The sequence below is a fragment of the Jeotgalibacillus haloalkalitolerans genome, assembly GCF_034427455.1.
GTDB classification, from domain to species: domain Bacteria; phylum Bacillota; class Bacilli; order Bacillales; family Jeotgalibacillaceae; genus Jeotgalibacillus; species Jeotgalibacillus haloalkalitolerans.
Genome location: NZ_JAXQNN010000003.1, coordinates 1 through 57,266 on the forward strand (window position 1 = coordinate 1; position 57,266 = coordinate 57,266).

58 protein-coding genes, 2 pseudogenes and 1 riboswitch (1 of these 61 running past the window's edge) are annotated in these 57,266 nt (G+C 41.4%); of the genes and pseudogenes, 39 read left to right on the forward strand and 21 right to left on the reverse strand.

The genetic code is table 11. The features are described 5' to 3' along the window. Window positions 1-432: 432 nt before the first annotated feature. From tsaE to tsaD, 4 genes are read left to right on the forward strand one after another with little or no spacing between them, the layout of a single operon-like run. Window positions 433-888, forward strand: coding sequence for a tRNA (adenosine(37)-N6)-threonylcarbamoyltransferase complex ATPase subunit type 1 TsaE (gene tsaE, locus UFB30_RS10015; RefSeq protein ID WP_322421553.1), 456 nt, complete (start codon window positions 433-435; stop codon window positions 886-888). After that, window positions 885-1,583 carry a tRNA (adenosine(37)-N6)-threonylcarbamoyltransferase complex dimerization subunit type 1 TsaB gene (gene tsaB / locus UFB30_RS10020; RefSeq protein ID WP_322421554.1) on the forward strand — a complete coding sequence of 233 codons (699 nt, stop codon included), beginning with the start codon at window positions 885-887 and terminating at the stop codon, window positions 1,581-1,583. The genes tsaE and tsaB overlap by 4 nt, the downstream gene beginning before the upstream one ends. Beyond that, on the forward strand, window positions 1,576-2,031 hold the full coding sequence (gene rimI / locus UFB30_RS10025) for a ribosomal protein S18-alanine N-acetyltransferase (protein ID WP_322421555.1): 456 nt from the start codon (window positions 1,576-1,578) through the stop codon (window positions 2,029-2,031). Before tsaB ends, rimI begins: the two co-directional genes overlap by 8 nt. Continuing rightward, on the forward strand, window positions 2,021-3,031 hold the full coding sequence (tsaD, locus tag UFB30_RS10030) for a tRNA (adenosine(37)-N6)-threonylcarbamoyltransferase complex transferase subunit TsaD (RefSeq protein WP_322421556.1): 1,011 nt from the start codon (window positions 2,021-2,023) through the stop codon (window positions 3,029-3,031). The genes rimI and tsaD overlap by 11 nt, the downstream gene beginning before the upstream one ends. A 358-nt stretch (window positions 3,032-3,389) precedes the next feature. Here tsaD and UFB30_RS10035 read toward each other — a convergent pair whose 3' ends face one another. Next, window positions 3,390-3,638 (reverse strand): hypothetical protein, encoded by a 249-nt coding sequence (locus UFB30_RS10035; protein WP_322421557.1) that lies wholly within the window; start codon window positions 3,636-3,638, stop codon window positions 3,390-3,392. A 377-nt stretch (window positions 3,639-4,015) separates the two neighbouring features. Between UFB30_RS10035 and UFB30_RS10040 the strand changes: the two genes are divergently transcribed. Next, a complete protein-coding gene (locus tag UFB30_RS10040; protein WP_322421558.1) occupies window positions 4,016-5,293 on the forward strand; it encodes an MFS transporter in 1,278 nt (425 codons plus the stop codon). 769 nt (window positions 5,294-6,062) lie between these two features. On the opposite strand, the gene UFB30_RS10045 is transcribed toward UFB30_RS10040, so the two are convergent. Beyond that, window positions 6,063-8,000, reverse strand: coding sequence for an ABC-F family ATP-binding cassette domain-containing protein (locus UFB30_RS10045; RefSeq protein WP_322421559.1), 1,938 nt, complete (start codon window positions 7,998-8,000; stop codon window positions 6,063-6,065). 672 nt (window positions 8,001-8,672) lie between these two features. On the opposite strand from UFB30_RS10045, the gene UFB30_RS10050 reads away from it, so the two are divergent. From UFB30_RS10050 to tatC, 3 genes are read left to right on the forward strand one after another with little or no spacing between them, the layout of a single operon-like run. Then, the gene (locus UFB30_RS10050) at window positions 8,673-9,344 is read left to right on the forward strand and encodes a redox-sensing transcriptional repressor Rex (RefSeq protein ID WP_322421560.1); all 672 of its coding nucleotides are present in this window, start codon (window positions 8,673-8,675) and stop codon (window positions 9,342-9,344) included. Between the two features lie 59 nt (window positions 9,345-9,403). Beyond that, entirely contained in the window at window positions 9,404-9,592 is a 189-nt protein-coding gene (locus tag UFB30_RS10055) for a twin-arginine translocase TatA/TatE family subunit (protein ID WP_322421561.1), read from the forward strand. A gap of 18 nt (window positions 9,593-9,610) precedes the next feature. Then, entirely contained in the window at window positions 9,611-10,429 is an 819-nt protein-coding gene (tatC, locus tag UFB30_RS10060; protein WP_322421562.1) for a twin-arginine translocase subunit TatC, read from the forward strand. Between the two features lie 447 nt (window positions 10,430-10,876). On the opposite strand, the gene UFB30_RS10065 is transcribed toward tatC, so the two are convergent. Further along, complete coding sequence (locus tag UFB30_RS10065) at window positions 10,877-11,080, reverse strand: YdiK family protein (RefSeq protein ID WP_322421563.1); 204 nt, start codon at window positions 11,078-11,080, stop codon at window positions 10,877-10,879. Continuing rightward, window positions 11,081-11,830 (reverse strand): CPBP family intramembrane glutamic endopeptidase, encoded by a 750-nt coding sequence (locus tag UFB30_RS10070; RefSeq protein WP_322421564.1) that lies wholly within the window; start codon window positions 11,828-11,830, stop codon window positions 11,081-11,083. It lies immediately after the preceding gene. A 651-nt stretch (window positions 11,831-12,481) separates the two neighbouring features. Here UFB30_RS10070 and groES point away from each other — a divergent pair. The 3 genes from groES (at window position 12,482) to UFB30_RS10085 (ending at window position 15,079) form a co-directional block, all read left to right on the forward strand. Continuing rightward, entirely contained in the window at window positions 12,482-12,766 is a 285-nt protein-coding gene (gene groES, locus UFB30_RS10075; protein ID WP_322421565.1) for a co-chaperone GroES, read from the forward strand. A gap of 61 nt (window positions 12,767-12,827) precedes the next feature. Continuing rightward, the gene (groL, locus tag UFB30_RS10080) at window positions 12,828-14,450 is read left to right on the forward strand and encodes a chaperonin GroEL (protein ID WP_322421566.1); all 1,623 of its coding nucleotides are present in this window, start codon (window positions 12,828-12,830) and stop codon (window positions 14,448-14,450) included. Window positions 14,451-14,665: 215 nt separating this feature from the next. Further along, window positions 14,666-15,079 (forward strand): hypothetical protein, encoded by a 414-nt coding sequence (locus UFB30_RS10085; RefSeq protein WP_322421567.1) that lies wholly within the window; start codon window positions 14,666-14,668, stop codon window positions 15,077-15,079. 138 nt (window positions 15,080-15,217) lie between these two features. On the opposite strand, the gene UFB30_RS10090 is transcribed toward UFB30_RS10085, so the two are convergent. Continuing rightward, window positions 15,218-15,649, reverse strand: coding sequence for an NUDIX hydrolase (locus tag UFB30_RS10090; protein WP_322421568.1), 432 nt, complete (start codon window positions 15,647-15,649; stop codon window positions 15,218-15,220). 47 nt (window positions 15,650-15,696) lie between these two features. Next, a complete protein-coding gene (locus UFB30_RS10095; RefSeq protein ID WP_322421569.1) occupies window positions 15,697-16,461 on the reverse strand; it encodes an SDR family NAD(P)-dependent oxidoreductase in 765 nt (254 codons plus the stop codon). Window positions 16,462-16,626: 165 nt separating this feature from the next. Here UFB30_RS10095 and UFB30_RS10100 point away from each other — a divergent pair, with 165 nt between their 5' ends. Beyond that, a complete protein-coding gene (locus tag UFB30_RS10100) occupies window positions 16,627-17,166 on the forward strand; it encodes a DUF6143 family protein (RefSeq protein WP_322421570.1) in 540 nt (179 codons plus the stop codon). Between the two features lie 21 nt (window positions 17,167-17,187). On the opposite strand, the gene UFB30_RS10105 is transcribed toward UFB30_RS10100, so the two are convergent. Next, complete coding sequence (locus UFB30_RS10105; RefSeq protein ID WP_322421571.1) at window positions 17,188-17,961, reverse strand: alpha/beta hydrolase; 774 nt, start codon at window positions 17,959-17,961, stop codon at window positions 17,188-17,190. A 352-nt stretch (window positions 17,962-18,313) separates the two neighbouring features. Between UFB30_RS10105 and UFB30_RS10110 the strand changes: the two genes are divergently transcribed. From UFB30_RS10110 to UFB30_RS10120, 3 genes are all read left to right on the forward strand, one after another. Then, entirely contained in the window at window positions 18,314-18,469 is a 156-nt protein-coding gene (locus UFB30_RS10110; RefSeq protein ID WP_322421572.1) for a hypothetical protein, read from the forward strand. A 165-nt stretch (window positions 18,470-18,634) separates the two neighbouring features. Beyond that, window positions 18,635-19,612: a glycerophosphodiester phosphodiesterase family protein gene (locus UFB30_RS10115; RefSeq protein ID WP_322421573.1), complete on the forward strand. Its 978-nt coding sequence runs from the start codon at window positions 18,635-18,637 to the stop codon at window positions 19,610-19,612. Window positions 19,613-19,837: 225 nt separating this feature from the next. Then, the gene (locus UFB30_RS10120) at window positions 19,838-20,893 is read left to right on the forward strand and encodes a bifunctional transcriptional activator/DNA repair enzyme AdaA (RefSeq protein ID WP_322421574.1); all 1,056 of its coding nucleotides are present in this window, start codon (window positions 19,838-19,840) and stop codon (window positions 20,891-20,893) included. 316 nt (window positions 20,894-21,209) lie between these two features. On the opposite strand, the gene UFB30_RS10125 is transcribed toward UFB30_RS10120, so the two are convergent. Then, on the reverse strand, window positions 21,210-21,653 hold the full coding sequence (locus UFB30_RS10125; RefSeq protein ID WP_322421575.1) for a YndM family protein: 444 nt from the start codon (window positions 21,651-21,653) through the stop codon (window positions 21,210-21,212). 409 nt (window positions 21,654-22,062) lie between these two features. Further along, entirely contained in the window at window positions 22,063-22,554 is a 492-nt protein-coding gene (locus tag UFB30_RS10130; protein WP_322421576.1) for a GNAT family N-acetyltransferase, read from the reverse strand. Window positions 22,555-23,046: 492 nt separating this feature from the next. On the opposite strand from UFB30_RS10130, the gene UFB30_RS10135 reads away from it, so the two are divergent. Next, the gene (locus tag UFB30_RS10135) at window positions 23,047-24,144 is read left to right on the forward strand and encodes a pyridoxal-phosphate dependent enzyme (RefSeq protein ID WP_322421577.1); all 1,098 of its coding nucleotides are present in this window, start codon (window positions 23,047-23,049) and stop codon (window positions 24,142-24,144) included. A 178-nt stretch (window positions 24,145-24,322) separates the two neighbouring features. Here the strand turns inward: UFB30_RS10135 and UFB30_RS10140 are convergent, their stop codons facing one another. The 3 genes and pseudogenes from UFB30_RS10140 to UFB30_RS10150 form a co-directional block, all read right to left on the reverse strand. After that, window positions 24,323-25,231, reverse strand: a complete 909-nt coding sequence (locus UFB30_RS10140) for an aminoglycoside phosphotransferase family protein (RefSeq protein ID WP_322421578.1) — start codon at window positions 25,229-25,231, stop codon at window positions 24,323-24,325. 749 nt (window positions 25,232-25,980) lie between these two features. Beyond that, complete coding sequence (locus UFB30_RS10145) at window positions 25,981-26,445, reverse strand: GNAT family N-acetyltransferase (RefSeq protein WP_322421579.1); 465 nt, start codon at window positions 26,443-26,445, stop codon at window positions 25,981-25,983. Between the two features lie 84 nt (window positions 26,446-26,529). Next, window positions 26,530-26,948: pseudogene (locus UFB30_RS10150) on the reverse strand (GNAT family N-acetyltransferase). A 400-nt stretch (window positions 26,949-27,348) separates the two neighbouring features. Between UFB30_RS10150 and UFB30_RS10155 the strand changes: the two are divergent. Further along, window positions 27,349-28,461 (forward strand): hypothetical protein, encoded by a 1,113-nt coding sequence (locus UFB30_RS10155; RefSeq protein ID WP_322421581.1) that lies wholly within the window; start codon window positions 27,349-27,351, stop codon window positions 28,459-28,461. 307 nt (window positions 28,462-28,768) lie between these two features. Here the strand turns inward: UFB30_RS10155 and UFB30_RS10160 are convergent, their stop codons facing one another. Then, on the reverse strand, window positions 28,769-29,314 hold the full coding sequence (locus tag UFB30_RS10160; RefSeq protein WP_322421853.1) for a GNAT family N-acetyltransferase: 546 nt from the start codon (window positions 29,312-29,314) through the stop codon (window positions 28,769-28,771). A gap of 88 nt (window positions 29,315-29,402) precedes the next feature. Beyond that, window positions 29,403-29,690 carry a hypothetical protein gene (locus UFB30_RS10165; RefSeq protein WP_322421582.1) on the reverse strand — a complete coding sequence of 96 codons (288 nt, stop codon included), beginning with the start codon at window positions 29,688-29,690 and terminating at the stop codon, window positions 29,403-29,405. Between the two features lie 197 nt (window positions 29,691-29,887). Between UFB30_RS10165 and UFB30_RS10170 the strand changes: the two genes are divergently transcribed. From UFB30_RS10170 to UFB30_RS10190, 5 genes are all read left to right on the forward strand, one after another. After that, window positions 29,888-31,117, forward strand: coding sequence for a DUF418 domain-containing protein (locus UFB30_RS10170; protein WP_322421583.1), 1,230 nt, complete (start codon window positions 29,888-29,890; stop codon window positions 31,115-31,117). 278 nt (window positions 31,118-31,395) lie between these two features. After that, on the forward strand, window positions 31,396-31,767 hold the full coding sequence (locus tag UFB30_RS10175) for a Na-translocating system protein MpsC family protein (RefSeq protein ID WP_322421854.1): 372 nt from the start codon (window positions 31,396-31,398) through the stop codon (window positions 31,765-31,767). Window positions 31,768-31,888: 121 nt separating this feature from the next. Further along, the gene (locus UFB30_RS10180) at window positions 31,889-32,893 is read left to right on the forward strand and encodes a sodium-dependent bicarbonate transport family permease (protein ID WP_322421584.1); all 1,005 of its coding nucleotides are present in this window, start codon (window positions 31,889-31,891) and stop codon (window positions 32,891-32,893) included. A 13-nt stretch (window positions 32,894-32,906) separates the two neighbouring features. Beyond that, window positions 32,907-33,395 carry a carbonic anhydrase gene (locus UFB30_RS10185; RefSeq protein ID WP_322421585.1) on the forward strand — a complete coding sequence of 163 codons (489 nt, stop codon included), beginning with the start codon at window positions 32,907-32,909 and terminating at the stop codon, window positions 33,393-33,395. 12 nt (window positions 33,396-33,407) lie between these two features. After that, window positions 33,408-33,650 carry a DUF6407 family protein gene (locus UFB30_RS10190; RefSeq protein WP_322421586.1) on the forward strand — a complete coding sequence of 81 codons (243 nt, stop codon included), beginning with the start codon at window positions 33,408-33,410 and terminating at the stop codon, window positions 33,648-33,650. Between the two features lie 398 nt (window positions 33,651-34,048). Here UFB30_RS10190 and UFB30_RS10195 read toward each other — a convergent pair whose 3' ends face one another. Further along, complete coding sequence (locus UFB30_RS10195; protein WP_322421587.1) at window positions 34,049-35,263, reverse strand: MFS transporter; 1,215 nt, start codon at window positions 35,261-35,263, stop codon at window positions 34,049-34,051. A gap of 101 nt (window positions 35,264-35,364) precedes the next feature. On the opposite strand from UFB30_RS10195, the gene UFB30_RS10200 reads away from it, so the two are divergent. The 6 genes from UFB30_RS10200 (at window position 35,365) to UFB30_RS10225 (ending at window position 40,003) form a co-directional block, all read left to right on the forward strand. Beyond that, window positions 35,365-36,249, forward strand: a complete 885-nt coding sequence (locus tag UFB30_RS10200) for a LysR family transcriptional regulator (RefSeq protein ID WP_322421588.1) — start codon at window positions 35,365-35,367, stop codon at window positions 36,247-36,249. A 117-nt stretch (window positions 36,250-36,366) separates the two neighbouring features. Further along, entirely contained in the window at window positions 36,367-36,885 is a 519-nt protein-coding gene (locus UFB30_RS10205; RefSeq protein ID WP_322421589.1) for a DUF4825 domain-containing protein, read from the forward strand. Between the two features lie 100 nt (window positions 36,886-36,985). Then, window positions 36,986-37,246 carry a hypothetical protein gene (locus UFB30_RS10210; protein WP_322421590.1) on the forward strand — a complete coding sequence of 87 codons (261 nt, stop codon included), beginning with the start codon at window positions 36,986-36,988 and terminating at the stop codon, window positions 37,244-37,246. 30 nt (window positions 37,247-37,276) lie between these two features. Continuing rightward, window positions 37,277-37,612 carry a hypothetical protein gene (locus UFB30_RS10215; RefSeq protein ID WP_322421591.1) on the forward strand — a complete coding sequence of 112 codons (336 nt, stop codon included), beginning with the start codon at window positions 37,277-37,279 and terminating at the stop codon, window positions 37,610-37,612. 200 nt (window positions 37,613-37,812) lie between these two features. Continuing rightward, a complete protein-coding gene (locus UFB30_RS10220) occupies window positions 37,813-38,664 on the forward strand; it encodes a DegV family protein (RefSeq protein ID WP_322421592.1) in 852 nt (283 codons plus the stop codon). Between the two features lie 175 nt (window positions 38,665-38,839). Beyond that, window positions 38,840-40,003: an AlbA family DNA-binding domain-containing protein gene (locus UFB30_RS10225; protein WP_322421593.1), complete on the forward strand. Its 1,164-nt coding sequence runs from the start codon at window positions 38,840-38,842 to the stop codon at window positions 40,001-40,003. A 157-nt stretch (window positions 40,004-40,160) separates the two neighbouring features. Here UFB30_RS10225 and UFB30_RS10230 read toward each other — a convergent pair whose 3' ends face one another. Beyond that, the gene (locus UFB30_RS10230; RefSeq protein ID WP_322421594.1) at window positions 40,161-41,699 is read right to left on the reverse strand and encodes an SNIPE associated domain-containing protein; all 1,539 of its coding nucleotides are present in this window, start codon (window positions 41,697-41,699) and stop codon (window positions 40,161-40,163) included. 167 nt (window positions 41,700-41,866) lie between these two features. On the opposite strand from UFB30_RS10230, the gene UFB30_RS10235 reads away from it, so the two are divergent. Beyond that, window positions 41,867-44,488: an NB-ARC domain-containing protein gene (locus tag UFB30_RS10235; protein ID WP_322421595.1), complete on the forward strand. Its 2,622-nt coding sequence runs from the start codon at window positions 41,867-41,869 to the stop codon at window positions 44,486-44,488. A 45-nt stretch (window positions 44,489-44,533) separates the two neighbouring features. Here the strand turns inward: UFB30_RS10235 and UFB30_RS10240 are convergent. After that, window positions 44,534-44,974, reverse strand: a pseudogene (locus UFB30_RS10240) (GntR family transcriptional regulator); the annotation flags it as partial. Window positions 44,975-45,104: 130 nt separating this feature from the next. Between UFB30_RS10240 and UFB30_RS10245 the strand changes: the two are divergent. After that, entirely contained in the window at window positions 45,105-45,839 is a 735-nt protein-coding gene (locus UFB30_RS10245; protein ID WP_322421596.1) for a uracil-DNA glycosylase family protein, read from the forward strand. 2 nt (window positions 45,840-45,841) lie between these two features. Beyond that, window positions 45,842-46,186, forward strand: a complete 345-nt coding sequence (locus UFB30_RS10250) for a hypothetical protein (protein ID WP_322421597.1) — start codon at window positions 45,842-45,844, stop codon at window positions 46,184-46,186. 182 nt (window positions 46,187-46,368) lie between these two features. Here the strand turns inward: UFB30_RS10250 and UFB30_RS10255 are convergent, their stop codons facing one another. Further along, window positions 46,369-47,064 carry an Ltp family lipoprotein gene (locus UFB30_RS10255; RefSeq protein WP_322421598.1) on the reverse strand — a complete coding sequence of 232 codons (696 nt, stop codon included), beginning with the start codon at window positions 47,062-47,064 and terminating at the stop codon, window positions 46,369-46,371. A gap of 351 nt (window positions 47,065-47,415) precedes the next feature. Between UFB30_RS10255 and UFB30_RS10260 the strand changes: the two genes are divergently transcribed. Next, window positions 47,416-48,036, forward strand: coding sequence for a hypothetical protein (locus tag UFB30_RS10260; protein WP_322421599.1), 621 nt, complete (start codon window positions 47,416-47,418; stop codon window positions 48,034-48,036). Window positions 48,037-48,271: 235 nt separating this feature from the next. On the opposite strand, the gene UFB30_RS10265 is transcribed toward UFB30_RS10260, so the two are convergent. The 3 genes from UFB30_RS10265 to UFB30_RS10275 form a co-directional block, all read right to left on the reverse strand. After that, window positions 48,272-49,660: an L-cystine transporter gene (locus UFB30_RS10265; RefSeq protein WP_322421600.1), complete on the reverse strand. Its 1,389-nt coding sequence runs from the start codon at window positions 49,658-49,660 to the stop codon at window positions 48,272-48,274. A gap of 81 nt (window positions 49,661-49,741) precedes the next feature. Further along, window positions 49,742-49,845: riboswitch (SAM riboswitch) on the reverse strand. A gap of 310 nt (window positions 49,846-50,155) precedes the next feature. Next, a complete protein-coding gene (locus UFB30_RS10270) occupies window positions 50,156-50,476 on the reverse strand; it encodes a hypothetical protein (protein ID WP_322421601.1) in 321 nt (106 codons plus the stop codon). Between the two features lie 238 nt (window positions 50,477-50,714). After that, window positions 50,715-51,296 carry a CotY/CotZ family spore coat protein gene (locus tag UFB30_RS10275; protein ID WP_322421602.1) on the reverse strand — a complete coding sequence of 194 codons (582 nt, stop codon included), beginning with the start codon at window positions 51,294-51,296 and terminating at the stop codon, window positions 50,715-50,717. A 363-nt stretch (window positions 51,297-51,659) separates the two neighbouring features. Between UFB30_RS10275 and UFB30_RS10280 the strand changes: the two genes are divergently transcribed. The 7 genes from UFB30_RS10280 to UFB30_RS10310 form a co-directional block, all read left to right on the forward strand. Further along, window positions 51,660-52,889, forward strand: coding sequence for an acyl-CoA dehydrogenase (locus UFB30_RS10280; protein ID WP_322421603.1), 1,230 nt, complete (start codon window positions 51,660-51,662; stop codon window positions 52,887-52,889). Continuing rightward, a complete protein-coding gene (locus UFB30_RS10285) occupies window positions 52,886-53,659 on the forward strand; it encodes an SDR family oxidoreductase (RefSeq protein ID WP_322421604.1) in 774 nt (257 codons plus the stop codon). The genes UFB30_RS10280 and UFB30_RS10285 overlap by 4 nt, the downstream gene beginning before the upstream one ends. Before the next feature lie 52 nt (window positions 53,660-53,711). Next, window positions 53,712-54,275: a TetR/AcrR family transcriptional regulator gene (locus tag UFB30_RS10290; RefSeq protein ID WP_322421605.1), complete on the forward strand. Its 564-nt coding sequence runs from the start codon at window positions 53,712-53,714 to the stop codon at window positions 54,273-54,275. A 244-nt stretch (window positions 54,276-54,519) separates the two neighbouring features. Next, on the forward strand, window positions 54,520-55,398 hold the full coding sequence (locus UFB30_RS10295) for a 3-hydroxyacyl-CoA dehydrogenase family protein (RefSeq protein WP_322421606.1): 879 nt from the start codon (window positions 54,520-54,522) through the stop codon (window positions 55,396-55,398). Window positions 55,399-55,413: 15 nt separating this feature from the next. Then, window positions 55,414-55,827, forward strand: a complete 414-nt coding sequence (locus tag UFB30_RS10300; RefSeq protein ID WP_322421607.1) for an acyl-CoA thioesterase — start codon at window positions 55,414-55,416, stop codon at window positions 55,825-55,827. Then, window positions 55,824-56,879, forward strand: a complete 1,056-nt coding sequence (locus UFB30_RS10305) for a phosphotransferase family protein (protein ID WP_322421608.1) — start codon at window positions 55,824-55,826, stop codon at window positions 56,877-56,879. Before UFB30_RS10300 ends, UFB30_RS10305 begins: the two co-directional genes overlap by 4 nt. A gap of 19 nt (window positions 56,880-56,898) precedes the next feature. Beyond that, window positions 56,899-57,266, forward strand: partial view of an acyl-CoA dehydrogenase FadE gene (locus UFB30_RS10310; RefSeq protein ID WP_322421609.1) — the beginning only. Its footprint extends 1,408 nt past the window's final position; only the first 368 of its 1,776 coding nucleotides appear in the window; its start codon is at window positions 56,899-56,901; the stop codon falls past the right edge of the window.

The following is a 57,266-nucleotide window of genomic DNA, read 5'->3' on the forward strand; positions in this document are numbered from 1 at the left end:
CCGTGGTGTAGCGGTTAACATGCCTGCCTGTCACGCAGGAGATCGCCGGTTCGATCCCGGTCGGGACCGCCATTTAGTTTCCATGACACTGGTCATGGTTATTTTTTTGTTTAAAGAAGACACTTTTTCGTGTAAACTATTGATGATAGATGAAACTGACAGACTGACTCCGCGTGGGTGAGTCTTTTTTATTGATAAAGTATAGGTTTAAAAAGATTGTGCAATGACCGCTGTTGATTTCCGTGGAGGACTGCGCTTTCCGCGGCCGGACAGTGAGCCCCCTTAATGCTGCGCATTTTCGGGGTCTCACGTGTCCTTTCCTGCCGCAGGAGTCTCCGTCCTCCACTACAATCAACAGCTGGATTGAGTTTTTATATCTGGTTATAACCTACACAATGTTATTTGATCTTATAGCATAACGGGGTGAATGAATTGAAGACATACGAATGGAGATCTTCTTCTTCTGAGGAGACATCTGCTTTTGCGGAAAAGCTTGGCGCGCTATTAACGGCTGGAGATGTGCTGACGCTAGAGGGTGACCTTGGTGCGGGGAAGACCACATTTACAAAAGGGCTGGCAAAGGGTCTTGAGATTAAGCGTACGGTTAACAGCCCGACTTTTACAATTATGAAGGAATACCAGGGGAGACTGCCGCTTTACCATATGGATGTGTATCGTGTGGAGGATGAGTTTGAGGACCTTGGGTTTGATGAGTATTTTAATGGTGAGGGCGTTTGTGTGGTTGAGTGGGCGCATTTGATTGCGGATCAGCTGCCTGAAGAGCGTCTTGAACTGTTTATTTATTATATAGATGAGGCGTCGAGAAGGTTTGAGCTTGTGCCGCGGGGCGAACGTTATGAATCGTTATGTGAGGAGATTTTAGGATGATTGTACTTGCAATTGATACGTCGAATCAGCCGTTATCTCTTGCTGTCATGAAGGACGGGGCAGTGATGGGTGAGAAGCTGATTAATATAAAGAGAAATCATTCGCTGCAGGCGATGAGTGCGGTTGAGGAGCTGCTTGCTTCACTTGATGTGGCACCTGCTTCACTTGGACGGATTGTTGTGGCGAAGGGACCGGGATCTTATACAGGTGTCAGAATTGGCGTGACGCTTGCGAAGACGCTTGCCTGGTCTTTGAAGATTCCGATTGTGGGTGTGTCGAGTCTGCTTGGTCTTGCATGGCCAGGAAAGTATTTTGATGGGGTCGTTGTACCACTGATGAATGCGCGGAGAGGCAATGTGTACACGGGGCTTTATGAGTATCGTGATGGCTGGCAGACGCTTGCTGAGGATCGCAATCTGGCGATGAGTGACTGGCTCGCACATTTAGCTACGCGCGAAGAGAATGTGTTGTTCGCCGGTGCTGATGTGGATGTGTTCTGGGAAGAGATCCAGTCGGTGCTTGGTGAGCGTGCTTACCGGGTGTCTGAAGACGAGGCGTATCCGCGTGCCGCTGTGATGGCGAAGCATGCTGAAGGATTGCCGGATGAGGACGCGCACGGGTTTGTGCCGAATTATATCCGCCTTGCAGAAGCGGAGGCAAACTGGCTGAAAGAGCAGGAAAGAAAGAATGGATGAGATCCGCTTTCGCTGGATGACCTATGGGGATATAGATGATGTGCTTGCGGTTGAGATGGCTTCATTCAGTGCGCCGTGGAGCCGTGAAGCATTTGAGAATGAGATGACGATTAATCAGTTTGCGAAGTATCTGCTGCTTGAGGTGGATGGTACGGTTGCTGGCTATTGTGGGCTGTGGCTTGTGATGGATGAGGCGCATATTACGAATGTGGCCGTTGTACCTGAGCTGAGAGGCAGAAAGCTTGGCGAGAAGCTGATGGTAAAAGTGATGGATATGCTGCGCGATGAAGGGGTAAAGATGATGACACTTGAGGTCAGAGTCAGTAATCATATCGCACAGTCCCTTTATGAAAAGCTTGGTTTTTCAAGAGGCGGTATCAGGAAAAATTATTATTCAGATAATGGAGAGGATGCATTAGTCATGTGGGTGAAGTTAAATGAGCAGTGAGACACTGATTTTGGGCATTGAGACGAGCTGTGATGAGACTGCTGCATCTGTTGTGAGAAATGGAACGGACATTGTATCGAATGTAGTGGCTTCACAGATTGAAAGTCATAAGCGTTTTGGCGGTGTGGTACCTGAGATTGCTTCACGTCACCACGTTGAGCAGATGACGATTGTGGTGGAGGAAGCATTGGAGCAGGCTGAGGTCACGATGGATGAGATTGATGCAATTGCTGTGACTGAGGGACCTGGACTGGTTGGTGCACTGATTATTGGTGTGAATGCAGCAAAAGCAATTGCGTTTGCGCATCAGAAGCCTTTGATTGGTGTGCATCACATTGCGGGACATATTTATGCGAACCGTTTAATAGAAGAAATGAAGTTTCCGCTCCTATCGCTTGTGGTGTCAGGCGGACATACGGAGCTTGTATTAATGAAGGAACACGGTTCTTTTGAAGTGATTGGTGAGACGCGTGATGATGCTGCGGGTGAGGCTTATGATAAAGTGGCGAGAACGCTTGGACTGCCTTATCCGGGTGGCCCGCATATTGATAAGCTCGCGCATGAGGGAACGCCTTCAGTGAAGCTTCCGAGAGCGTGGCTTGAGGAAGGCTCATATGATTTCAGCTTTAGCGGATTGAAGTCTGCAGTGATTAATACGCTCCATAATGCAGAGCAGCGCGGTGAGGAGATTGACGTGAAAGACCTAGCTGCAAGCTTTCAGGAGAGCGTAGTAGAGGTACTGACAGAGAAAACGAAGCGCGCAGTTGAAGAGTATGGCGTGAAGCAGCTGTTACTCGCAGGTGGCGTTGCGGCGAATAAGGGCTTGCGTACACGGCTTACTGAGATGTTTGATGAGAGAGAGGATCTTGAGCTGATCATTCCACCGCTGTCACTTTGTACGGATAACGCGGCGATGATTGCGGCTGCCGGTACTGTGTTGTATGAGCAGGGGAAAAGGTCTGCTTTGGATTTGAATGCGAATCCGGGGTTGATGTTATAAAGAAGGGACGTCTGCAGAGGCAGGCGTCCTTTTTTTCGATTCATGAATTGACATTCCAAATGAAATAATACATTCCAATGTTAATCGTACACAGGGCAATACCTATGAGTGAAGGCAATAAGAGTTTTGTAAAAGCACTGTGACTTTTCCTTCTGCCCGCAATATGGAGTGCACCGAAAAGGATCCCTGTAATCGCGATGATTGGAAATGCATTTCCCACTAAAATAAAGACCTCCCAGAAAAAATGTATTCCAGGCGCAAGGTAGATAAATAAGCTTAAGATACTTAGTAAAAGTCCTATAAAAAATGAGATATATGACATGATTTAACCCCCTGGGAGCAATATATAGTGAGTGAACTATTCATGCTTTGTCATCCGCTTTTCAAATATTGTCCAGGCTGAAAAAATCACTAAAACAGATATAAAAATCACGACAAGATAGTTAAACAGCATATTGAAATCCATTTCATTAATCATCATCGAAGCACCGGGATATTCAGCGCTATACTGAAAAAACAGCGGGTCATCAGGGTATATAAGGAGAGAAATGAGCACACCAATCACCATGCCGAATATGAGTGATAACCAAAACTTTTTAATGGTCATTCTCCTTTCTGAGAACTATTTTATGGGGAAATTTATAAGGTAAGTGTATCATCAATAGGAATTTAATTCCTTTAAATTTTCGCTTTGTTAAAGTTGGCTGTTGATTTCCGCTTCAGGGGGACGCTTTCCGCGGCCGGGCGGTGAGCCCGCAGGCTTCGCCATGCCAGGTCTCACACGTCCCTTCCTGCCGCAGGAGTCGCCCCCTTCCGCTACAATCACCAGCTGTGCAGAAACATCAATGATCTTTAACATAGCTTAAATTTTAAAAGGTGATTGAAAAGCTCGAAATTTTTTCGGTTATCTTCAACCTCCCTTTGATTAAATAAACCCCGGGGCGTACAATACAAGTAATGATGGATGAAACGGAGATGTAAGCCATGGAAAGAGACATTCAAGTCTACATAGATAGTGAAGAAAAGCGTACGCAGCTTTATAAAAGAACGCTGTGGGTGGTTGTACTTTCGCAGATCTTCGGTGGAGCGGGGCTTGCTGCCGGAATTACAGTTGGTGCGCTTCTTGCTCAGGATATGCTTGGAACTGACAGCTATGCAGGTCTGCCGGTTGCGCTTTTCACACTTGGTTCTGCAGGAGCGGCGCTATTGGTCGGAAGGCTGTCTCAAAAAGCAGGAAGGCGTATTGGACTTGGAACAGGCTTTATCACTGGTGGAATCGGAGCACTTGGTGTTGTCGGAGCTGCCGTATGGGAGAGTGTGCCGCTATTATTGATTTCCTTATTAATTTACGGTGCAGGAACAGCAACCAACCTGCAGGCACGTTATGCAGGAACGGATCTTGCGAATGATCAGCAGCGTGCGACAGCTGTCAGTATTGCGATGGTATCAACGACGCTTGGTGCGGTAGCCGGACCGAATCTGGTTGGTGTCATGGGCAGGTTCGCTGAATCGATCGGAGTACCGGCGCTTGGCGGCCCGTTTATTTTAGCTGCGGCAGCTTATATTGCAGCAGGAATCGTATTACTAATCATGTTAAAGCCTGATCCACTATTAATTGCGAGGGCATTCTCCGACTCAGTAAAAGAGGAGTCAGCGCCAGTTGATCAGTTTGACGTTTCCGGTCTGAAAAGAAGGGGCGTCATTACAGGAGCAGTCGTCATGGTGCTGACACAGATTGTGATGGTAGCAGTGATGACGATGACGCCTGTACACATGGGGAACCATGGGCATGAACTCAGTGCAGTCGGATTAGTCATCGGACTCCATATTGCCGCGATGTATCTGCCTTCGTTAATTACAGGTGTGCTGGTTGATAAGCTTGGACGGACATTTATGGCAGCAGCTTCAGGCATAACACTGCTGGCGGCTGGTGTAGTCGGTGCAGTTGCGCCGGGAGAGTCGCTGACAGGAATGATTATTGCGCTGATGTTACTTGGGCTCGGCTGGAACTTCGGCCTGATCAGCGGAACCGCAACAATCGTAGATGCCACACACCCTTCAGTACGGGCAAAAACGCAAGGGACAGTGGATGTCTTTATCGCATTATCCGGAGCGGCAGGCGGTGCACTCTCAGGAATGGTCGTCGGCGCATCCAGTTTTTCAATTCTATCACTCGGAGGCGGATTATTATCATTAATTTTAATCCCGATGATCTTCTGGGCAAGAGGAACAAAATCCATGAGAAGCCAAACTCAGCTGTGAAAAAGCTGAGTTTTTCTGTGGATAAGCTGTGGGTAAGTATGAAAAAGGTTGTATATAACTCGGCGTGTCGTTTTATGTGGATAATGTTAATAATTGTGTACAACCCTGTGGGTAATGTGTATAACTCTGTTGAAAAGCATGAAAACGCTGTGCGTAGTGTGCATAACTCTGTGCATTGTCATCATTCTGTTACACTGCGTTCACATTATATACATATTTGATTTGCAATTTTCACACAAATATAAGCGAAAAGTTATTCACAATTGCCTGATATTTCGGAAATGGAAGGATGGGGGAGAATGAGCGGGATTTGAAGAGAAATTGGGTGGGGTGGGGGTTTTAGTTTGTGAAATGTTTGGCAAAATTTTGCTGGCGCGTGCGTAGGTCAAATCACACTTTTCTGCGAACTGCAGCGGTTTTTCTCTGAACAAGGTCGTTTATTCTTTGAACATGGGATGTTTTTCTACGAACCAGAGGTGTTTTTCTACGAACCAGAGGTGTTTTTCTCCGAACATGCCTTGGGTTTCTATGAACCACCCCAACCGGCAAAGTATAGAAGTCTAATGAAGGCGCGGACTGGGTAAAATGACACAATCTCCGGAACCACATGCGAAATGTCCTGAACGACACGAGTAATCTCCTGAACATCCGTGGTAATCTCATGAACCACACGCCAAATCTCCGGAACACCCGCCATAATCTCCTGAACCAACCAACAGCCAACAAAAAACAGGAACCCCAAAAGGATCCCTGCCAAACAATCACTCACTCACTCACTCAATTCCTCTTCCAGCTCAGCCCACTCCTCAAGCAGCTGATCCATCTCAGCTTTTGCCTGATCAATGGCCTGATTTGACTCCATCACACGCTCATGATCCTGGAAAATCTCAGGGTCACACAGCAGATTCTCATGCTCTTCAATCGTCCCTTCAAGCTCCGTGATCAAAAGCTCAATTTCTTCAAGGCGTCTGCGCTTTTTCCGCTCAGCCTTCTGCTTTTCCTTATCCAGCGCAAAGGCTGATTTATCCGTCGGCTTTTCTGCAGCCGGCGCTTTCTCCAGGCGCTCACGTTCTTCAATCGCCGCCAGCTCAGCAATCTCACTCAGCTTTTCCATATAGTAGTCATAGTCACCAAGATATTCCGTGCTGCCGTCAGCAGAAAGCTCCAGCACCTTAGTCGCAAGTCTATTGATAAAATAACGGTCGTGCGATACAAACAGGATCGTGCCCGGGTAGTCGATCAGCGCATTCTCCAAAATCTCTTTGCTGTCGAGATCCAGGTGGTTGGTCGGCTCATCTAAAATCAGCAGATTCGATTTCTGCATCATCAGCTTGGCAAGCGCAAGACGAGCTTTCTCGCCACCGCTAAGCGTCGAAACCGGCTTCAGAACGTCATCCCCCGAAAAGAGGAAGTTGCCAAGCACCGTACGGATATCCTTTTCATTTTTCATCGGATAATCATCCCAGAGCTCATTTAACACTGTTTTATTAGAATGCAGTTCTGCCTGCTGCTGGTCGTAGTAGCCGATGCTGACATTTGATCCGTATTGAATCTGTCCCGCAAGCGCCGGCAGCTTTTTCACAATCGTTTTTAAAAGGGTGGACTTCCCAACACCGTTAGGACCGATCAGTGCGATACTGTCCTCACGCGTGATGGCTGCATTGATGTTTTGCGAAACAGGGGCATCATAGCCGACTGAGAGATCCTGCAGCTTCAGGACGTCGTTCCCGCTTTGCCGGTCAATGGAGAAGCCGAAGCTTGCTGATTTCTCATCACCTTTTGGACGATCCATTCTGTCCATTTTCTGCAGCTTTTTACGGCGGCTTTGTGCCATTTTCGTCGTCGAAGCCCGCGCAAGGTTTCGCGCGACAAAGTCTTCCATCTTCGCAATCTCTTCCTGCTGCTTTTCAAATTCCTTCATCTCGCGCTCATAATCAAGCGCCTTCTGATCCAGATAGCGGCTGTAGTTGCCGTGGAACTTCTTCGAGCGCTTACGTGAGATCTCCACAACCTGATTGACGATTTTATCTAAAAAATAGCGGTCATGCGAGACAATTAAAATTGCCCCTGGGTAACCCTGCAGATAAGACTCAAGCCAGCTGAGCGTATCAATGTCCAGGTGGTTGGTCGGCTCATCGAGGATCATGACGTCAGGCTTGGTTAATAGCAATTTACCCAGAGCAAGACGGGTTTTCTGACCGCCGCTCAGTGTAGAAATCGGCGTGTCATAATCAAACGACTGAAAGCGCAGGCCGTGGAGCACGGTTCTGATATCCGCTTCATATTGATAACCACCGGCATCTTTGAACTGCACTTGCAGCTCATCATATTCAGTCATTACGCGGTTATAGCGTTCTGCATTTTCATAAACGTCCGGATCTGCCATCTGCTGCTCGGCTTCACGCAAACGTTTTTCCATATCCTTTAAGTAATCAAATACAGTCATCATTTCTTCCCAGATTGACAGCTCGGATTCAAGTCCGCTGTGCTGCTCCAGGTAGCCGATCCACACACCTTTTGGCTTATTAATATCACCGTCATCATGTGAAAGCTGACCCGCGATAATCTTTAAAAGGGTGGACTTCCCGGCACCATTCCGGCCGACAAGCGCAATCCGGTCCTTCGTCTGGACTTCAAGCTTTATATTCGCAATAATCTCCTCAGCGCCAAATGACTTGGAGAGGTTATTGACCTGTAATAAAATCATTCGCTGTTCACCTCATTTTTCTACCTTTAAGTGTATCGCACCAGCGCGATGATAAGCAACGAACTGTCATTGTGAAAAAACTTGCATACTTTGCAAGCGGATACCTTAATGGTGTATGATACAATAGGGACTTGGATTGTATTTAAAAGGAATTTGTTGTGAAAGATTGTTCTTATATAAGTGGTTGTTGAGCTGCGCTTCAGGCGGATGCTTTCCGCGGGACGACGCTGAGCCTCCTCGGCTTCGCCTGCGGGGTCTCAGCTGTCCGTCACATCCCGCTGGAGTCGCCGCCTTACGCTACGCTCAACGCTTTAAAAATAGAGACAACTTCACCACAAAGACCTACATTATAGTTTGATAAATGAGAGAGTAAACCTATACGAAATTAGATTTACTCTCTCAGCTGACCCTTGGAGCAGAGGGCGGAGACTCCCGCCCAGGAAGGGTCAGGTGAGACTCAGCATGCGAAGCATGAGGAGGCTCACCGCCCGGGGGCAGGAAAGCGCAGCCCTCTGCGGAAAGGGTCAGCGGTTTCGAAGTGTGATCAGGGTGCAGTCCTGCACGGAGATCATCCGCATTAGAACCATCAACAACATATAGATTTGGAAGCGTTCACAGCTTCACTTTACATGCGGTGTCTATGGCACTGTTGGATTTAGGGGGAGTACAGGAATGAGTCAGGAACAAATGAAGATTCCTCAGGCAACGGCGAAGCGGCTGCCGCTTTACTACCGTTTTCTGAAGAACCTGCATTCATCAGGAAAGCAGCGTGTTTCTTCGAAAGAGCTGAGCGATGCTGTAAAGGTGGATTCAGCAACAATCAGACGTGATTTTTCTTATTTTGGTGCACTAGGCAAAAAGGGTTATGGGTATAATGTTGAGTATCTGCTGTCCTTTTTCCGAAAAACACTTGATCAGGATGAGACCACAAAGGTTATACTGATTGGTGTCGGAAATCTGGGTACTGCGTTTTTACATTATAATTTCCTGAAGAACAACAACACGAAGATTGAAATGGCGTTTGACGCCGATCCTAAAAAGGCTGGGACTTCGATTGGTGAAGTGCCTGTGTATGCGATGGATGATCTGGAGGAAAAGGTGAGGGAGAGCAACATTGAAGTCGCGATCCTGACTGTGCCGGCCGGTCCTGCACAGGGAATCACTGACCGCCTGATTGATCTGAAGGTAAAAGGCATTCTGAATTTCACACCTGCAAGGCTGTCTGTGCCTGAGCATATGAGGATCCATCATATTGATCTTGCCGTTGAGCTTCAGTCACTCATTTATTTCCTGAAGAATTATGGAACAGAAGACGTAGAAACGTCACAATTAGAAGAAATATAGAATAGCCAAAATGCTTAATTTATTTTATGATAAGAGAAGAAAGAGGAGGTGCATGCATCATGTTACCAGGTGGAATCAGCCTTGCCGTGATCGCAGTCGTTGCATTATTAATTTTTGGTCCTAAAAAACTGCCGGAGCTAGGGAAAGCAGCAGGCAGCACCCTTCGTGAATTCAAGGATGCAACAAAAGGACTTGCAGATGACGATGATGATGTAAAAGACACAAAGAAAGACGAAAAACAGCAATAATTACGGGATGGTGGCCATATGAACCAGCAAGATATGACCGTCCATGAACATATAGGTGAAATAAGAAAACGACTCATCATTGTAGTCGTTTTCTTTGTCATTTCGATGGTAGGAGGCTTCTTCTTAGCAGAGCCGCTGATGAAATTCCTCCAGTCTTCAGACGAAGCCGCGCAAATGACATTGAATGCATTCCGGGTAACGGATCCTGTAAAGATCTATTTCCAGATTATCATGTTCACTGCGTTGATCATGACGGCACCAGTTATACTGTATCAGCTTTGGGCGTTTATCAGTCCGGGTCTGCATGACAGAGAGCGGAAGGTAACACTCAGTTATATCCCTGCTTCAGTCATTCTGTTTTTAGCAGGCCTTGCGTTTGCATATTTTATTCTATTCCCATTCGTTGTCCGTTTCATGATGAACCTGTCGAACAACCTGGAGATTGAACAGGTCATCGGGATCAACGAATTCTTCCAGTTCTTATTCCAAATGACAATCCCGTTCGGCTTCTTATTCCAGCTGCCGGTGATCATGTTATTTATCACAAGACTGGGGATCGTCACACCAATGTTTCTGGCAAGCATCCGTAAGTACGCATACTTCGGACTGCTCGTCGTCGCAGCCTTTGTGACACCGCCGGACATCTTCTCACACATGATCGTAACCGTACCGCTGATTCTCTTATACGAAATCAGCCTGTGGATTGCGAAAATCGGTTATAAGAAAGCACAAAAAGCAGAAGCCGAGCAGCGTGAGCTAGAAGAACAGGAACGCAGAGAGCGGATCGACCGCGAACTTGCGAAAAAAGCAGCAATGAAGGAGAACAGCGGGGAGTGATTCCTGCTGTTTTCTTTTTTTGGGGGTTGGTTTGGGTGTGGTTCAGGAGATTATGGTGGGCGTTCAGGAGATTTCAGGTGAGGTTCATGACATTTTCATGGGCGTTCAGGAAATTACATAGGACGTTCCGAAGATTTGGCTGATGGTTCAGGAAATCGTGTCATTGTACTGCTCTCCGGTGTGGTGAATGAAGTTTATGATGACCATGGTGGTCGCCTGCACGTGTGGTTCTTAGAAAAATGAGTATTGTTCGTAGAAAAACCATCAAGGTTCTTAGAATCATCAGCCATGTTCGGAGAAAAAACGGACACCTTCTCAGAAAAAACAGGGTGGTTCGTAGAAAAGTGTAATTGTACCTACGTCCGAACCGCGCTTTTTGCCCTTAGCCACGCCCCGGTCCCGCCACAATCCCCCAACCCAAAACAAAAAAGCAGCGGCCCAAAGCCGCTACTTCTTATCCTTCATATGCTTCTTAATCTTAAAGTGGAGTCCAATCAGCCTCAAGCCTGCCCCGATATCATACGTTGCAAACGCAACAAACAGGTAGGCGAAGAAGCCCCAGCCGTTTTCGTTTACGCTATTTACAGCGAAGTAGACGAAAAATACCCCAAGTATTAGATAGAAGACACCGTGTCCTAATGGAGATTTCATTTACAAAATTCCTCCTATTGCAAAGCGCCACAGTACGAAGACTGCTTCATTCAGTTCAATCATACGCTGAATCTCGTCAGCAAAGAAGAACTGGGTCATCACGACAAATGTGTTGATCGCCATATGTGCGATGATTGGAACGATGATTCGTTTAGTATATGCATAAAGAAATGCGAATGCATAGCCCATTGCCGCATATATCAGAATATGTGTGAAGTCAAAGTGAATCACCGCGAAGATCAGCGCACTGATCAGTCCTGAGATAAAGAAATTATACTTACGGTAGAACCAGCCGAAGATCACGCCACGGAAGACAATTTCCTCTAAAATTGGTCCAATGACCGCGACCGCTACTGCAGCGAGCGGGACATATGACAGCAGGCTGATGATGTCAGCTGTATTTTGTGATCCCGGGTCAATCCCGATCAGCGTCTCAATGCCGACTGCAATCGCCTGACTGAAGAATGCCAGGAAGATCCCGATAAATGACCACAGCGCCGCCATCCCCGGACTTGCCTTTTTACCCGGCAGATCCATGACGCCTTTATTTTTATTCATGATCAGTAAAATAATGATCAGCGCAATTGTAAAGCTGATAAAGATCCAGTAGCCCGATATTGAATACAGCAGCACGGCAGGCTCACTGTCGCTGACCATTCCGCTGATAAATAATGCGAGTGGTACAGCGATAAATGTGGAAAGCTGCATAGCCACGTATGTGATTAATATAATGAGAAAGGTGCGGTTCACAATCATACTCCTTTGAAATAGATTCGTTCTGTTTATTCTACTATTGAACTACACCACCTTCAATTGATAGCTACGATGTCAGACGTATTAAGTAGACATTTTGTGAATAGGGTGTGGAGGATGTGCTTTTGAAAACCGCTGTCCTTCTCCGTGCAGGACTTCGCTTTCCTGCCCCCGGGCGGTGAGCCTCTTCACGCTTCGCATGCTGAGTCTCACCTGTCCCTTTTCCGGGGCGGGAGTCTTCGTCCTGCACTCCGAAGGACAGCTGAAGAGTATTCATCACACGATACATTCATAAAACTGGACAAGTCTACATATTAAAAGGGGGTGTGACTTTTCAACTTAGTGAGTATTACATAATATCTTCATCCAACTCAGCTGGCTCTTGTAGTGGAGGACGTAGACTCCTGCGGCATAGAAGCGACAGCTGAGACCCCGGAGAGCGAAGCTTGAGGAGGCTCAGCGCGCGGCCGCGGAAAGCGAAGTCCTCCACGGAAAGAGACAGCGGTTACTATAAACAAATTTTTTAAAAAATTTAAGCCCATCACACTTGCAAAAACAACTGGAATTATTTAAACTAATACTTGTGTTAGCACTCAGATATACAGAGTGCTAATAAAGAATGAACATAATTCAAGGAGGTTGTTTCACTTGTTAAAACCATTAGGTGATCGCGTAGTAATTGAGCTGGTTGAGTCTGAGGAGAAAACATCAAGCGGGATTGTACTTCCGGATAGTGCGAAAGAAAAGCCGCAGGAAGGTAAGATCGTTGCCGTAGGTACAGGACGTGTGCTAGAAAACGGTGAGCGTGTTGAGCTTGAAGTATCTGTTGATGACCGTATCATCTTCTCTAAATACGCTGGAACAGAAGTGAAATACCAGGGCACAGAATACCTTATCCTTCGCGAAAGTGATATTCTGGCTGTCGTAAACTAATTCAATCATTAAAAACACATAAGTTTTAAAATCATATTACATTCTGGGAGGAACCTTACAAATGGCTAAAGAAATTAAATTTAGTGAAGAAGCACGCCGCTCAATGCTTCGCGGTGTTGATCAGCTTGCTGATGCAGTAAAGGTAACACTTGGACCAAAAGGACGTAACGTTGTTCTTGAAAAGAAATTCGGCTCACCGCTGATTACAAATGACGGTGTAACGATTGCTAAAGAAATCGAGCTTGAAGATGCATTTGAAAACATGGGTGCAAAGCTTGTAGCTGAAGTAGCAAGCAAGACAAACGAAATCGCTGGTGACGGTACAACAACTGCAACGGTTCTTGCACAGGCAATGATCCGTGAAGGTCTGAAAAACGTAACAGCTGGTGCTAACCCTGTTGGCGTACGTAAAGGGATCGAAAAAGCGGTTCAGTCTGCACTTGAAGAACTGAAAGCAATCTCTAAGCCAATCGAAGGCAAAGATTCAATCGCACAGGTTGCAGCAATCTCAGCAGCTGACGAAGAAGTTGGCCAGCTGATCGCTGAAGCTATGGAGCGCGTTGGAAACGACGGCGTTATCACAATTGAAGAATCAAAAGGCTTCACAACAGAGCTTGACGTTGTAGAAGGTATGCAGTTCGACCGCGGATACGCATCTCCATACATGGTGACTGACTCTGACAAAATGGAAGCAGTACTTGAAAATCCATATATCCTGATCACTGACAAGAAGATCGGCAGCATTCAGGAAGTACTTCCTGTGCTTGAGCAGGTTGTACAGCAGAACAAGCCGCTTCTAATCGTTGCTGAAGACGTTGAAGGTGAAGCACTTGCAACACTTGTTGTGAATAAGCTTCGCGGAACGTTCAACGCAGTAGCTGTGAAAGCACCAGGATTCGGCGACCGTCGTAAAGCAATGCTTGAAGACCTGTCAATCCTTACTGGCGGTGAAGTGATCACTGAAGACCTTGGGCTTGATCTGAAGTCTGCAAACATTTCACAGCTTGGACGCGCAGCGAAAGTTGTTGTTACAAAAGAAAACACAACAGTTGTTGAAGGCGCAGGAAACGCTGAGCAAATCGGCGGACGCGTTGCACAAATCCGTTCTCAAATCGAAGAATCAACTTCTGAATTTGATAAAGAAAAACTTCAGGAACGCCTTGCGAAGCTTGCAGGCGGCGTAGCAGTTATCAAAGTTGGTGCTGCAACTGAAACTGAACTGAAAGAGCGTAAACTCCGCATTGAAGATGCACTGAACTCAACGCGCGCAGCTGTTGAAGAAGGTATCGTATCTGGTGGTGGTACAGCCCTTGTAAATGTATACAACAAAGTCGCTTCAATTGAAGCAGAAGACGACGTGGCAACTGGTATCAACATCGTGCTTCGTGCACTTGAAGAGCCAATCCGCCAAATCGCACACAACGCAGGCCTTGAAGGCTCTATCATCGTTGACCGCCTGAAGAAAGAAGAAGTCGGCGTAGGCTTCAATGCTGCTAACGGCGAATGGGTTAACATGATCGAAGCTGGTATCGTGGATCCAACTAAGGTTACACGCTCAGCACTTCAAAACGCTGCATCAGTAGCAGCAATGTTCCTAACAACAGAAGCTGTCGTAGCAGACATTCCAGAAGAGAATGCTGGCGGCGGAATGCCTGATATGGGCGGTATGGGCGGCATGATGTAAATCATCAACCGTTCAGAAAGGACTCTCTCTCACTTGGTGGGAGGGAGTTTTACTTTGTTTAAATGATTTATCTAAAATTAAAAATGTCATACACTGTATTTTGACAACATATTTTGAGGTTTAATAAACGATTGAAAGTTAGAAAGCGGTATTATTAATAATAAAGGAATTTATTTAGTTCGATTAAAAATAGTTTTTTTCTAAGGAGAGCTATGGTGAAGAAGAAACGGATGATGAACACTGACAATGAGCAGTTAATTACTCTATATAAAAAAATCAGCCAGTTGAAAAGGGATTTAAGTAACGAGACAGATAAACTAAAAAAGAGAAAAATAACAAAAGAAATAAAAAAAATCCAAGGTGGAATACCTCATCTTAAAAGACAAATATATGAAAGAGAGAAACGGGCTAATAACAGTGCAAAAAAAGGACATTCACAGCAGGATATTCTTATAAAACAAGAGGAAAAGCTAAGGGAATTGCGTGCAAAAGAATACTTAGAGACAAGAAAAAACATCATTAGCAAAGGGTTACGTCCGAAAGAAACAGATAAATCTGACAAATCATGTTCGTCGTGTGGTGCTCCATACAATTTCAATTCTGGTTTTAGCAGGTGTAGGTGTAGCTAGTAGTTTGAGTCATTGTTAAGCATCTAAAATTTGTTATTACAAAATTATGACCCTGTGTATAACATAATTCCCACACAACTTAATTCAACGAAATCGTGCAGGAGCTGTATTTGACACAGGGAACACTTTTAAAAAACCTTATACAAGAGAGTCTTTATCAGAGAAGAGTCTCTCTTTAACCAACTCCACCTGCTCGATCATATGACCAATATTTCCTTCTCCGGCATATAAGGACATATCAAAAAAGTTACGGTCTAAATCAGACCAGTAAAGTATATTTTCATCACCAGTCACAGCTACATCTCTATTCAATCTACCTGCATAAACTTCAACGTAACAATTTTGGATATGGTAGGCGAAATCCATTACATGATGAAGAGTAATATCTTTATTAGATATATTGGTCTCTTCAAGAAGCTCTCTATAAGCGGCTTCTATACCTGGCTCACCATTTTCAATTTTGCCACCTACTAAATTGCTTAACCCTTTATAGGGATCCTTCAGCCGTTCACACATTAATAACTTATCCATCTCTTTGTTATAAATCATTAATACGTTATAACCCTGCATGCTATCACGTCCTTGTTAAAAACCTGAACTATTTCAAACCGTACAGATCAGTCCGCTTTCTTCCTCGAAGTATACCCAAAAACCGGTCCCATCAACTCAAACGCATAACTCTCACTATTCACCTTCCCAAGCACCTGTTCACTATCATAAAGCTCCAGCATAAACCCAGCCATCTCTTTAGCCGTATGGAATTTCTGTACGTTCTCACTGTAGCTGAACTCATCAATCTCCCGTGCTGTTTTGACGAATTCGGTTTCTGTCATGGAAGGTGCCAGGATTTTCACTTTCAGGGCAGCTCCGTTATCCTGAAGCTCCTGGGCAAGTCCTTCTGTGAATGCACTTACGTAAAATTTGGTCGCAGCATATGTAACTGCGTTTGGCACGATTCTGTAGCCCAAGTCAGATGATACATTGATAAGCTGCGCACCATCGCGGTCAGCATAATCGTGTGCGTATAGTGTTGATAGGGTAGTGAGTGCTTCAACGTTTACACGGAGCATTTTTTCAATTTTCGTTACATCTTGCTCAGCAACTGCGGCACTATTCCCGAAGCCGGCGTTGTTAACAAAGGTTTCAATATCGTATTCTTTGAGACTCTCATATAACGCATGAACCTGTTCGCTTTCAGAAAGGTCTGTCGGTCTAATGATGACGTCCAGATCAGCGTTCATACTTTGGATTTTCTCTTTCAGATTGTTGAGCTCGGCTTCACGTCTTGCCACGAGAATCAGGTTTTTATCCCGTGATGCGAAAGCGAGTGCAGCTTCGTAGCCAATTCCTGAGCTTGCGCCTGTGATCACTGTATACTTCATCTGAATTCCTCCATTGAAATGTATTATGAACCTTCTCTTATCGTACTGTTAACTTTAACCAGAAAGCAAATGATGTGTGGTTCATGACAAACAATTTGAACACCCCAGCCTCACCTCCTGAATAGCTTAATATGAAGAGCATTCTCTAAAAGGGAGGCAAATTTCATGTCATCGTTCCATGATGATCACCTAAAAAAAGTGGTGAATATTCCTAACCCGCTGTATCAATCCTTACAGGGGAGATATTTTGTCGGACAGACGGAACATCTTCGGCTGGGAAAAGGAAAGAATGCGTGGGGAGGTCTGGTGAATCCATCAACATCTGATGTCGATTTATTTGTAAATGCGTTTACGATCACCAATCATTCGACTCAACCCTTTGAAGCTGAAATCTGGTTTAATCCTATCACTCCCGGGAAGCCGCAGATTTCGAAAAATGTAACGCCTGCGAACACAACCATTTGTCCGCTGCCAGAGCCGAAAGTAAAAATCGAGTACGCTGATTGTGTGAAAGGGTTTCCGAAAAAGGGGGTCATGGCATTCAGGAGGATTGTGCCGCCGCAAAGCACTTTGACCAGTGATGAAGATGGGAAATTCATCTTTCCACCTGGGGGGTCATTCATTATCTTTCTTGTGTCGCCGAATCATGAAATGATCCAGGCGGAGGTTGCGTTTGGCTGGTTTGAAAAACATATGAAGAAATAGCATGCTAAAAAGGTCAGCCGATTACAGGCTGACCTTTTTTAAATGGCTTGCTGCAGACTGATGCTGAATAAACCGGAGAGATTCCCTGATGATCTTTTCTTTATCATAATCCATAGAAGCCACGTGATAGGAGTTGTCCAGTACATGCTTTGACTTCAGTTCTGATTGAACAGATTGAAGGATGTAGTTTGTGTTTTCAGGCGGTACCACATGATCAATGGTGGATTGGAAGCATGTGATTGGTGTTTTGACTAAGGGCAGTCTCTTTTTCACAACATCCATGTAAGTTAGTAGTTGCTGATAGGCAAAAGCGGGCACTTCCGGGTAAGTGATCTCTGTGACGTTCGGATCCTTAATATCGGGCGCGCCTTCTTTTATAAAATGAGTCGGCGCCAGGTGATGATAGTGAGCCATTGCCGGAACGTGAATGGCAGGGTTAATTAATAGAATGCCATCAATATCCTGATAACGGCTGGCAAGGTCTAACGTTAGTGTGCCACCCATGGATTGTCCGATGACATATACGGTTGTGCAGCGCGCTTTCAGATCCAGGTAGGCTTTTTCAAGGCTTGAAAACCAGTCGGAAAATGTACAGTGTTCCAGATCTTTAGCATGCGTGCCGTGGCCTGTAAGTCTTGGTGCTGAGACGGTATAACCCTCTCTGGCAAAAGCTTTCCCTATGTATTCCACGCTTTGAGGGGTTCCGATAAATCCGTGACATAGCAGTATGCCGATCTCACTGCCTTCATAGTAAAAAGCTTCTGCGCCTGGGATGACCTGATATGCTTCCTTCATGATATTCTCCTTCCTGAATCTGAACTTCTGCTGATTTTAAAATTTATTTAGTCGCTCTTACTATTACTGGTATTTAACAACAATAATTCCTATCTGTCAACTAGGAATTAAAAATTCACTCTTTAAAATGCGCTGATCTTTCACTAAAAACTTGTAAGCTAGGGTGAAAAGCGGGTGCTGAGATCATATTAGCTGTGGAATTGTGTGAGCATTGTATCTGACACAGGGAACATTTCTAAGAATCCATATTCTATATGATAAAATGATGTTGTCATAAATTTTCAAAAATAGCTCCTTTAATGGAAGATGAATCGAGTAAATTCTATGTCTTATAAGTAACGGGAGGTCCATGATGCAAAAGGCAATCACTGTGCATTATCAATCCGATAAAAAGAATAACGTAAGTGAGTTAAATCAGCTGCTTGAAGAGGGATGGAAGGTTGTATCCCAGAGTCCTGTCGGGTTGGTGCCAATAGTATCGTCCCTGGTTATTCTGGAGAAAGAGTAGAGAGCGATATGATAATGACCGCCTTTTGAAAGGGCGTTTTTTTTTAGACTCCGGGTGTGTTAGGTGGACTGAGACCTTCTACATGTAAATAAAAGACGATAGAATATCATCAGGGTCGAGTGTGACGTTGCAAAATTAAATCATACATAAAGGAATGACATTCGAATGAAGAAAGTAAAAAAAGTTTTTAAATTCATGATTGTATTCATTCTTTTACTAACGGCTTTTATGTATCTGAATAATAGTTCGCTATTTGTTCAGGAAGAAGAAGGGGAACCAATATTACTGGCTCACAGAGGCCTGGCTCAAACGTTTCCGATGGAAGGGATAACCGGAGAGACGTGCACTGCAGAAATGATCTATGATCCTGAACACCCTTATCTGGAAAATACAATTCCCTCGATGGAAGCAGCTTTTGAAGAAGGGGCAGATATAGTGGAAATTGATATTCACCCTACGATAGATGGGGAATTCGCTGTTTTTCATGACTGGACACTTGATTGCAGAACTGATGGAACCGGGACGACAAGAGACCATTCAATGGAAGAGCTTAAAGCGCTGGATGTCGGCTATGGTTATACCGCGGACAATGGAGAGACATATCCTTTTCGAGGGAAAGGAATTGGATTGATGCCGACGTTGAATGAAGTGTTAACACACTTTCCGGATAAAGAATTCTTAATTCACATTAAAAGCAATGATCCGGCTGAAGGTGAGCAATTAGCTGACTATCTGGATGAGTACACGGAGGAAAGGAAAGCTGACTTATCTGTATATGGCGGGGATGAACCTGTTCTGGCTTTAAAGGAGAAATTGCCTGAGTTGCGTGTGATGTCAAAACAGACGCTGAAAAGCTGCCTGCTATCTTATGAAGCAATCAGTTGGACGGGGTATATACCTGACGCCTGTAAAAACACTCAACTTCATCTTCCGGAAAAGTATGCCTCATACATTTGGGGATACCCGGGTAAGTTCTTAAATAGAATGGAAGGCGTCAATACCAGGGTGATTCTTGTAGCTGGTGAGGGTGAGTGGTCAGAAGGGTTTGATCAGGAGTCAGACCTTCAGCGTATACCTGAGGACTATGATGGCGGGCTTTGGACAAATCGAATTGACCGCATCGCTCCTTTGATCAAAGAGTGAGTGTTGCATTTCAAGCAGCGCAAACGTGAAGTTGTCCATTCAAATGATGGAATAACGCAAAGCCTCTCTTGAACATGTCAGGAGGGGCTTTCTTATACAGTTTATTCCCTGCCTCAATGACTGGGGGTAAATTAAAATAAAATCACTGCCTGATTTCCGGCTGCGCAAGTTTTTATTCTGATTATAATAGAGATAAGAATACGTAAGGAATGAGGTGTTCAGCGAATGACTGACGATAAAAAACAGGAGTTTTATAAAGCGTTGCTTGAGAAGGATTCAGCATACGAGGGATTATTCTTTGTAGGCGTGAAAAGTACCGGCGTTTTTTGCCGTCCGACCTGCCCGGCAAGGAAGCCGAAGTTTGAGAATTGTGAGTTTTATAACACAGCTGAAGAGGCACTGCTGGCTTCATTCCGTCCCTGCAGAAGATGCTCGCCGCTGTCTCATCCGAACCAGGTATCTGAGCTTGTTCAGACACTCGTACAGGCAGTAGAAGAAAATCCGGAGAAAAAATGGCGTGAGAAAGACTTTCGGGAACTGGCTGTTGATGAATCAACAGCGCGGCGGCAATTCAAGAAACGCTTTGGGATGACCTTTGTTCAATATGCACGTGCAAGGCGAATGGGAATTGCGATGAAGGAAATCAGAGCGGGCAAGCCCATGATTGATGCCCAGCTGAGCACAGGCTATGAATCAGGGAGCGGCTTCCGGGATGCATTCTCAAGGATTATGGGGGATGCGCCAGCTTCAGCTAAAGACAATCAGATCCTTAAAGCATCCTGGATTGATACGAGATTGGGTCCGATGATCGCGATTGCAGATGAAGATGCTCTGCTCCTGCTAGAGTTTGTTGACCGGCGCGGTTTGGAAAAAGAAGTTGAAGTCCTCAGAAGCAAAACCCGTTCAGCAATTATTCCGGGAAAGACAAGACCCATTGAATCAATTGAGAGAGAACTGGATCTGTATTTCAAAGGTGAGCTGACTGAATTTCATACACCAGTCAGATTGATCGGAACGCCGTTTCAACTGAAGGTATGGGACAAGCTGAAGCAAATTCCGGCTGGTGAAACACGCTCCTATACTGACATCGCTTGTGAAATCGGAAAGCCAACCGCTGTACGTGCAGTTGCGAGAGCTAATGGGTCAAATCAGCTGGCACTTATCATTCCATGTCACCGGGTCATCCTCAGTGACGGTTCAACAGGCGGGTATGCCGGAGGGTCTGCTAGAAAGAAATGGCTGTTAGAGCTGGAAAGTAAGCGTCATTACCAGAATCAATGAATATCGGTTTCGAAAAGAAGTGAGAGGGCGTTTAATCTTTCACTTCTTTTTAATTTGAATGGCGCATTAATAAGTTTTTGTGCATGTCTAAGGGGGATACGCTTTATTTTGTCAGTAATCATGCGGATGGCAGAGGGAATCCCGGGGAAAATAATGATCAGTAGTACAGGGTTGTGCTTTTGGAATCAGGTTAACACCATACGATAGTACTCTCATGTGTTGAGGGGTTACGCTATAAACATGTACATGAAAAGACGCTCAGGATTTTGAGCGTTTTTAATTTTGATTTATTAAACTTGGTCTGATTTAAAAATGATCACTCATCTTTTTCATATGGAAATAATTCATTTGAAGATTCAACCTGCAATTGAGTTGTTGAATTGGTTCTTTGATTTTCAGAAGGATTCTTTGCTTTTTCATGATCCAGACTGCGTGCGACAGATTGGTGGAAAAAGTACTCAAAGATGGTCAGAGATATAGCTGATATGGTCGTAGCGATAAAAACGCCATCTCCAATAGTCAAGGCATCCGTCATAAAATAAATGACCGCAAAGGATAGGATAAAGTCAGCAGTAGTGGCTACCATGTTGCTTGATTTAGACAAAATTAACAAATCACCAACGATATATGCTGCTGCAGTTAATACAATAGTGATCCACAATACATTTCCGAAAGCTACATCAAAACCAGCACCTAAGATAATACCTAAAATAACTAAAGTCGCAATAAACTTAAGGGCGAATAATTTGATATGCGTCATGATTAACACCTCCAATCCATTATAGGTTCTCCACTTGATAGTGTTTTAATCAAAAAATTATTGGAAGTTAATTCAGATAAAAAACTTGAACCGGAAGAGTAAGGAAATTTCAATACAAATGGTCTGGTCATCCTGCATCCAACTAGTTATCTTTAGCACGCAAGGCTGCCCAGGTCTCATCCGTATAGTGCACTGAGATCGTACCTTCGGGCAATAAAACAGAGATCAGTGCGCCTGGAACAGTGAAGCTTTTCAGTCATTATACGAATGGAAGAGGAATTCCCGGGGAGAATAATGATCAGTGGTATAGAGTTTGCTTTCAACATCTGATTATGAGTATGCTATCCAAACTTGAAAAAACCCCTTCTCACTTAGTAAGAAAGAGTTTTTTCGGTAAGGGAATATCATTTTAAAGCCTTTTAATTGCCAGCATCGAATTGTCCTGAATGATGCCTGTATCTTTGAAGCCAAGTGAAGCGTATAATGTTTTCGCTTTTATATTACTTGTGTGATAAAAGAGGGAAACATATTCTGCTTTTCCATCTGGCATAGATTCAATATTCCTCAACAACTGTTCAAAGGACAGTTTGCCATATCCTTTGCCCTGGAAACTTTGATCTATCATAATATGCCAAATGAAATAGCTCTTAGCTCCGTAAAAAACTTCATGTTCAAATGATTCATAATCCAATGTATCAAAGATGTACATCAAAAATCCGACGATCACTTCATCTGCATAAATCGCAAGGGGAGTGGCCGGTATCCCGTCTGTGTTAAACATATGAGCATCCGCAAAGCTTCTGAGGTTATTTGTTTCAATCAATTCTTTCTGCTCTTCTCCAACTTCAAGAGCGATGACTTCATCTATGTTATCACCGTTTATCTTTTTTAACTCAATCATCTCTTTATCTTTTCTCCCACTTTTAAACGACTTTTTTTAGTTAGACAGCTTTCTTAAAAACATATTTATTATAGCAGAAGGTAGAGCGGATCCATAACTGCATTTGCCACAGGAAACGTTTCTAAATTTAGAGAGACGGTGTAGCAAATAAGAAAAGAGATAATCACACAGTATGTCACATCTTATAAATGAACTCTCTCATGCTTAAGGGGGTCTTTATGTTATGATGAAAAAATCAATATTCTTCCTTTTGTGATTTAGTTGATACTTTGCAAACGAGGTAAACGCCAGTAGAAACTACAAATAAAAAAATAATCAGTACAATATTCTCAAGTGAGACTTTATCTATCTATAAAACTGATAATATACTCTTCTAATATAGAAACTTCTATTTTGACCTTTTTACCATTTTTTGCGACGAATCCTTTAAACAGATTCAAAATAAAATTTAGTCAAGGAAATAACAAGCTTAGTTATTAGGAGGGGTTTTCTATGTCAAAAACAATCATAAAATTAAATCGAGATCTCTTGTGTTTTCAATGTCTGCGATGCGAAAAAACATACCCGGTTGGAGATTATGATAGAGGCTGCATGGAGTGTTTTCATGAGACCAAATCATCAAGTTTGACTGCAATATATAGAGATTCAAATTCTACTAAACAGCCCTTCGATACTTATTTATCAATGGGAGAAGGTCAAACGCCTTTAATCCCAATACCCTATAATAAGCAAAGCATCTATCTGAAGAATGAAAGCATGAACCCAACCGGCTCACACAAAGACCGTTTGAGTGCATACATTGTTTCGAAAGCTTTATACAATAAGTCAAAAGGCGTTGTGATTGCCTCAAGCGGAAATGCGGGGATATCATTAGCTTCTTATGCTGCCTATGCCGGGCTTGAATGCATCGTCATTTCCACAAAAGCTCTGAATGACAAAGTAAGGACTATCATTCAAAATACAGGCAGCCAGTTAATTCTAACCGATACTGCGATGGATCGTTGGGGAATTATGGAAACTTACGTAGAAAATGGCTACTATCCAGCTACAAACTTTATAAACCCTCCAGTCGGAAGTAATCCGTATGGTGTTCAAGGGCTAAAGAATATTGCATCTGAAATTAATTTACAACTTAGTGAGAAAGAAGCAACTCACATCATCGTCCCTACTTCTAGAGCAGATTTACTTTGGGGAATTTGGGAGGGATTTAAAGAAGAAAAAGAACGGGACAGACTGCTTTTTCTTCCTAAAATGTTTGCCGTTGAGCCTTTTCCAAGATTATCTGCAGTGATAAAAGGAGCTGACTATACGCAAGAATTTAAAGGTCATACAAGTCTGCCTTCCATAGCAGGCAGCACTGTTACGTATCAAGGGGTTAAAGCATTAGCAGAATCCAATGGTCATGCTGTGGTTGTCAAAACTGATGAAGCAATTGAAGCGAAAAAAAGTCTCGAGAAACGTGGAATTCACCTTGAGGTTTCTTCAGCAGCGTCAGTTTCAGCCGTTGACATAATCACTAAAAGTTTAAAACTTAATAATGAAGCAGTTATTGTCGCGATTGGCACCTCCTCCAGTTTTATAGAAATATAATATTTTACAGTAAAAAACGCTCAGAAATTTGAGCGTTTTTATATTTGGTCTATTAAACTAAAGCACTGGTTAGTTTGAGTGCAACTTTTCATAAACCTTATAAAATTTACTGAACTTCAAGTTGCACCATTCACTTTATTTAATCCTTCAAAATAAGAAAAGGATTTCATTCTTATATCTATTCTGTATACCATTTAGGTTTCAGTTCACTAAAGTAATCATGATCTTCTAAAAAAGTGTAAACTTTACCTAACATATCATCTAATTTGTCTGGGATAGTTTTTAATGTCCAGATTACAGTAGAGAAGACACACATTGCTAGATAAAGTGAATAAAGCCTCCAAAAATGTTCATCGGGTTCAGTATTATTAAAATATCCCTGTATTTGTCCAATTGAAAAAGGAATGCTTACTTCCCGACTAAAGATACCAATTTTAAGAAATTCATGAAAAGGATCGCCCCAATCATACCGATTAAAATCTATAACTCCCGCAAATTTTTTATTATTTACAATGATATTTCCCACATGAAAATCATCATGTTGAAACACGTTCGGACGCTCTTTCATGAGGTGTATATTTTCTTCAATAAAATTCATGATTTTATCGTCATTTTTAACTCTAATTCCACACGTTAAATAAGAATCAATATAATACTTATGTTTTTCCTCTTTCCTTGAATGCCACGAAGAGACATGATTTGGAGCCGGAAACTGATGGATTTTCCTCAATTCTTTCCCAGCTTCAAAGCCAATATTATATTGCTCTTGTTCTGAGTATTTTTGGATTTCTTCCTCGGCATCCTGACCCTCGATGTATGATGTAATCATGTACCCCCGACTCCCGACCTGACCCATAGAAATCGGCTTTGAACAAGTAACGTTATATTCCTGCATCTTTTCTAGAATAGAATATTCTTTCTTTTTTGATTCAAACTCTTCTAACTTAAAGGTTCTAAGAAGTAACTTTTTGTTTCCATCATTAATATGTATTAGATATTTTTCATCTGAGGAAAATCCTTTTTTAATTTGAATAACGTCTTTACAATTACTCAATACAGGAATCTGCTTTAATAGTGTTTCAATCATTTTCTCGCCTCTGTTCATTAAATTTTGAAATCAAATCATTGACTTATGACAGATTTATATTCCTTCTTTCACTAACCTGCTCCGTTTGTTCAATACTTTCTTCAACGCAACCCGTTAGCTTAATACACACATTTTAGCTTTCTCTTTTTTCAAAAATACTTTTAACGAACTCTTCCTTGAAATCAGTGTATTCATTCACTCCTTTTGATGCGTTTTTTAGATATGCCATTTTATATCTAAATACTCTTTTCTGGCGTATTCATTTGAATTTAGATAATCTCTATAGAGAACCATATTTATCCAAATCACTTTATGATATTCAACCATTTTCTTTGTAATTAGACAGCTTTCTTAAATACATATTTTTAAAAGGATTAAAGGTTCGAATTACTGCCTTCTTCTTTGTCCTTATCTTTCCAAGCTTTGCTTCCAAAACCCACTGCAATACAAGCAAAAATGCTCCCGATTAAAAGCAAGATTATTTCCATAAAGAAAACCTCCTACGAGCTATGTTAATGATTGTATAACAATTTACAACACCAAGCTTTAACGGTAAAACAACCTACTAACAACTCTATCTATAATTAAGTACGATTGAGAAAGCATTTAGTTCCAAACAATGTTCAATGATACTACCCGTTTTAATAAAAAATGACGGTTAATCCTTCCTGGATCAAAGCACCTGTTCATTTCAATATAATTCTTCACAATATAGCTTTTTAAAGAATAAAAAGATTACTTTAATAAAATCATATACACTTTATTTTAAATACATCAATCTTTTCATATCTATCATCTGCAACCGTTTCAACATAAATCCAGCCTCTATTTCTATAATAATCAGATGTATCCTCTGTTCTTAAATAAAGTTCATTAAATCCTAATTCTTTGACTAGATCTATGGTTCTCGCTACTAACTCTTGTCCCACACCTCTATTACGAGACTCTGGCTTCGTGTATAGAGACGCAAGCCAGGGTATATACATATCCCTTATCTTTAAATCGTTTTCAAATATAGATACAGTTCCTAAAAGTTCTCCGTTATCTAAAGCCAAAAGTGTTATCGGAAATGTAGTGGTCCCCGTATTTGTAAAGTGTGTTACAACATCTTCGTATTCCATCTCACTTCCCGTATTCACTACGAATTCCTTATAAATCATTTCAGAAACTTCATTAATCTTATCGGGATGATTTGATAAAAAATCAATATTCATTCGAATTCTCCTTTTGTTGATGTACGTTTCTTAAATATATTAATTTAGCTTGTTCAATTGAACTACCCCGTTCAAAAAGCTATCTCAAAGCTTCTTAGAAAGATAATATTGTTGATGGTCTGCAGTAGGATGATCTTTTATTACGCCAACCACTTCATAACCAGATTTCTGATAAAAGTCTGGTGCCTGAAAGCTAAATGTATCCAGTTGAATGAGCTGGCATTGATGCTCTCTTGCAATTGCCTCTATATGATCTAACAACTTCTTTCCGTAGCCTTTACCTCTAAGAGATTCATCAACCCATAAGAAATCAATATGTAAGTGATACAAAAAAACGTACCAGTAATGCCGCCTAAAATTTGCTCACCTTCATTTCTAAGGATAAAACTAATCTTCTTAACCGGATGTTTTACTTCATCAGGTAGTTTAGAAAGGTTGTGTTCAATTACTTTTTTACGAATATATTCACTGTCTTCCTGATTCCATTGCTGAGTTATCTGCATTTTTCCCTCCAAAAATACGATTGGATTAGTAAATAAAATTTATTCCTGTCCTGATAACGATGCTGAACATTCATAAGTGTGTCTGGGACAGAGAAGCTTTTATAATTTTAAGAAGTCACAGTATACCGGAATCTGCTATGTACTAAAGAACTCTCTCATTTTGAAAGGGTTATTTTATGATATCATAAAAATTGTCAATTGAAATTCTGATTTGAAAAGAGGGTTATCATGCAAAGATTGATACAGATTTTTGCAATTGCACCCGTTAGTTTAAGTACAATATTTCACAATCAGGTTGTTATCCTTCATTTACCCATTAATTTTAGAAAATAATTTAATTATTAGAAAATACTTTTATTAACCTGCTCGGAGGGTATAGCTGAATTAAGGGGTGTTAAAAATGGAAAAAATGACAAAAATAGCCGGATTGTTTACGGTAGCCTTTTTAATTGTGGGCTGTTCAAACTCAGGAGATGGGACAAACTCGCAGGCTGATGATTCTGTTGAAAATGAAGTGGTGGATGCACAAGAAAATGATGGTAACACTGAGGATAATGCTGAAGATCTTGTTGAAAGTGATGCCAACACAGAAGAGGAAGAAGGTACATCAGATAATGAAGACGTTGAGAATGAGGACGTGTCAGAAGAAGCTGGTAAATCCAATGAAGAAGAATCCGAAACATCTGATGAAAAAGAGAGTGAAACTGAGATTTATGGTGGAGCTCAGATGAGTCCGGCTTATTTTATTGATACGAAAGTCATCAATCAGCCTGACCATTTATATATTGCATACGCGATAGACCGTGATAGAGAAACTGAAGGAATGGTGTCTCCGGAACAGCGCTTAGAAACGTCATTATTCAATAATGACCCTTCAGAGCAGGATATACTCCGTTCGTATACTAATTTGACACTTGATACGCCGAACCTTTATGTTGAGTTTAATCAAGAAGGGAATGAGTTATCAGTCACTACTGCGCAAAGTGTTTTATTCTATGAAACGTTGTTTGGAATCAGTGACTTTTACGGGGTTGAATCCATTACATTTCTAAATCCCGACGGTGAAGAGAAGATAACCGTAGCTGAAAGAACAGTCGATGATACGATCACTGTTAAAGATGAAAGAAGTGAAACACGAGGCTACTATACAATCTATGATAAAGAGCTAGAAGAAACGCTATTTCTTGCTGGTGGTGAGTTAGAGGAGCAAGTTGTAAATGAAAGCGGTGAGCCATTGTCTTTCCCGGAAACAATTGAGAAAATGGGGTCGGTTGAGGCCGATATGTTTTATTCGTCAGCGATTGTTGAAGGGATAGAGGTTGTCTACTCGTCTATTACGAACGGTGTTGCGAAGGTGCGATACACGATGGATGAAAATGCAGTGACGGACGCAGATCGGACAGTATTTGAAAATGCTGTTCAATTGGCAGCCCTGGATTTTCATGCATGGGAAGTTGATCTAATCAATGACACGCTAAAAGAAATCCGTACGTATCCATTGGTTGGTCAGTAACATGAAGCTGAGAATGCCAGCCAAAAATAAACCCCCAAAAAATTAGAGTAGACATTAATTTTTGGGGGTCTTTATATCCTAAAAATTATCCCTGTCCTGAAAACGATTTTGAACATTCACTACAAATGTGTATTCAGAAGCACAAAAACAATTATTTTATATAACTCCTTAATTTCAATTGATTTGTAGTAAATATTCATAAGTGTTTCTAGGACAGGGAGTTTTTTGATGAACCGGCTTTTTTCATTTTGCTAATTATATTAAATCACCCGTTAGTCGAATAATAAGATATAATCAGAATTGGTAATTATTCATTAAATCTTCCCATAATTACGGTATTATAATAATTTCCATCTGATAATAGCTTATCCTTCTTTAATACTCCTTCTTCTTCAAAACCATACTTTTTATAAAGCATTATTGCTTTTTCATTGGTTTCGAGTACATTCAATGTAACTTTTTTAATTTCGTTCTTATCAGCCCATCTAATTGTTTCCTTTAAGAAGTTTGTTCCAATGCTATATCCCCATAAATCTTTTAGTACACAAACACCAAACTCAACTTTATGAGACATTCTTTTCAACTGATTGCCTTCACACCTTGAGAAGCCAACAATCCTTCCATTTGATTCGCAAACTAAAAAAAGATTATGGACACTTTTTGTATCCTCTTTGATTAGTTGTTTAAAACCTACTTCATCTATGTACGCTTCACCTTTTTCTCTATCCATATTTTCTGTTTCGCCATCTATCTGCAAACGTATTTCAGACAAGTTTTTCGCATCATTCTCTTTGGCTGACCTTATAGTATAACTTAAATTACAAATATGAAATTCTATTGGATTTATTCTAATTACAAACTCCTCCTTTATTAAACTAAACTGCTTCGTTTGTTGAATACGCTTCTCTGAATATTACACCTGAAAAAGTAAGCAATACTCTTCATTTCGCCAAATTAAAACCCAGTTCTAAGCCAATCGGAATCGAAGCCCATGTGATCAGGATAGAGATAATCAAAAATAGCACAGGATTTTTACTTTTAAAAACAAACAATCCGACTAGAAAACCAAATACCCAAATAGGTAAAATCACAAAAAACTCCGGGGCAACCCAGGTCTCATCGGTGTAATTCTCTGCGATCGTACCTCCTGCAAAAAAAGTAGAGATCAGTGCAGCGATTAAACCGCTAATAATTGTGTTAAGAACATATGCGACCTTTATTTTTTTCAAAATCATTTCCTCCTTTCTATCATGCGCGACCCACAAACAGGATAGAGTAGATAATCTAAGGGTATCATAGGTTCTATTATATGGAAATAAATGCCCTTTATCAGTTTAATCAGCATATGTAATTTCCAAATTCTGATTGTCTATTCACCCAGCTTGAATTAAGATGAAGTGAGAATGAAGAATCAGGGGGATGGCACATGAGTTCAGTTTCTATGAAAGAGCGGATCCATACGCTGGATATTATCCGGGGATTTGCGCTGTTTGGGATTTTGATTGCGAATATGGTTACGTTTAAGACGCCTGCGATGACGGATATCAGCGGTATGGTGGAAGGGAACAGCCTGCCGGAGGGTGGGATGAATGCTGCATTAACACTGCTGACTGCGTTTTTTGTTGATGCGAAGTTTTATCCGATGTTTTCGATGCTGTTTGGTCTCGGGTTTTATATTTTTTACAGCCGCCTGATGAAAAAGGGGTTGCCAGCGAAGAAACTATTCAGACGCCGCCTGATGTTTCTGATGCTGATGGGGCTTGTTCATCTCATCTTTATCTGGTCCGGGGATATTTTACATACCTATGCAATTACAGGCTTTTTACTGCCGTTTTTTGTGGAGCGTTCGACAAAAACGATAAAGATCTGGGCGATATCTCTGCTTGTGTTTGGTCCATTGCTGATGACCGCACTGATGCTGCTCAGCAGTGTCAGTATTCACTTTATGATCAGCGGGGGAATGGATACACTGGAAAATCTGAATGCGTCTTCGATTCTTGCGGCTTCTGTGATGGCAGAGGGCAGCTTTGGTGAGATCCTGGCATTCCGTTTTACAAATGAAGTGCTGCTGATTCTGGCTCAGTTCATGCTGTTGGTACCAACGATTTTACCGTTATTTTTAATCGGGCTTTATTTAGGAAAGACAGGTATGTTCACTGATATTGAAAATAATCTTCACCGCTGGAAAAAGATCATGTGGATTGGGCTTGCTGTCGGAGCGCCGATCGTTGGACTGGCAGTTGCCATTGATTATAACGTATTTGGCTGGCCGCCTTATCTGGCAGTGCCGATTGCAGGTGGATTAAATACTTTTGGCGGACCGTTTCTGATGCTGTTTTATGTCTCAGTCATCGTACTGTTCACGAGAAAAGCAGCTGTTGAAAAAGTGCTGATGCCGTTTGCGTCAGTCGGCCGGATGGCGCTGACGAATTATCTGATGCAGTCTGTAATTGCTGTAATCATTTTTAACGGCTATGGCTTTGGGCTGTTTGGTCAGGTATCGAAAACGGCGGGCGTGCTGATTGCAATTGCGATTTACAGCGTACAGGTTTTGCTGAGTCATGTGCTGCTGAAGCGATATAATCAGGGACCGATGGAGTATGTGTGGAGGAAGTGGACGTATTCGGGTGGGGAGAGACATTCGAAGGCTGCATGAAGTCCTTTTCAAATGGAAATAAAATACATCAACAAATGACTATTGACACCTGAAAAAAATTAACGTATTTTATTATTAATCAAATATCCGAGAGATTAAATTTTTCTTTGATGATGGTGTGGGTTTAAGCAGGACGTTAAACGTGTGTTGGCGAAATGAGGAAATCCTGATTGGTTGTCAAAGCTGGAATGAGAATAAATCGGTTTATTTCCTGGCTGAGGGGTTAGTCTGGGGATAAACCGATTTTTTGTTTGGAGGGAGCAGAAATGGTGATGAAAGTGACAAAGACGAAGGGCTCAATTGAAGCTGAGATCAGCAAGGCGATTACCCAGTGGGAGAAGGATTTTCTCGGAAGGGGTTCAGTGTCTGTAAAGGCAGATATTTTAAGGGATATGATCATCGTTTGCCTGAATGGTATATTGACGCCTGCAGAATACAGTGTCTGCAAAACGCATGACGGAATGCTGTCGATCAAAAGAACGCGTTCCGGTCTGGTAGAGTCCGGTGCTGAAACGCTGAAGCAGATTATTTTTGATATTACTTCAGTAGAAGCGATCAGCTTTCATACGGATATCAGCTCCGTCACGGGTGAGCGTATTATGGTGTTTAAGCTCAATGAAAATCTTGAGAAAAGATTAATTGAGAAATAAAGAGGGAGTTCTTTAAAAGACAGTTTGTCTGTTAAAGGAAAACCGGCCTTTCCATGTGTGCAGCACATGTTGAAAGTGCCGGTTTTTTTATTGGATTCTTTTTTGCTGAGGAGGAAGAAGGATGAATGAAATTGTGATTCAGAATTTGATGTCACCGGTTGTGTTGTTTTTTGTGCTGGGGATTGCTGCAGCGCTTGTGAAGTCTGATCTGGCTTTTCCAAAGGCGCTGAGTGACGCGTTAAGTATTTATCTGCTCATTGCGATTGGATTGAAAGGGGGGATTGAACTTGCGAATTATTCAATCGAGTCAGTTTTCGCACCGATTTTAGCGGCTTTATTTCTCGGGGGAATCATTCCGTTTCTGGCGCTTGGTGCGATGAAACTGATCGGGATGGATTTGAAAAATGCAATTGGCATTGCGGCCACATACGGCTCCATCAGTATTGTTACTTACGGAGCGGCCGTTGCTTTTATGGATCAGACAGGCACCTCCTATGAAGGATTTATGAATGCACTTGTCGTGTTGATGGAAAGTCCGGCTATTCTCGTGTCTTTACTGCTACTGAAGGTGCTGGAGAATAAAAACGAACTCTCCGGATATGCTCAGCGCGCAGGATTTGTTGCCTTTCCATCCGGCTTGATTGATAAAGAAGTGATCAGGGAAAGTCTGTTTGGAAAAAGTGTTCTGTTGCTGATGGGGAGTCTTTTCATTGGCTGGATACTTGGAGAAAGTGCGATTCCCGCTGTAAAACCTTTGTTCATTGATTTATATGGCAGTATTTTAATTTTGTTTTTATTGAATATGGGGCTGATTGCCGGGCAAAGACTTCCTGAAATAAAAAAGTATGGGGTAAAGCTGCTGGCGTTTGGGATGATTGCACCGCTTGTCTTTGGAACGATCGGTGTCCTGGTTGGCAGTCTGATTGGCTTATCACTTGGGGGCACGGCGCTGATGGGTGTATTAGCAGGCAGCGCATCTTACATTGCCGCACCCGCTGCCCTGAAAACGTCAGTTCCGGAGGCGAACCCGTCCATTTATCTCGGACTGTCACTCGGGGTCACGTTTCCGTTCAATTTAATCATTGGAATTCCGGTTTATTTTGAAATCGCAAAATGGATTCAATAAGGAGGAAAAACAAATGAGAATGCTTGATCGTGTTGATACAAAAAAAGTGCTGGTGATTACTGATTCTAACCCTGGAGTTGATTCGTCTTTAACAGGTATTACGCAGAGGGAACAAGAGGAGCTGCTTGTCTTTAACAGCTATGGAGCATTGATTTCACAGCCTTATGGATGCCTGATGAGAAATGTGATTCTTGCCATCTACAATGAAGGGATTCGCGACATTTATATTGTTGCAGAAAAAGCCCCACAGCAGCATGACGGGGATGACCTGCTTGAGAAAATGAAGGAGGCAGGCGTCACAGATCAGACGTTAAACACATTAAATTACCTGGATGCTGTTCAGCATGACGTACTGAACTGGCTAGCCGGACCGTCTGATGTCCAGGAAGCGATGCGAAAAAATAAAGAGCTGATCATGAAGCATCCACTGATTCCAGGCACAGTAACCGTACGTACATTTTTAATTGACCCTGAAACGGGAGAGCGTGAGGAAATTTTCTAAAAGGAGAATTCAATGAACTTTGAGGATTTTGTAAAGGCCTATTGGAAAGGGGATCTGTATTCCTTTGTCATAGAAGCAATTACGTTTTACGAGATGGATTCTACGATTGAAACGGAAGAGATGAACAAACCTTTATCCTTTTTGTATTTAAGTTCTATCGCGGAAGAGAATATGCTCTCCAGACTGATCCATATTGGCACGGAATATGCTGATATTGAAGCAGCTTTTAATGGAAGAGTGATCAGGGATTATTAGGAATAGAAGGTATACTTTAAAAAGATCTGATCTGAATCAGGTCTTTTTTTGTGAAGGTAAACGTCAATCTGTTCTGTTCCTGTATAGTAAAAAGCATATTTGCGTAGTGATAAATATTCAAAAATTGGATCACTCCTATAATAGATAGAAGGGAGAATATCCACGGGATGGGGAGCATCACATTTAACAGACTCTAGAGGGGATCAGGTGGAAATCATTTTCTGTATTCGTTGTTCTTCATAACATCCATCTGGGTGTTTTATGATGCTGATCATCATTTCATCAGTTTTAAAAGGCATGCTTTTTGGATCCCTACTATCTTAGCAGGTCCGCTCGGCTTCATCTTGTATCTGGTTTTCAGAAGACGTGAAGCTTAATAGTGAATCCTGGTTCTTCGATTAAGTTGTAACCGCAGAACCAGTATTTTGTTTAATATTCTGTTTGTAAGACATCCAAGCCAGACATAGTGCCAAGCCTGCACAAAAAAGCAGAAAGTGTTTTCCTTCACTAATGAATTGAAAGGCTAACAGTGGACCGAGTGCAGCGCCGAGGTCCACAGCTATAGAATAACAGGTAACCATTGGTGCTTTACTTGGATGAGTAGAGATTTCGTCAGAAAATAGTGTATCAGTCAGTGTAGTGATAACGGTTGAACAAATCAGAATAACCACGATGAAGAATCCCCAGATAAAAAACGGCAGTTGGCTATCAATGAAAGGATACAAGCCTGCTGTAATGAGCAGTGCAAACAGTAAGATGGAATGCCTGCCTCTTTTACCGTCAGACATCTCTCCTATTTTTGGGGCCAGCAGTGGTTCCCATGCCCATCTCAATCCAAGCAGCAGACCGGCTGCCACTCCTGCAGAGAATTCCATCCCATTCACATTTAAAAATAAGCCATAATGCTTCGCCATGTAATAGCTGACCGTTGAAGCGAAAACACCCTGCAGGAGGAAGGAGACACTGAATCCTCTAATGAGTGTTACCTGGACGCCCGGGTTCCTCAGAAGAGAGAATTTCTCTTTGCGTGCATCCTGTTTTTCTGCAAATGATGTATAAGATAGCAAAAATACAAATGGTATTGCTAAAAGGCAAACGCATGCAAAGATCAGAGAGGTAGTCTTTAATCCAACCTCAAAGCAGAGTAAGCCCCCCGCGCCCATTCCAATCAAGCTTCCTAACCGGTACGTTCCATTATAGACACCCATTAATGTCCCTTTGTCAGAATCTGAGGATAGATGTACGACCAGCAACTGCCCTGAAATCCGTAATATCGCCCATATAAATCCCCATATACATCGAAGAATGAACCAGAATAAGAACCCATCTAAATAAAAGAACCCGACGTTTACAAATGTGGTTACACTAATCGCTAATAACAAAGCTGATCGAATAGATAAGTTTCTGGTCAATAAAGCTGCCAGCGGGTTAAGGGGAATCCGAATCAGACGGTTCACCGACAACAGTATGCCAACCTCTGCGAGTGAAGTTAATCCAACCTCCCTCCAGTAAAGAGGAAGCGCGATGTAAAGCATTGAATCTGTCATCAGACAAATCCCTGTGATCAGGGCGATCAGGATAATATTTTCCTTACTTGATTTTTTTCTTCTCATTATATAACCCTCTCTTCCATAAATACTCTAAGGGATATAAAATAATAAGAAAAATATATATTTATTATTTATTTATAAAAATTACTTATAGGAGAGGTTTAATGAATTTACATGCTTTACGGCAGTTTACCAGTGTCGTGCAAACAGGAAGTGTCACAAATGCAGCGAAGGCGCTGCATATCAGTCAGCCTGCAATTACAATGCAGATCAGGAATCTCGAAAAAGAGCTTGGTGTCACTCTCTTCAGAGCAAAAGGACGCGGTATTCAACTGACAGACGCGGGGGAATTTATCTATCAGGAAGCAAGGAAACTGTTTTCAGTTGAAGAGGAGGTAGAAAGGAAAATTGAACAATATACCAATGGTGTCACCGGTAAAGTCCGTCTTTTCGCCACCAATTTTCCGGCAAGCTACTTGGTGCCGGGCTGGATTGCAGGCTTCAAAAATCTTTACCCCTCAGTGGATATTGACCTATCCTCCGGACATACCGAGCGTGCAATAGAGAAATTGAAGACCTATGAAGTGGATATTGCCATTATCGCAAGCCATTTTCCAATACCCGATGACATCGAAACCACTAGCCTGCTTAAAGATGAACTCTCCTTTATTGTTCCGAAAAACCACCCACTGGCTTCCGGAGTAGTAGAATTCAACGATCTGACTGACGAGACATTTATCCTGAGAGGCGAAGGCAGTTCTACCAAAGCTCTAGTTGAGTCACTATGCCGTGTAAGGCAAATCCGGTTGAAGAAAGAACCCGTTAAGGTTGAAAGAATGGAAGAAGCAGTTAAAATTGTTGCCTCGGGATATGGCATCACTTTGGCCCCAACATTAGTGATCGCACCTTATCTGGAGGAAGAACAAATTGACATTGTCCAATTGAAGGATGTCCAGATTTCAAGGGAGATCAAACTGTGCCTCAGAAAAGGGGATAGTTTAGCACCGGTAGCGGGAAATCTAAGGGATTTTATATTGCAGGAGAAGTGAGACATTAAGGTTTTCTACCATTCACGGGTTTGTTCTTATAAAAAGTTGAGAATTTGAATTTTATGGTAAGATAAGGTGAGCTGAGATAGTAGGATCATTGTATAGAAAACAATAAATGTGAGAACGGTTATAGGAGGGTTTAACCTGAAGAAATTACATAAGTTTTCATTCATTCCATTATTCATCTTGCTCTTTTTAAGCGGCTGTACCGCGAATGCTGAAAAGGCTGATTTTGATATATTCCAATATAAAGATTCATATGTAGGTGATAACAGCGCAGTAGTGAATTCAGTGATTCATTTACAGGGAGAAGCGTACTTCAGTGGGTTAGAGCTTCAAACAAAAGACGAACCATATGGGGTTACCGTGAAATATGATTGGGAAGAATCAGCATTAGATGCGAAAGAAACAATGATTCACAATGCCTCTTATCTGTTTACGTTGCTGCAAAATGTGAGCTGGATCAGCTTTGAATTTGAAATGCCTAATGGAGTGGACGGGTATCAAGTGACAAGAGAGAGCCTTGAAGAGGTGTATGGTGTAGACCTGCTGGACATTGACGATGAAGATGAGTTGAAAGAGCTGATCGGGGAGCTTTTAGAAGATGAAAAGAAAGTAAATGATCTTTTAGATTAAATGAAGAGGACCATTAATAGATGTAAGTCATGTTTTGCAATAACAAGTAACCAGAAAGAACTCCTTCTCGCGTAATGGGAAGGAGTTTTTTCTTGTAAAAATGACGAATCACAATAAAGGGTTTTTAAATGATTTAGACGAAATCAAACTAGGCTGTATTTCAATAAAAAGGGGAGAAAGGAAAATGAAAGCAGACAATAGAATATTAGAAGTAATAAAAGTATTATCTCTGGTTGTCATCGCGATCAGCTCTGTGACTATTGCTTTTTCGCTGGCCCAGGGTGTGACTCTTTTAGAGGTGATAGGTGATAACTTAAGTGGTATTAACACTGCCTTGTTTGATTTATTAAATAGGGAGTAGATTGTAACAGACTTAGGATGGGGTGATTTTTTGAAAAGAAGTTTTATTCTTTTATCAGGAATGCTGATGATGACAGCTATATTATTCGGTTGTAATAACAGTACATCAAACGGTGAAATAGATAGCGACGATACACTTAGTGACCAATATGCAGAAGAAGAAAATATTTTATCTAAGGATGATGCGGAAGCTCTTGTGTATAACCAGCTAAATGATGAAGAAAAAGAGAAGCTTACAATTGATTATTATAAAGAAGAAGGAACAAAATACTTCATTAGAGTGTATGAAGAGGTAAATGGCAAAGAAAAAGTGATAAAGGAATATACAGTTGACTTTAACACTGAAGAAGTGCAGGAAGTACAATAACTACCGGATTATAACCATACAGAATTCCTTCTCCACACATCGAGAGGGAGTTTTTTCAATTAACCCCATTACGAATCCATTCATCTCCTGTATAGTTAAAGTATATTACTGGAAAAGCATCACTGCATTTAAAAGGATCTGACACGCTCCAATGGACTTAAGACTAAAGCCAACAAATCATAATAACAAGGGGAGTTACCATGCCTAACATCATCCTATCAACCGAAAGCGGCGCCGACCTGCCGAAGGATCTAGTTGAAAAGTACAACCTGCAAGTCGTTCCCATGCACATCATCATGGACGGAAAAGATTATCTGGACGGCACTTTACCAGTCCAGGACATCTATGACTACTACGACCGCACGAAGAAAATACCCTCCACCACCGCCACGAATATTCACGAGTACCAGGAATTTTTCACATCAATCAAAGAAAAGCACCCTGACAGCACCATCGTACATATCGGCTACACATCACAGGCATCCTCATCCTTTCAAAACGCAGTCATCGCTGCAGAAGAATTCGAAGACCTCCACCTGATCGACGCGCTAAACGTAACCGGAGGACTAGCAGCAGTTGTCTTATATACCGCTGACTGTCTCGAAAAAGAACCTGACATCGAACCGTCACACTTAATTGAAAAAATAAAAGCAGTCGTTCCAAAATCAAAACTCGCCTTCATCCCAGGCAGCCTGGAATTCCTAAAAGCAGGAGGCCGCGTCAGCAACATGGCTTCCCTGATTGGCGCACTGCTGAAAATAAAGCCATGTATAGAACTAAAAGATGGCAAGCTCGTCTCCACAAAGAAATACCGCGGGAAAATGAGCGGAGCGACGGAGAAGCTTTTTAGTGATTACTTAAAGGAATTTGATATTGATCGAGAGCAGCTTTACCTGATTTACTCGATTGGTCTTGATGAAGAGATCAAGCAGCGGATGGATGAAGTTGCGAAGGAGAATGGATTTAGAAACGTGAGATGGATTCAGGCTGGCGGGATGATTTCGACGCATTCGGGACCTGGTGGGTTTGGGGTTGCGGGGTTGGAACACTAAATAGGAGTAGAAAATTCAATAACTTATTCTAATGTATTGTGGGCACATTTTCATTCTAGATAATTGAAAAAGGGTTTATTTATAGAAGACTGAATATAGCCACTATGTTATGATTCTCTTTCTTGTATCTAACAGGGGTATATTTTAGAAAATAGGATTGAAGGAGGAGAGTATCGTGGCCAACCTTGACACTTTAATTAAATATGAGCGCGAAGGCACAAAGCTAGATTTTAAGAAGGAACAATATAGAAAAGAAAAGTATCAAGATCTTATTAAAGATATTATGGCAATGGCCAATGCTCCTATTGATGGAGAAAGACATATTGTAATTGGAGTAAAGGATAAGCCAGACGGCACTAAAGAATATTTTTCTTTAGACAGGGGAGAAATAGTTGATCAAGCCACTTTTCAACAAGTTATTCGTGAAAACGTTGAACCAAGCATAGAATTCTCTTACTATACACATGAAATAGAGGATAAGGTGTTTGGAATAATTGAAATTTCACACTGTAATAATCCCCCCTATATGATGAGAAAAGATTTTAGAGGGTTGAAAAAAGGCGAGTGCTTTGTAAGGAAGGGAAGTCAACAAGAACGAATGACAAGAAGGGATTTAGACGAAATTTTAAAGCACAAAGATAAGATACAATTCGATAGAAATATATGGGTTGGTTTTAATAGCTCTTTAAAAAATGAGATTAGTGTTAACGTTGTTGAAAAAATTGATCTGCCATCAGAAAACGCTCGAAGTCAAATAGAAAAAATAATTGCTGATAGGAAAACAAAGTCGAGTGAAGTAAATCAGTTATCAATTTTAGGTAAGGTGGGTGTAGGGTACACTAACTTTTTTGGTAATGCTCCTTATGAACAACGGTCTACTGAAGAACTGGTAAAGAATTTAGAGAATATTGAAGAAACTTATTACGAAGATGACTTGTATTACATAGGAGAAGAATTATCTGAGAAAATAAATTTGACTATTAGAAATGAAGGGAATCAATATTTAGAAGATGTATCAATAGTATTGACAATACTATCTCATAATATATGGGTGATGGATAGAATTCATCAAGAACCTAACAATGATTTATGGCCTAGACCAGATGTAGACCTAGACTCGCTATATTACCCTAATGTCACAGAAATAAATAAAGGTTTTAAAGTTACAGCTGAATTAGGTCAACTTAGACATAAGCTAGATACTTTAGCATTCAATGAGGATCTTAGAGTATTCTTCCCAAGAGATAGTAAGGGAGAGATAATAGAAATAGAATATACTTTATATGCCAAAAACCTTCCTACTCCTATAAATGGTTTTCTGAAAATAATAGTAAAATAGGTGTTATTGCTTATGTTGGTTTTTTATTTAAAAAGTGTTTTTGACCAAATGAAATTATTTGTTTAAACCTAAGAAATTACCTAAGAATATAGTGAGTATGAGATTTACATGGTTTTATAAAAGAGCTCCCTCTCATCATGATTGGGAGCTCTTAACTTTATGCATTTACCAATTCTTTAACCATCTGAGCCGACTGCCTATACTCTTCAGCAATAGCAAGCTTAGTAAACTGAATTGTTTTATTGTGGTTCTCTTTCACAACAGTTTCAATCTCAGTAAGTGAAACGTTGAAGAACTCTTTCCGTTCATTAATGAGGTTTACACGACGGTGTGTAAATGTTCTGTGTAATGCGTTTTCCAGGGTTGGTGCATCGTCACTGAAAATCATTGCATGGACATCAAATAAGAATGGAACAGAGGCGTCACCAAGTTCTTTGACACGATCCAGAGGCTCTAATCGGCGGGTCATTCCAATCTTATAGACGTTTTCTCCAAATGAGCCGATATTTGAAATGATATATACATAGCCAGCCCTAGTGTTTTGTGTTCTGTATAACACATCTTCTTTATTTTTCTGAGTTAAAGCAAGCTGTTTTTCCAGCTCTCTGATTTTATCCAGTAACTTATCTTGCTCACCAGGATTGGCTTCCGCCAGTTGAAGCTGAGCTTTCTCTAAAGCAAGAGTAAAATGCTTTTCTTCCTTTTCTACTTTCTCTTTAGCCTTCTCCAATTCCTTCAGTGCCTTTGCTTCTTCTCGCATCTGTTCTCTGATTGCTGCCTGTTCTTCTTTTTCTTCCTGCTTCTTTTGTTCAAATTCATACTTCAGATTTAATTCCTTAAGCTTCAGGTTTAAGTATTCAGTTGTAATCGATACATGCTGCATATCAGTTAATTTATTGACTTCAGAGAATATCTTTAAGATTCTTTTCTCACTCGCTTCAACATTATTGAATTTGACTTTACTAATCACATTGTCACATTCATTGTTAAAAGCTCTGAGAATTAATTTAACAGTATCTAAAATAAACTCTCTTCCTTTTTTCTTATCATTGCTTATCGTCCATTCAGTAGAATGATTAGTTGCGCGTTTTTCTTTAACGAGTTTCTTTTGTTCATTTCTAAGATCTTGCAGAGCAGTCTGATAAAGCTCAGAAGTTTCAAAACCATATTTCGGCTTGTAAAACCCGAATGACTGCATTGAGATTTCATCTTCCAGGTCTACAATTTCACTCTTAAGAATATCGACAGTCTCTGATACCTGCTCTTTTGATGTTAACAGTTCATTAAGAGAAGACTCGGTTTCTTTATGCTTTTCTTCAAGTTCTTTAAAGTCTTTTAACATCTGGAGTTGATTAACCAAAGTTTCTTTTTCATTCTCCAATTGTTCATTATGCTGCTTCAACTTCTGTTTTAATTCAACATCATCTTTGTAAGGAGAGAACTCCTCAAGCTCAGCGAGTATTAGTTGTTTTCGGGCTAATAAGGAATCCAATTCAGTCTTTAACTGATCAGTTGACTGCTTAATTTTACTGTAGTCCTCAAAACCACTTTTCTCCCATTCTAAACGGGCTTCTTTTAGTTCTCTCTGGCGGAAGATTAAAAGAGTAATTGCAGCTGCTAAAGGCAAGACTAAAAACCACATCGCCATCAATAAGGAAATAAACCATGCTGAGTAATACCATTTTTCTTTGTACAAATTAAAACCTCCAATCTAAATTTTTTGATGATTAAATACCTATTAAAAATACAAAAATTAAACAAATTAAGTATAAATAAACTATCTATATGTTATCATTAATTATCAGAAAATAAATAAAATTTCATTTTATGAGAGAAAATAATATTACAGGGAGTGGTAGTTAAATGAGTTTCTTACCTATTGATAGAATGTGGCTAAGAGCTGAAAACGGTAGAGAAGAATCTAATGTAACTTATTTTAATGATTTAATGTACACAGGTGAAATGGTTTGTAAAATAATCACATTAGGTATAGTTGCTTCAATTAGTGATAGTAGAGACAATCATAGGTATCGTCATTGCTATGAATTAGTGAGAGCAGACGGGTTAGGAAGTTGGGCTAAAGTTGTAAACGATTCCATTGTAGGACCATCAGCACAATATATTTATGAAGATGCTAGGGAGGAATTGCGAGAATTAACAGAGAAAAAACAAGATACTTGGCAAAGTGAGGCAGTTAAATCCATCCACAATTGTCTTAAAGTTGTCGATCCTCATTGTGAAGACTTACCTCATAAAGTTGATAGTCGAAAGTGGTTGGATTTATTTTCTAGGTTAAGAAATAAAACTCGTGGTCATGGAGCTACCACAGGTGAGATGTGTAACGCCATAGTTGATCCTTTAGAGAAATCTATAAAGCTAGTAACAGATAATTTTTCACTATTCAAAAAACCTTGGGCATTTTTGCACAGAAATTTATCAGGTAAGTATAGGGTTTCAAAGATTTCTTCGAATGCAGATAGTTTCAATTATTTAAAATCTACTAATATACATAATTATCCAAATGGTATCTATATTTTTTTAGATGGTCATCCAAGAAGGGTTGATTTATTTGAAACTACTGTAGATTTAAATGACTTTCATATAGCTAATGGTGGTTTTACAGAAAAAAAGTTTGAATTATTATCTTATATTACTGGCAGCACTATTAATTTGGACTCAAGATCATATTTATTACCAGTATCAGAACTCCCGCGTAGTGAAACACAAAGTTTAAAAGAATTAGATATAGTAGGTAGTTCTTTTACCAATATGCCTTTTCTGGGTGACGGGTACATTAAAAGAGCAGAATTAGAAGATGAACTTTTATCGTTATTAAAAAATGATAGACATCCTATTATAACTCTACTGGGTAGAGGAGGAATTGGTAAAACATCACTTTCTCTAAATGTTTTACAAACCCTTGCCAAGGAAAACGAAGAGAGATTCAAACTAATTATCTGGATCAGTGCAAGGGATATTGATTTACTAGAAGAGGGTCCGAAACAAGTAGCTCCAGACATAACTACTCTAAAAGAAATAGTTAAGGAGTATTGGGGTTTAGTAGACAAACTTGTATTGAAAGAAAAAAATGAGAAGCAGATAGATTTATTTTCAAAGGAATTAAATGAGTGCCAAGAATATGGACCTACTCTTTTTATTTTTGATAACTTTGAAACTGTTAGTAACCCAGTAGAAATGTTTAACTTTATAGATACTTATATAAGAAATCCTAACAAGGTATTAATTACTACCAGACATAGAGAGTTCAAAGGTGATTACCCGATAGAAGTATTTGGAATGAACAAATCTGAATGTGATGAATTAGCAGAGTCTACAGCAAACAGACTTGGAATTACAGAACTTCTAAATAAGAATTTTTATGAAGAGCTATACCAAGAGTCTGAAGGTCATCCATATGTAGTCAAAATTATTCTTGGAGAAAGATCAAAATCAAGTAAAGTAAAGGCTTTCGATAGAATAATTACTAATAGAGATGATATTCTCAATGCTCTATTTGAAAGAACATATCTGTTATTATCCGATGATGCTAAAAGAGTGTTTTTTACATTATGTAACTGGAAATCAATTGTACCGCAATTAGCACTTGAAGCAGTAATGTTACGTTCATCTTCATCAGGAATTAAGATAAAAACCACTGAAGCCATAGACGAGTTAAGTAGGATATCTTTTATAGAGGTTTTTACTTCGGAACAAGATGGACAGATTTTTCTAAGTGTTCCATTAGCTGCTGCAATATTTGGAAAGAGAAAGCTTGCAATTAGTCATTTTAAAAACTTTGTTGAAGCAGATACTATATTATTGCAATTCTTTGGTGCAGCTCAAAAGCATGAAATCAAAAATGGAATTGAACCAAGAGTGAATAGATTGTTCAGAAATTTAGCACGAAATATAAAGAGTGAACATACAACATTGGAAGAAAATTTGCCTATGTTAGAGTTTATCGCTAGACACTATTATAAAGCATGGATTTTGATTGCAAATTTGTCCGAAGAATTCAGTAAAGAAGACCCATTAGGAAAATCAAGGTTGTATTTAGAACACTACCTCGAATATTCTGATGATGAAAGTGCATCAATTGTAATTTGGGATAAAATAGCTTCTATTGATCAACAAAATGAAAACTGGTCGGGATATATCCATGCTTTAGTTGAAAAATGTTTAATACCTTCAGTAAGTTTTAAAGATATTAGTGAAGCAGCAAATAAAATTAACCACCTTAAATCACAAGATTTAACTGGATTTGATATTGAAGAACAACATGTATTACTTAGTAAATTAGCTGATAAAATGAAAGAAAGAATTAAAGAAGCTGATGCTACTGATTGTTCGAGGCTGTGTTGGATTCTTATGAGTTTAGATTTGCTTGAAGATGCTAATAAATACCTTGAACTTGGTTTAGATAAAGATCCTAACAACGATTACTGCAAAAGGTTAAAAAACAGATTGCAATTAACTAATGGGTAAATAAAAAAGCGTTGATCCCCCGATCAACGCTTTTCCCATTCCCACTCACAAAACATGCACCGAAAAATCCAAATCCGCCTGCAAATGCTTCTTCATTAATTCCTCAGCCTTCTCAGCATCTCTATCCTTAATCGCTTTATAAATCTCCTCATGCTCATCAATCAACCCAGGTCTCTTATGGTACACAACCGTTTTTCTGAACAGATAAATAATTGACTGCATCTGATCAATGATATCAATCATGACGGGGTTGCGACTTGCTTGAACAATTAAGTCGTGGAATTGTTTGTTGGCTTTCATGATTTCTTCGATGGTGCCGGTGCGGCCGATGTGGATACATTCGGCGAGTGCGGTGAGTTCGTCGTCTGTCATGTAGGCGGCTGCGGTTCTGGCGGCGTGACCTTCAAGGATCATGCGTACCTGGAACATGTGGCGCAGGTCGCTTTCGGTTGGTTTGACGACGCGTTTCTTTTTGATTAAGCCTTCATGTTATTGCTTCAAGGAAATAAAAAATAATAAAATTTCGCTCCATTTTGTTGGATGAAACGTATATAGCAAGAGAGAAAGAGATAGAGGGCTTGATAAAAGCTGTTTTCTAACTAAAGGAGGTTTCCAGATGATAAATAAAGCATTATATCAACTCTATAAAAAACATTGGATAGAGTTAAAGTTAGCAGTTGATCAATTGCCTGATGAGCTGAAGCCAACGCATCCATTGCTTTTAAAAATAGCGGATGAGGAAGGGTATAAAAAAGCCGGTTGCAGAATCATGATCGTGGGTCAGGAGACGAATGACTGGAATGGAAAGTTTGGTAAGTATGGAATAGAGCAGCTTCAGGATATCTACGCTGACTTTATGGCAAAAGACACAAAAGCAAAACGGACTTTGTTTTGGAGATATCAAAAAAAGTTAATGTCGGTTTTTCCACGTGATATTGACTCCGTCATTGTTTGGAACAACATTTATAAATTGGGCAAGCCGGGTAAGCGGGGGCGACCAAATAAAGAGACCAGAAGCATTCAGGAGCTGCATTTTAATATCTTTAAAGAGGAATTGAACATATTAAAGCCTGATATCGTCATATTTTTGACTGGTCCCAGATACGATGCTGCGATTGAGACTTATCTTCCTGGTGTTGTGATTTCAAAAGTACGAGAAGGCACTGTCAGGCAGATTGCGTATCTGAAACACGAAAACCTGCCGGATGTAGCCATTAGAACATACCATCCTCAATACCTAAATCGACTTACATCTGAGACATCTGTATTCCATGGAGAAACTCCTGCTATAACTTTACAGAATATAGCTGAAAAGAGTTTATGGAGCGAACCTGGAGAGAAGGTGAAATAAATATGAAATGTCCGAAGTGTGGAGGAAGATATATAGAAGATGTGACCGAAAAGCATGAGGTGACAGACGACTTCATTACGATCCAGATTGATGAAATTGTAAGGTGCGAAAAGTGTGGTTATGATATAACAAATCAGCAGCTTCCAAGAGTGATTGCAAAAAGAGACGAAGATACCTTACTTATTCAAGTTTCACAAACTCATTCAAGGATACTGAGTCTTAGGGACAATGTTATGTTCCCTGCCATGTATACGGAGGCACTCCTTGTAAAAGGGTATTGGGATGATGTTGAAGAGGAGTTTGATGCTAAAACACTGCTGGACAACGCCAGAACAAATGATTTTTAGTTGAAAATTAATCTAAGTAATAGATAAAACTGTACCCTGAGTTAAAGGCAACTTCCAAACGATTTATTTCATTATACAATTAAACAAAATTGTGTATGGTATCTGACACAAGGAACGTTTCATTATTTATTTTCATAAAAAACATGTATCCGGGACAATTACCCAGATACATGCCTTTAATATTATTCTAAGTTATTGACCGCATAGTCAGCTTCTTCTTGAGTGAACTGTTCACCATATTCAGAAACTAACTGATCACGAATTGCTTCTACCGACATACTCATGTCATCCTGATATGTCTTTGCTTTTTGAAGTGCATTTTCATTCCAATCTGCCTGGATATTATCAATTGCATACTGAGCTTCTTCTTCTAAGAATTGTTCTCCATGTTCTGAGACAAGTTGATCAAAGATTGCAGCTTTGGACATATACATTGAATCAGAATAGTTTTCACCTGATTTTAAGGCATTCTCATTCCAGTCAGCGTCAACATTATCAATTGCATATTGGGCAGCGTCTTCAGGGAATTGCTCTCCATATTCGGAAGTCAATTGGTCAAAAAGGCCAGCCTTTGACATGTACATATTATCAGAGTACATCTGAGCTTTCGTTAAAGCAGACTTAAATTCAGTTGGGACGTCATCCTCAACTGCTTCCTCTTCCGCAGGCTCTTCAGTTTCCTCTGCAGCTGAAGCTTCTTCAGTCTCTACTTCTTCTACCACTTCTTCAGCAACCTCTTCAGTTTCTTCAGCAACATCATTTGCGACTTCTTCCGTGTCACCAAGATTTGCAATCGCACCAAGGACGAAAATCACTGCAATTGTTACAAACCACCAGCGTTTGTAGATCGGCTTCTTTACTTTATCTTTCTTAGCCATTATAAAATCCCCCTAATAGGTATAATTTGTTTCGGATACAATGTTACAGCAAATTTGAAAAAATAAAAGACTTTATTACTTATTTTCTTCCAAAAAATTTACTGAATTTTATGATTTTCATAATTTAAGTGTATGAATGCCATTTTTACATTACATATTTCAAAATTTGAAAAGGGCATAAGGACGGGATAGAATGCATTTATATAAAACAATTTTCACTTAAAAAATCATTTCTTTAATAGTGTTAATTATACAAATACTAGAGTATAGGTATAATGTTTCACTAATTTGTGCTAACATGTACTGGTGTTAAAATACATAAATTAGAATTATGTGGGGGTTTACTTAAATATGAAAAAATTCAGCTACCTTTTATTATTAATTTCAATGCTTGCTTTGGCAGCTTGTTCATCAGAAGAAGATACAAGTAACGGTTCTGGTACAGCAGAGGATTCAAAGGAAAACAAAGAGGAACAATCTGTGGAAGTGGACAAGGGGTTACTAAATGTAGAACTGACACTTCCAGCTTCAATGTTTGAAGGTCAAGATATTGACCAGCTTATCGCTGAGGCAAAAGAAGATGGTGCAAAAGATGTAACGAAAAATGATGACGGTTCTTTAACCTATAAAATGTCTAAATCAGATCATAAGGAAATGATGCAGGAAATCGAAGCTGGTATGGAAGAGTCACTGAATGAGCTCATTACAGGTGAAGATTTTGTTTCGATCAAAGATATATCTCATAATGACTCTTTTGACGAATTTACTGTAACTGTTGAGAAGGAAGCTTTTGAAAATAGCTTTGATGGATTTGGTATTTTGACTTTAGGAATGACAGGAATGATTTATCAGGTGTATGACGGAGAGGACATTGACTCAGCCAAAGTTACGGTTTCTATTGTAGACGAAGCTACTGGGGAAGAATTTGATAAGTATGTTTATCCTGATGATATGGAAGATATCGAAGGCTAATTATAGTCAGATGTTAGTCTGGACATTATCAAATCAATTGAAATAAACAAAACGACCTTGAAAAGTGCAATGCTTTTCAAGGTCGTTTTAAATGTTAACGATCTGCAGTAAATATATCTTGGGTACGGAGACTTCCTTTGCGTAAAAACATAGAAGTCCATAGCCGACTTGTAATTAGTGGATATGTGACATAAATCAAAGAGCAAGCATAAGCATTGCTTTTAATTCGCTATCTCTAAGCCTCCACACTAACCCGCGTAGACCGGTCATTATACAGATCCACATCTAACTCATTCGTCACCTTACTCGTCAACACCCCGGCAGTCATACTGCCACTCACATTCACAGCGGTTCTTCCCATATCAATCAATGGTTCAATGGAAATCAACAGACCCGCTAAGCCGATCGGAAGGTTCAGGGCTGACAGGACAAGGATTGCAGCAAAGGTTGCGCCGCCTCCAACGCCTGCAACACCAAAGGAACTGATTGCCACAACGGCGATGACCGTTAATATAAACGACGGTGTTAGAGGATTGATTCCGACGGTTGGCGCAATCATGATCGCGAGCATGGCAGGATAAACACCTGCACAGCCGTTTTGCCCGATAGATAATCCAAATGAGCCGGCAAAATTAGCCGTCCCATCTTTTACACCTAAATTCTGCTGAGTCCGGATGTTCATCGGCAGAGCACCGGCACTTGTGCGCGTTGTAAACGCAAAAGCGAGAACAGGAAATGCTTTTTTGACAAACGTAACTGGGTTTAGGCCTGAGATTGTCAGCAGGATCAAGTGAATAATAAAGACCACACCGAGTGCAACGTACGAAGCAATCACAAATTTGCCGAGATTGACTATGGCATCAAAGTTTGTTGTGGCGACCGTTCTCGCCATGACCGCAAGCACACCATAAGGCGTTAATCTTAAAATTAATGTCACAACGCGCATGACGATCGCATAAAGAGAGTCGACAATCTTAGAAAATAATTCTGCCTGTTCCGGCTGTTTTCTTCTGACACCAAGGAACGCCAGACCAAGAAAAGCTGCGAAAATGACAACTGAAATCGTGGAAGTCGGGCGTGCACCTGTGAAGTCCAGGAAAACATTTGACGGAACTAAAGCAAGGATTTGCTGCGGAAATGTTACATCCTCTACTGTGCCATACGTTTCTTCTAATGAAGCAGCGCGTCCTGTTTCCGCTTCACCCTGTTCGATTTGAATCGCTTCAAGGTTAAAACCAGCAGTAGTTGCAATCCCGACAGCAGCTGCAATCGCAGTCGTTCCAACCAAAATCCCGATAATGAGTGCGCTGATTTTTCCGATATTCTTTGTTAAAGTCAGCTTCGTAAAAGCCGCAAGAATTGAAATGAAAACCAGCGGGATCGCGATCATCTGTAACAGCCTGATGTAAGAACCGCCAATCAAATTAAACCAATCAGCCGTCGTCGTAATAACGGCAGAATCGGATGGATAGATCCATTGCAATGCAAATCCAAGGATAATCCCGAATGCCAAACCAAGTAAAACCCTTTTCGAAAATGATACGTGCTTCTTTTTAAGAACGTAAAGAAAAATAATGAGAGCAGCTAACACGAATAAATTGACACTAACTAAAAAAATGTCCACAAAACTTCCTCCTCTAAATGAATTTTAAACATAAAAAACTTCCAGTCAGAAAAATAAACTGGAAGAAAAAACATCAATCCAGTCTTATCTATCAAGAAACACTTGCTGGAATTGGCACAGTACTGATGAGTCAGTCTGCTGCCGAGGTGTCATTGGGCCAGTCCCTCAACCTCTCTTGATAAGACGATTTATTGAGTTTATGAAGTATCCCGATAAAAATACTTGGTTTTTATATTAGCGAAACGCAGATGGACTGTCAATATTTATTTTTTCTGTCAAAGAATGCTGTTTGTGAAGTTGGGAAGGGGATACGTACACTGGTTTATATTCGTTTGAGGGCTGAAGTTCGAATTCCTTAGAAATAAGAAGGTGGAGGTATCACAAGTATATTCATCAATTTATTTTGTAGAACTGTAAATTGTAACGCCAGTTAGATAACTCTCGCATCATTTAACGTAATGATGCAGGAGTTATCTCTGTCACTTGAAACATATTTCAATTTGCTACTCTGTTTGATGAAGTAGCATTCATTCTTTTTTTCTGATCTTTACGCTCTAAAAATACTGGTAAGACATTCAGGATGATCGAAATAATTGTTAATACCCACAGTGCCCATTGAAAATTAACGACTTCCCTGACAGCTGACCAGTCTTCTCTTGCTACCTGCCCCGCTACAAAGCTGATCTCTGCACAAAGTGTGAGTGCTGTAAATGATAAGCCTGCAGCCATTGCGAGCTTATAATCCTTTCCTGCAGAAAACAAATAAATATTAATTAGTGTTGCTGCGATTGCAATAAAACCTAATATGATCCACATAACATTTCCCCCATAGATTTCTACTATTAAAATTTTCACTGGCAGGCGCATGATAAAAAACCTGTAAATAGTAAAAATAATTAATATTACCTTATCATAAATTCAATAACTGGAAGCAAATTTCCCAAAATGTATAATTTCTAAATAGAATTCAAAAAAAGCAGCAAAAAGATACTCGGTTGTATCCTTTTGCTGCCTCGCTCAAGTCCAAAGACCCTTAACGTTTAGTCCTCGTTTTTTAAACCCTGTCAAACTCAGATACAGATATAGGCGTGATTGGATCCAGACATACGATACCGCAGAAACAATTCAAGTCTACTGTCAGGCAGATGCCAGTTGCCTGCAGGTTTCTGATGCTGTCTCCAGGGAAGAAATCGCATATTGTTTTTGCTTTTCCATTTTCTTTTTCTTTTACTGATGCTGCAGGCGCACCCCCTCCCATCGGAACTGGAAGTAGTAATTCCAGCTGGACGCAGCACTTATCTTTTTCTCTGTCTTTATCTTTATCCACAAACTTTTTTGCCCGGAAGATAGGTGTTTCAACACACTTTAAAGCGGTCATTCCAGATCCGCCAACAGGTGATTTGTATACGCCACTTCCGATAAACGGTTTGCAATCTCCCTTGCAGTAAAGTGCGAAGGGAATAGTAGTAGGACCATTTCCATTCCCATTAGTCCCGATTGGTGATAGCAGTTTTCTGATTGCCTGGTCACATCCTGTTACACAGCACCCATTATTGTTAGCAGCTACCTCGTCCTGAATTCTCACAATCTCGTGAACAATACCACAGACACATGAATCTTTTTTTTCGCAACACATTTAAATCTCTCCTTTTCATAGTTGTTGTTGCATTAATATGTATATGAAAAGGAGTGACTTAATGCCTGTACAATAGCCTGATAGAAAAAAATAGACGAAATGATTTTAGAGTTTTATAGGAAAGGTGAAGGTGTATTGCCGGGCAAGTGTTCTTAAAATATATAAAGTTTTAATTTATGTAATGCTAGATTCTAAGGTATTAAAATTCTATAGATTTTCCACTAAATTAAGCCCTGCACCGTTTCAATCTCCTGGCTGGTGACAGAATCCCTCCCATTATTTAGTTGACTCCAATACCAAATCCGTTATACTAAAACCATACATACCGACCGGTTAGTTAGTAAAACAAAAGGGGATGGAAGTATGGATTTTTCTTATTCTGCTAAGGTGAAAGATCTTGAGAAAAAGCTCACTTCATTTATGGAGGAGCATGTGTATCCGAATGAAACGGTGTATGAGCGGCAGGTAAATGAAGGGGACAGCCGCTGGAGTAAGGTGCCGCCAATCATGGAAGAGCTGAAGGAGAAGGCAAAGGCTGAGGGGCTGTGGAATTTGTTTTTGCCTGAGAGTGAGTACGGGGCTGGCCTCAGCAATGTAGAGTACGCGCCGCTTTGTGAGATCATGGGGCGTTCGATGATTGGGCCAGAAGTGTTTAATTGTAATGCACCGGATACCGGGAACATGGAAGTGTTGGTGCGGTACGGAACAGAGGAGCAGAAGGAGAAGTGGCTGAAGCCGTTACTTGCCGGTGAGATCCGCTCGTGCTTTTCGATGACCGAGCCTGATGTAGCTTCATCTGATGCGACAAATATTGAAGCGCGGATTGAGCGGGACGGTGATGAGTATGTGATTAACGGCCGAAAGTGGTGGTCGTCGGGTGCCGGGGATCCAAGGTGCAAGATTGGCATTGTGATGGGGAAGACGGATCCCGGTGCTGATAAGTATGAGCAGCAGTCGATGATTCTCGTGCCGCTTGATACGCCGGGTGTGACGATTGAGCGGATGCTGCCGGTGTTTGGCTATGATCATGCGCCGCATGGCCACGGGGAGATTACGTTTGAAAATGTCAGAGTGCCTGCAGAGAATATGATTTTAGGTGAGGGAAAAGGATTTGCAATTGCGCAGGGACGGCTTGGACCGGGAAGAATTCATCATTGTATGAGGCTGATCGGTGCAGCGGAACGTGCGCTTGAGGAGTTATGTAAGCGTGTTGTGGACCGTCAAGCGTTTGACAAACCGCTTGCGAGTCAGGGCGTGATCCGTGAGTGGATTGCGGATTCGCGGATTGAGATTGAGCAGGCGAGACTGCTGACATTAAAGGCTGCTTATATGATGGATACAGTCGGCAATAAGGTGGCAAAAGCGGAGATTGCGATGATTAAAGTCGTGGCACCTTCAATGGCACTCAAGGTAATTGACCGGGCGATCCAGGCGCTTGGTGCAGCAGGTGTATCAGAGGACTTCCCGCTTGCAGCTCACTGGGCAAGTGCAAGAACGCTGAGGCTTGCGGATGGACCGGATGAGGTGCACCGCGCACAGATTGGCAGACTTGAGCTGAAAAAATATCAGGGGAACGGGAGGAATGAAAAATGAAGGTAATGGAATTGTTTGATCTGACGGGAAAGACAGCGCTGGTAACGGGTGGAGGACGCGGACTTGGTGAGCAGATTGCTGAAGGGTTTGCTGAGGCTGGTGCGAATGTGGTGATTTGTTCAAGAAAGCTTGAAGCGTGTCAGGAAGTGGCAGACCGTTTAGCAAAGCTTGGGGTTAATACGCTTGCGCTGCAGTGTGATATTTCGAATCCGGCTGATGCGGAGCGTGCAGTGAATGAAACTGTAGAAGCATTTGGTTCGATTGATATTTTAGTGAATAACAGCGGGGCAACGTGGGGCGCACGTGCAGAAGACATGCCGCTAGAAGCATGGCGGAAGGTGATGGACGTCAATGTGACGGGTACATTTTTAATGAGTCAGGCTGCAGGAAGAAAAATGATTGAGCAGCAGTCAGGCAAAATCATTAATATTGCTTCAGTTGCAGGGCTTGGCGGCACGGATCCCAGAGTGATGGACACAATTGGCTACAACACGAGTAAGGGTGCGGTCATTACGATGACGAAGGACCTTGCTGTCAAATGGGGCAGACACAATATCAACGTCAATGCGATTGCGCCGGGCTTTTTCCCTACGAAAATGTCAAAAGCAATCATTGATCAGGGGAAGGACCCAATCATGGAAGTGACGCCGATGAAGCGGTTCGGGTCAGATGATGATCTAAAAGGGGCTGCGCTATTTCTTGCCTCAAAAGCATCTGCTTATGTGACTGGTGACGTGCTCATTGTCGATGGCGGCACGCATGCGATGTAAGAGCGTGTGATATAATTTTAGCCATACTTTTAAAAACAGAGGCGTGAAGACTGTGAAGGAAAAAATTACGGAACAAAGTATACGATTATTTGAGAAAAAGGGATTCAGCGAAACGTCGATTCAGGATATCGTAGACGCAAATGGCGTGACCAAGGGAACGTTTTACTATTACTTCTCCAGCAAAGAAGAGCTGCTGATGGACATTCAGCTCCGCTATATCAATGATCTGCTCGAGCAGCAGGAAAACATCATGCGTGATGAGTCGAAAAACTGTAAAACAAAGCTGTATGAGATGGTGCATATGCTGATTAGCAATATCAAAACGCAGGGCGCCAGTGCAAAGGTATTTTTCAGGGAGATGCGAAACCTGAATGAGGAAAGACTTGCTGAGATTATCCCAAAGCGTGATCAGTTCAGACTGACAATTGAAGATCTGATCAAAGAAGGCATCGAAACAGGCGAATTCCGTTCAGACCTGAATGCCTCAATCGCAACATTCGGCGTACTAGGCATGGCCAACTGGAGCTACCAGTGGTACAACCCAGAAGGTGACCAGTCTGAAGAAGAAGTTGCGCGTTTATTTACAGATATGATTTTAAAAGGAATCGAGCTTTAAGATTAGAATTAAAAAATAAATTAGCAGTTGAAATTTTTTATACTTATTTTAGTGCAGCGGAGCGTAAGGCGGCGACTCCTGCGGCAGGAAAGGACGCGTGAGACCGAGCATGGCGAAGCCTGCGGGCTCACCGCCCGGCCGCGGAAAGCGTCCGCCTGAAGCGCAGCGAAACGGTTAGCAAAGTCAGTTCAGTTCTTTTTTTACACCAAACATACCAACCGGTCAGTACAAAGGAGGAAACAACATGAATGAAGTGAAAAACGTAACAGTCATTGGATCAGGCAGTATGGGACATCAGATTGGCATGCTATGTGCGCTCGGCGGATACGAAACAGTCATTCAGGACATCAACGAACAAGCACTGCAGGACGCAGAGTCAAAGCTTCATGCCATCATGGACCGCTGGGTATCAAAAGATAAAATTTCTGAAAACGATAAAATGAAAGCGTTTCAACGCCTGCGCTTTTCACAGGATCTTGAAGCGTCTGTAAAGCAGGCAGACCTCGTCATTGAAGCCGTAACGGAAAAACTGGTTGTCAAAAGAGAGGTCTTCAGAAAGCTTGAAGCATACGCGCCTCCTCACACAGTATTTGCAACAAACAGCTCAACCATCGTCAACAGCCTGATTGCAGACGTAACCGGTCGTCCGGATAAAGTCGTGAATATGCATTTCTTCTTCCCGCCGCTCGTGATGGACCTGGTTGAAGTCGTAAAAAGCGATAAGACAAGTGATGAAACGGCAGCACTTGCGATGGAGGTATGCCGCGTGATCAACCGGACGGGCGTACTGTTGGAAAAAGAGATCTCAGGATTTGTCGCGAACCGCATTTTAGGCGCGCTGCAAAAAGAAGCAGTCTCACTGTATGAACAAGGCATTGCAGACTTTAAGGACATTGACCTGATCTGCAAAAAAGCGCTGAACCATCCGATCGGTCCATTTGAGCTCATGGATCTGTCAGGACTCGATGTTGCACAGTTTGTGATGGAGCAGCGCTATCAGGAGACAGGCGATCCGGCAGACAAACCTTTTGATTGCATTCTTGAAAAAGTCGAAAAAGGTGAGCTTGGCCGAAAGACAGGTAGAGGTTTCTATGACTATTCAAAAACAGCAGTAACTAAATAAAAGGGGTGCAGGTTCATGCATACAAATGAAGTGACAGTCAGGTTTTGTGAGACAGATGCATTAGGCCATGTGAATAATACGAGTTATTTTATCTATTTTGAAGAAGCACGTGTACAGTTTATTGCCTCACTCGGCTACGGTATGGACGTCAAAGACTGGCGGTTCATCCTCGCTTCAACAAAATGTGAGTTTAAGAGCCAGGGCTATTTTGATCAGGTGCTAAAAGTGGAAACCTATATTACCCGCATAGGAACGAAAAGCTTTGAACTTGAGCATCGCATCTCCTGTGCTCAGACAGGCGTCTTAATCGCAGTCGGAAATGCAGTTGTGGTGTATTTCGACTTTGAAAATCAGGTCAGCGCGGCGATTCCGGATGACATGAGACGGGAGATGGAGAAGCATCTTGTTGCTGAGGAGGGACGCGTATGAAACAGGCAGATACGACCTCGGTAAAAGAAGGCGAGGGTCTGGACCTTGGCGTTTTGGAAACCTTTCTCCGCGGAGAGCTTGATCTGCCGGACGGGTCGCTTGAATTAAAACAGTTCTGGGCAGGGCATTCAAATTTAACGTATCAGCTGACGATTGGTGATTGGGAAGCGGTATTAAGAAGACCGCCGCTCGGACCGGTTGCACCAAAAGCGCATGATATGAACCGTGAGTTTAAGATTTTATCAGAATTGCAGCCACTGTTTTCACCTGCACCAAAGCCGATCCTCTTTTCAGATGATGAATCCATTGTCGGCAGTCCGTTCTTCATCATGGAGCGAAAGCGCGGGATTGTGCTGGATACGTCATTCCCTGAAGGTGTGAAAGTAACGCCTGAGATCTGCCGCGGACTGTCACAGACGATGATCGACCGCCTGGTGGAGCTGCATGCGATTGATTATACGAAAACGGGACTGGTTGACATCAGTAACCCGGACGGCTTTATGGAAAGGCAGGTGCACGGCTGGATCGGACGTTATGAGCGTGCCAAGACAGACGAAGTTCCAGAGGCTGAAAGGCTGCAGAAGTGGATGATGGCAAATATCCCGCAGAGTCAGGCCCCGACTGTCATTCACTACGATTATAAATTAAATAATGCGATGTTCACTGAAGACCTGAAGGAGATGACCGGACTGTTTGACTGGGAGATGTCAACGGTCGGTGATCCGCTGGCTGACCTTGGGGCTGCGATGAGCTACTGGATTCAGCGGGATGATCCACATCTGTTGAAGCACGGGCTGGGTAAGCCTTCAGTGACGGTAAATGAAGGGTTTCTGACGCGCAATGAATTCATTGAAGCGTATGCGAAAAAGAGCGGGCGAGACGTAAGCAATATGGATTTCTATTTAACGTTTGCCTATTTAAAGCTTGCCGTCATCTGCCAGCAGATCTACTTCCGTTATCAAAAAGGTCAGACAAACGATAAGCGGTTTGCTCATTTTGATCAGTTTGTAAAAACGCTGCTTGTCCACGGGGCGAGTGTGATTGAAGAATAATCTTAAGGAGGATTTTGATATGGAAAAGCGCACTGTATTAAATAAGGGAGCCGGTTTTTTATATTCATCGTCTGATCCTGAAGACATCTTTACACCTGAGGATCTGACAGATGAGCATAAAATGATTGGCGCGACAGCCAGACAGTTTCTGGAAAAGGAAGTAGCACCTTACGCTGAACGGATTGAGCGGCAGGAATTTGAAGTGGTGCCTGAGCTCATGCGAAAAGCAGGGGATCTCGGTCTGCTCGCACACAGCATTCCTGAAAAGTACGGCGGGCTCGGGCTCGATAAAATCAGTAAAGGCATTGTCGGTGAAATGATCGGATCAGGTGGCGGCTATGGGGTCGCGCACTCCAATCATACATGTATCGCGACGCTGCCGATTAC

Bases quoted from the DNA above. Each gene is read 5' to 3' on its own strand.
- UFB30_RS10035 (WP_322421557.1), bottom strand. From the start codon at position 3,638: ATGACCATTAAAAAGTTTTGGTTATCACTCATATTCGGCATGGTGATT.
- UFB30_RS10235 (WP_322421595.1), top strand. From the start codon at position 41,867: ATGAGTTTCTTACCTATTGATAGAATGTGGCTAAGAGCTGAAAACGGT.
- UFB30_RS10245 (WP_322421596.1), top strand. From the start codon at position 45,105: ATGATAAATAAAGCATTATATCAACTCTATAAAAAACATTGGATAGAG.
- UFB30_RS10255 (WP_322421598.1), bottom strand. From the start codon at position 47,064: ATGGCTAAGAAAGATAAAGTAAAGAAGCCGATCTACAAACGCTGGTGG.
- UFB30_RS10045 (WP_322421559.1), bottom strand. From the start codon at position 8,000: ATGATTTTATTACAGGTCAATAACCTCTCCAAGTCATTTGGCGCTGAG.
- UFB30_RS10155 (WP_322421581.1), top strand. From the start codon at position 27,349: ATGGAAAAAATGACAAAAATAGCCGGATTGTTTACGGTAGCCTTTTTA.
- UFB30_RS10120 (WP_322421574.1), top strand. From the start codon at position 19,838: ATGACTGACGATAAAAAACAGGAGTTTTATAAAGCGTTGCTTGAGAAG.
- UFB30_RS10090 (WP_322421568.1), bottom strand. From the start codon at position 15,649: ATGCAGGGTTATAACGTATTAATGATTTATAACAAAGAGATGGATAAG.
- UFB30_RS10055 (WP_322421561.1), top strand. From the start codon at position 9,404: ATGTTACCAGGTGGAATCAGCCTTGCCGTGATCGCAGTCGTTGCATTA.
- UFB30_RS10050 (WP_322421560.1), top strand. From the start codon at position 8,673: ATGAGTCAGGAACAAATGAAGATTCCTCAGGCAACGGCGAAGCGGCTG.
- UFB30_RS10065 (WP_322421563.1), bottom strand. From the start codon at position 11,080: ATGAAATCTCCATTAGGACACGGTGTCTTCTATCTAATACTTGGGGTA.
- UFB30_RS10260 (WP_322421599.1), top strand. From the start codon at position 47,416: ATGAAAAAATTCAGCTACCTTTTATTATTAATTTCAATGCTTGCTTTG.
- tatC (WP_322421562.1), top strand. From the start codon at position 9,611: ATGAACCAGCAAGATATGACCGTCCATGAACATATAGGTGAAATAAGA.
- UFB30_RS10180 (WP_322421584.1), top strand. From the start codon at position 31,889: ATGAATGAAATTGTGATTCAGAATTTGATGTCACCGGTTGTGTTGTTT.
- UFB30_RS10105 (WP_322421571.1), bottom strand. From the start codon at position 17,961: ATGAAGGAAGCATATCAGGTCATCCCAGGCGCAGAAGCTTTTTACTAT.
- UFB30_RS10190 (WP_322421586.1), top strand. From the start codon at position 33,408: ATGAACTTTGAGGATTTTGTAAAGGCCTATTGGAAAGGGGATCTGTAT.
- UFB30_RS10145 (WP_322421579.1), bottom strand. From the start codon at position 26,445: ATGAATATTGATTTTTTATCAAATCATCCCGATAAGATTAATGAAGTT.
- UFB30_RS10040 (WP_322421558.1), top strand. From the start codon at position 4,016: ATGGAAAGAGACATTCAAGTCTACATAGATAGTGAAGAAAAGCGTACG.
- UFB30_RS10220 (WP_322421592.1), top strand. From the start codon at position 37,813: ATGCCTAACATCATCCTATCAACCGAAAGCGGCGCCGACCTGCCGAAG.
- UFB30_RS10285 (WP_322421604.1), top strand. From the start codon at position 52,886: ATGAAGGTAATGGAATTGTTTGATCTGACGGGAAAGACAGCGCTGGTA.
- groL (WP_322421566.1), top strand. From the start codon at position 12,828: ATGGCTAAAGAAATTAAATTTAGTGAAGAAGCACGCCGCTCAATGCTT.
- UFB30_RS10125 (WP_322421575.1), bottom strand. From the start codon at position 21,653: ATGACGCATATCAAATTATTCGCCCTTAAGTTTATTGCGACTTTAGTT.
- rimI (WP_322421555.1), top strand. From the start codon at position 1,576: ATGGATGAGATCCGCTTTCGCTGGATGACCTATGGGGATATAGATGAT.
- UFB30_RS10110 (WP_322421572.1), top strand. From the start codon at position 18,314: ATGCAAAAGGCAATCACTGTGCATTATCAATCCGATAAAAAGAATAAC.
- UFB30_RS10275 (WP_322421602.1), bottom strand. From the start codon at position 51,296: ATGTGTTGCGAAAAAAAAGATTCATGTGTCTGTGGTATTGTTCACGAG.
- UFB30_RS10210 (WP_322421590.1), top strand. From the start codon at position 36,986: ATGACGAATCACAATAAAGGGTTTTTAAATGATTTAGACGAAATCAAA.
- UFB30_RS10280 (WP_322421603.1), top strand. From the start codon at position 51,660: ATGGATTTTTCTTATTCTGCTAAGGTGAAAGATCTTGAGAAAAAGCTC.
- UFB30_RS10135 (WP_322421577.1), top strand. From the start codon at position 23,047: ATGTCAAAAACAATCATAAAATTAAATCGAGATCTCTTGTGTTTTCAA.
- UFB30_RS10300 (WP_322421607.1), top strand. From the start codon at position 55,414: ATGCATACAAATGAAGTGACAGTCAGGTTTTGTGAGACAGATGCATTA.
- UFB30_RS10195 (WP_322421587.1), bottom strand. From the start codon at position 35,263: ATGAGAAGAAAAAAATCAAGTAAGGAAAATATTATCCTGATCGCCCTG.
- UFB30_RS10170 (WP_322421583.1), top strand. From the start codon at position 29,888: ATGAGTTCAGTTTCTATGAAAGAGCGGATCCATACGCTGGATATTATC.
- UFB30_RS10305 (WP_322421608.1), top strand. From the start codon at position 55,824: ATGAAACAGGCAGATACGACCTCGGTAAAAGAAGGCGAGGGTCTGGAC.
- tsaD (WP_322421556.1), top strand. From the start codon at position 2,021: ATGAGCAGTGAGACACTGATTTTGGGCATTGAGACGAGCTGTGATGAG.
- UFB30_RS10185 (WP_322421585.1), top strand. From the start codon at position 32,907: ATGAGAATGCTTGATCGTGTTGATACAAAAAAAGTGCTGGTGATTACT.
- UFB30_RS10115 (WP_322421573.1), top strand. From the start codon at position 18,635: ATGAAGAAAGTAAAAAAAGTTTTTAAATTCATGATTGTATTCATTCTT.
- UFB30_RS10130 (WP_322421576.1), bottom strand. From the start codon at position 22,554: ATGATTGAGTTAAAAAAGATAAACGGTGATAACATAGATGAAGTCATC.
- UFB30_RS10095 (WP_322421569.1), bottom strand. From the start codon at position 16,461: ATGAAGTATACAGTGATCACAGGCGCAAGCTCAGGAATTGGCTACGAA.
- UFB30_RS10295 (WP_322421606.1), top strand. From the start codon at position 54,520: ATGAATGAAGTGAAAAACGTAACAGTCATTGGATCAGGCAGTATGGGA.
- UFB30_RS10100 (WP_322421570.1), top strand. From the start codon at position 16,627: ATGTCATCGTTCCATGATGATCACCTAAAAAAAGTGGTGAATATTCCT.
- UFB30_RS10200 (WP_322421588.1), top strand. From the start codon at position 35,365: ATGAATTTACATGCTTTACGGCAGTTTACCAGTGTCGTGCAAACAGGA.
- UFB30_RS10250 (WP_322421597.1), top strand. From the start codon at position 45,842: ATGAAATGTCCGAAGTGTGGAGGAAGATATATAGAAGATGTGACCGAA.
- tsaB (WP_322421554.1), top strand. From the start codon at position 885: ATGATTGTACTTGCAATTGATACGTCGAATCAGCCGTTATCTCTTGCT.
- UFB30_RS10140 (WP_322421578.1), bottom strand. From the start codon at position 25,231: ATGATTGAAACACTATTAAAGCAGATTCCTGTATTGAGTAATTGTAAA.
- UFB30_RS10270 (WP_322421601.1), bottom strand. From the start codon at position 50,476: ATGTGGATCATATTAGGTTTTATTGCAATCGCAGCAACACTAATTAAT.